The organism is Legionella sp. 39-23 (assembly GCF_001897665.1).
Classification (GTDB): domain Bacteria; phylum Pseudomonadota; class Gammaproteobacteria; order Legionellales; family Legionellaceae; genus Legionella; species Legionella steelei.
This window is the reverse complement of the sequence record NZ_MKTO01000015.1, coordinates 1-57671: the sequence shown is the minus strand read 5'-3', so window position 1 is coordinate 57671 and position 57671 is coordinate 1. Positions and strand designations below refer to the sequence as shown.

Below are 57671 nucleotides of genomic sequence, written 5' to 3'. Positions count from 1 at the left end.
GACTTAAACACACATATACTTTGGTTGCATCATTATAACATTGAGCTTTTTGCAAGGTCACAAGAGCTGCCGCAAGTCGGTGAGAAAACTTAGGTATTGCAATTGCAATTTTAAGAAATGCTACATCTACCCCCTCTTTTAAGTCCTCTTTCTGCAGTATTTTTACGGCATCTAATAATTCCGTACTTTCATGCGAGTGAGTCAAAATAGCTGGTAAAATTAAGGCTAAAAGCTCTGGTTTTAATTTCAAACGCATTAATTCCGCGGTCACTCTTCTCACGGCCCAACCATTAGTTCTCCCGCTAAGAAGATCCTCTAAATAGAGCTGTAGATCCCAGCCTGCTTTTTCAAAATTCTTAACGATGTCTTCAAGCCAATAATGTTGCCCCAAAGTATAAGTCTCATTTACTCGCAATAATATATCGAGAGACTTCTGATCAAGCGGCAGAATTTTTAACACCGTATGGAAATCAAAGTGGTGCTGTTTCATTTTTAAAATGTTTATCAGGTTAGGGAGGGTAAGTAACGATGGATTTTTTTCTGCCAATGTTTCTAGTATTTGGCTAATAATTATAATATGTTCCTCAGTCCCTTTTAATAAAGGCATTACCTCATCACTATGTACATCGTGCTTATTTAAAAGAGATAAAGTATGAATGAAAAAATAGGCATTTTCTGAGTGCGACATTAATTCCAATTCTTTAAAAACGGCAATTAATTCCTGTGGATTTTTCAGTTTCTCTGCTATAGAAAATACCCTCTGCCTCTCGGAGGCTATCGTTGTTTTTGAGATAGATACGATGAGCGGTGCTAAATCCGTCGCCTCCTGGGGGTGTTTTTCCAGAAATACTACATTATCTTTGGTTAGCTGTTTTGAAGCGTTTAAGGTATCAAGTGCTGTATATCCCCCTAGTTTGCTAACCAGTTTTTCGAATGCTTTACCACTTTCACTCGTGTCAGTGCGGGTGTTTTTGCCAATTAAAATCTGCGCTAATCTCAGTAACGAGGCGGGAGATAAATCATCACCCTTTAAATCCTCATAAAAACTGCGCAATTCTTTAATATGAGGCTCTGCTTTAAGAAGCGCTCGTCCATAACCTTTATTAGTATCATATTCTTCGAGGACGGCTTTTATAGTAATTCTTTTCATCTACTACTCCTATAGTATATCTAGCTCCTGCTACAAATAATTACTTCGGGTTTCCGATGCTTCCACCGTCAGTAAATATTACTTTTAGCAACATGAAAATTTTGTGAATTGTTTTATTTGCCGTTCAACATTACCAATAATTTGGATAAACGTCACATGGTTCGCTTGGATCTTTTTTCTCTGACCCACTTACCCCATATATTCTCTAAAAAACCCAGCGAGTCGATTGGGCCTATTGGCATAAAACGATTTAAAGAACTGCTGATCGACACAGTGAATGATACGATAATAAACAAGTGCCGAATAAATGGGCCATAACTTTTTGGCCAGCATAAATCCTTCCAGCAGCGATTTATTAGCCGTCAAGTCCAGCCAGTGTTCAAGACACGTGTCTTGCAATTGATGATAGGTTTGATCACCTTCTTTCACACCATGATGGATAATGGCTTGGCGAAGAAACGTATGTAAGGAAAAAAAGGGATGGGTGATCACCACCTCTCCCAAATCAATGAATGTCAATTTTTGGGTATGTGACTGGATCAAAATATTGTTCGTGTGAAAATCAGATTGAACAATGGTTTCTGGAAGCTGGTATTGAGATAACGATTCGATTTCTTCTGCAATTTGCGGACTTAAATCGCGTAATGTTTGCAGCTCTTTGTTGGTTATCCCTTCTGTTTTTAAAAACTCTCCCTGGCTAATCATTTGCTCATACAATTGGGGTAATTTATCTAAGCGCCAATCAAGGACTCCCAGTGCCAATAAAGATTCTATATCGCTCTCTACGGAGCGTTGCATCGCGGTGAACTGCCGAATGGCTTGGCATAATAAGTCCGGCTGCCATGCTGTTTTTAGATATTCGCGCAGCGACTGTCCAGCATCACTCATCAGAAAACAATGCAACTCATCGTTACTTGCGATCACCATCGGCACGCTGGCATGAAATTGCTCCGCCAATAGTTGCATAATATTTGCCTCTTGGGCTATAGATGGCGCCGGTTGCTTTAAATAAACACTACCTGTTGAGGTTGAAAATCGGATCACATTCGACCAAGGTGTTTCGAGCATGATTTCCGCTGCATGCACTAATAAATACCCTTTAGACCGTAGGCAATGAGTTGCCCACTCAAGAATATGTGTATGATTTTTCATTTTTTAACTTAAATATCAATTGAATCAATCAGTAGGTTGGCCTGGAATCGCTAATTTGTTCTTCTCCAGACTCAACGTGTTGTACTGGATTTTTTAGAGAATCTAAATGAGCTTGAAACGATTGATCCGCCTGGCTTAGAAACTCAGATTTTTCGATTTTAGGCCCACCTTGCAGCGCATGGGATTTATGTGTTTGCCACGACGTATCAAATTGTTGCTTTTCACCTGTTCTTGGCGACAAACAGTCTGAGTAACTTTGGGCAAGCTTATTTACATTAGAGTCTTCATTTTTGAGGTTTTCCCCGGGACGATTAACCCAAGTGACTTGAAAAACCATAGGTGGACCTGGTGAGTAATGTGTCTGTACATTATCATCATCAACATTTAATCCAAGGCCTTTCATAAGGCTGAGCATAGCATCCTTTCCAGCCTCTTCACCTTTCACAGGATGATCCACGTTCTTTAAGCTTGCAAAAATGTCTTTTATTCCAGCATGAAAACCATTATCTACTTCTATGGCTCTTTGTTTCAGCTGTTCTTCTATATATTTCTTTTTCTTTAAAAGATCTAATGGATTCGGGAATTGTGCATTTGCCTCATCCAATATTTTTTTTGCTGCCTCTTCTCCCTTTTTGCCATTAAAAAGATAAGCCATTTGATTCGCATAATCATCATCTTGAAATTTATATCCTTGAACTTCACCATTTTGTAGCGAGGTTTCTTGCAGTAATTTCTTTTTGGGTTTCGGCATTATAATTTACTCGTGGTTATAACATACCCTACATTATAGCTTATTTGGATTCGTGGATAATCCATTGTTTTTAACAAATTTATCATGTCCAAGGTGTTATAGTTCTTTGATCAAAAGCCTTTTAGGCAGTGTTTTATAAGAATACTCAATGTAAATGTTTTGATACATCGGAATATTTTGTTTATAATTAGAACAAATATTAACTTGGTTGCTAATTATGAAATCACCTTTAGAGCTGCTTAAAAACGCCCCCCCAACACGTGAAGAAAACAAATCGAATGCACCCGATGAAGCCCCGGTTAGTAGTAAGCCTCTATTTTCTACACCACCACCTTCTACTGACTTTTTTTCGCATCCAGACATGGGCGATTTAGCACGAGTTGGTAAAACCAAAGCATTGGGATATTTACCCTTACATTTAATTCGTAGTTCTGGGTTTAATGAGCTACTACCAGTGATTCGAGCATTGAAAGCAAATGGGCTAAAAGTTTTTATTATTCCTAATGCTGCTGATGAAGACATATATGCTTATAATCCCAGCAAAAAAAAATACGTGCATCTTGGTGATAATAAAGAATACAAAGTAGTTCCCAAGGGTAGCTTTGTAAGTATTCGTTCCGGAGCCCTGGTTGCGTATGATGAAGAAGCGGTAAATACTTTTTTAAAAGACAATGTAGATCTTATCAATGAAGAAAATCGTGGTGAATCCAATTCTGAAAACCAATGGCCACTTGTAGCAGCAGATTTTGTTAATATGTTGTTCAGAAAACAGGCCGAATCAAAAAAAATGGATGATTTTGTGCATCAGGTTTATGTAGAAATGCCAGCGCAGCCCAAAATGAGTCCTGCTGAAGATAGCCCCCCTTCACCATAAACCCTCTTCCCCAGGGAATGAGGGAGCAAATGCCGTAGGTCGGGCTAAGACCCGACCTACGCTGTTGTGGCTGCTGGCAGCCAAGATTGATGGCAAATCACACCAACAGCACCTACTCTTAGAAACGATATTGCATGCCAAGTGCGATGCTGTAGTTTTTATTGGATATACCCGCTGAGTCATCCTCATAACCGTGTTTACCGGTATCATTATCGATTATTTCCGTATCAGCACGCCCATTAGAATAATGGTTGTAGGACGCCTCAACAAAAACTTTCGCTTGAGGGGTTACAAAGTAGCCCGAATTAAGGGTTGCCGCATAATATGTGAAATTATTTCCACGCTCATAGAATGTTAAATTGCGGTCGTAATGCTCATCATGATCTCGCGCTGCAACCCAATTGCTATATTTTAAAAGCGCATTGAACTCAAAATTATTGATGAAATATTTTCCGGCCAACCCTACATAAGGCGTACTAAATTTTTGTTGGTAACCAATTCCTGGTTGGTCACTAGCAAAACACCCCGTATAAGCTCCATTGTTATATTGGTAACAACCACCCTTTGCACGCCAGCTAAAAGAACTCCATTGGTAACCAGCAGCCAAACCTAGTTTGTAATCTTGTTGTTGCATCAACCATGCTCTTAAGCCCAGATCCAATTCATTGGCATAATTAAGATGCGTGTTTTCATGATGTGACCAGTCAGTCCAACTTTCTTGATAGGGATTAAACCAGTCATAATCATCCATAACCGACTTACTTTTGGCTAAAGTTGTCCAGCCTCTACCATTGACACTGAACCAAGCGAGAAAATCATAATTGAATTCAGCGTTAATTATGGCGGCATTTTTTATGCGCCAATCCAGCTGACTTAACTTGCTCTCTGTTCCTGAATAATAAACGTATTCGTGGGCCTTACCAGAGAGGATCCCTAAAGAAGCACTTAGTGACAAACCATCCTCACGATACTCGGCAGCATAAGTATTAAGAGAATAAGTAATAGATAAGGAAGTTAGTGCCAACATAACTATTTTATTTTTCATTTTTTTTCCTAGTTAGGGCCGGCAATCCCTGCAGCAACTTTTTTCAACAAATCGGTCGAATTATTGTGATTCACAATGGCGATGTCAAGAACAACGTAGGTTAATATTGATCACTAGGGGTGAGAATAAAACAACCTCGTATTGCTAAATGGGGGGATAAAAGCAAGGTAGGCTGGGCCAGTGTATAGCCCAGCATGGAACAATACTACTTCCAAAACATTCCTTCGCAAGTACGAAATGATGCGGGGCTTAACAACAGCCCAGCCTATGCCAGTTGAGATAACTTTTTCGAGCACACATACGTTTACGTAATGAACTCGTTGTTCAAGTATGACGACCCAACCCAGTATCTACTAATTCAAGTGTTCTTTTGCATAGATTCTCATCGCTTCAACTAAAAATATCACTAAGTCTGGATGGAACTTATCGTAGAAGTTTTTAAAATCTGGATGTTCAAGATACATTTGACTGAGTCCAATATAACTTTCCCTGGTAGGTGTCCAGAAGTGTTTTACCCAACTATAATGTCTTTGGATTAGGTCCTGAACGTTCTTGGCCTCTGGCTTGTCGTGATGAAGAATACAGCGAACTAAACCACGATTAATATCCTCCCCTTCTTGAGAGTGCTCATCCCAGTTATCTTTTTTCCAATGCCGAATATTTTTCCAACTTTCATTAATTTCTTGTTGGGTTATGTTACCGGTTTCAATTAAGTACTTTTCGTATTCCTGCTGCTTTATAGAATCAAATCCTTCATACATTTCGATGTCGCTCATTGTTAAATTTCCTCTAATATGTGACATGGTTTTATCGATTGTCTGAATAAGAGCTTTCGTTCTTTCAAGACTTTCTAAGAGGATAGATTTATGGGTTGTTAATGTTTCGATTTTATCAAACCCATCACTACCAATAATCCTCTGTATGTCATTTAGAGGAAATCCAAGTTCACGAAAAAATAAAATTTGCTGCAACATCAAAAGTTGCTCTTCTTCATAATAACGATACTGATTATCCCCATAATAAGCAGGTTTTAATAAACCAATTTCATCGTAAAAACGGAGAGTTCGCGAGCTCACCCCGGAAATTTTAGCTAATTTCTTTACTGTGTACGGCATCTCATATTCCTCTAAATCAACAATTCACACGATAAGGGATTACGTAACGGAAAGGTCAAGAATAAAATTTTTTTAAACTCTTACCTGCTTACTTAATAATGAGTTAATTTTAATCAATTAAAATACATATAAAGCACTATGTTTTGCTTTGTATACTATGAAATTAATTGAAGTCAATAACGCATTACGTGATTTAAATCGCTGCATTGAAGAAAATGTAGCTAAGTTAAGTCTGCCTAAAAAAAGCGAGCACACATCTCTTGTCGGAAGCAATGATCTTCAAGAAGAGTCTAGTCAGCGACAAAAAAAAGATTCAATAACAGTTCTCCAAAGAATTTGGCGTAAAAGAAAAGTAAAGCAATCAGTTGTAAAAAGTCCTTATTTTACCTACCTCTCCCTAATAGATCAGGATAATGAACATCGCTTACTGTCAGAAATTATGTTTGGCAGGCATGTTGCAGAATTGAATCCAACCTCTAAACATCGAATACAGAATCCCTATATTCATAGAGGCGCTTTTTATCATCGAGATGATAATCTTTCAGGTCGTTTACTTGATCAACTGTTAGACGAATTTAAGATAAATCTAAACGAAAAGAACAAATATACCTTCGTGCCTATTACTTTGTTGAAAAATACACCCATTTTGGAGATATATAAGAATTTTTTTCCATATGAACATCCTTGGATTATCGAAGATAACAATCATTCAGTCGGTTTTCTCGTCCTCCCAAAATCTGGCTATCATCACATTATTCGTGTACTCAGGGCAGCAGGGCTAATTGCATCGCCTTGGGAGATAGCAGTTAACCTTCAAAAAAAGAAAGACAAACTTACTATCCCCCAAGAAATAACCCTGGATGATAAGTTACCTAAAACATCTGAAGAATTAATCGCAAGCAGCATTTACAAAAAATTATCATTCATCGCGCATGATCCTCACCATCCAACGCAAAAGTTGGCAGTATGTCTACAAAAAATTTTAAAAAATCTACCTAAAAATATAAAACCTGAAGCGATACAACGCATCGCCTGTATGGTAGACATGGCAAATACGTTTTACGAATACGATTATCCTAAGTTTGCCTTTTCCGTATACGCAACGATTCATGAGATTAGTCTTTCCCTGCTAGAGCAGAAGGGAACAGAAGATTTGGAACAAGGTTTCAATGATTTTCTTAGTGAATCGCAGCACACGTTAGATAATGCTTTATCAATAGATAGCGCTGCAATGGACAAAGTCACGTTTATGGCATGCCCCGCAATGTCTGGCACTAATGCGTATATGCAAGCAATGAAGCTAGCATTGACAATGAAAACGTCATCAGGAAATCCGCCATTAGTCAAAGTATTTAAACCGAGCTATTTTGAATTTGATTATGTCACTCGAACAACAAGTGATTCGGATGCGGATATTTTTGTGTTATCAGCTGGTCCTATAGTAAATCCAGAGGGTCTAACACCTGGAATTGATATTAATAAGTTTGTAAAACGAAATATTATCGCCGCCAAAAGAAAAGAACCTGCCACTTTGATTGTTGATGCCACTACAGCTCTGTATAAAAATATGCATTTAGAGCCGGAGGTGCAAAAATTAGTCAATGAAGGAAAGTTATCCATCATAATTCATGAAAGCCACCAAAAATTTGGGATGATGCATACGGATCAAGCTCAGTATGGGCGAATGATGGCTATTTGTTCAAAAGATCAATTTGGTAGCAATGCAATCAGTGAGATGCAGAAACGTTCTCAGGAAGACTATGCACAGCATTTAGATCTTCGCGTTGGAGCTTATATCAGTTCAATTTGTGGCGATACCTTAGAAGAGATTAAAGAACAACATTTTAGTAATGGTGCTTTATTAAGAAATATTTTAACCCAAACCTCGCTTGCTTCTAAAAAGGTTGTAAAGCATAAGGACATGTTATCCAATCTAAATGAACTTTATTTTGTTACCTCAACACAAGCAGAGCTAAGAGACGCTTCAAAAGGCGTTATCGATACCAGAGATAGTTTTGGACATTTTGGTACGGCATTAGCCCGAGTTGTTGATCAAATAAGACTTAGTCCTGATGCATCCGATGCTTTGGATTGTCTCATTCAAGCAGCACAAATATATCTGGCGCATCACTTTGAACCTCAAGATGCTCTCAACTTGCTGATTACCCACGCTCAAAATGCCAAAAATCTTTCAATCTCTGAACAGGTTATCGTAACCGCACTGGCCAATAATGTCTTAATTACTTTACCAAATATAAGCGAATCAGATACCTTAGCCTTATTGTTTACATTACATAATTTAATGAAACAATGTGATGCATTAAAAGGAAGGCAATATAGTAATAACATTGCAAAGTCTTATTTTGAGTCTCGTCAAAAAATCATTGATACCTATCAAGTTAAAGCACCAAACGAGTTTTTTAACGTCGTCCAACTCTTAATGGATAAAAGTATCCCATTAACCTCGAAACATTTGCATCTGCTATCAGATAACGAATTGATTAGAAAAACAATAATCCAACATCATACTCAATTATCAAACAAAGCTCTGACATCGATATTAGACTTGGGGGGAGAAACACTCACAACCGAACAAATACAGTTAATGGTTAATAATAAAAAATTTTGCACCAGCGTAGAAAAAATCAACACCACAGTAAATGATATCTTATCTAATTTAAAAAATGATGCAAAAAAACATCAGAGTGCGGTAGAACATGCAAAATTATATTTCCCTGCATGCTTCCAAGCCTTGGAGGCTTTTCATAAGAGCCCATCAAAAGATGCAAGTCAGGAAAAAACTCTAATTGACAGTCTAACTTTAGCAAAGGATACGTACTGTCGAGATGTTTTAGGTAAAGATAGAAGTCCCGCATCGAAAGTTACTCGCTATCTATTGAAAGGAGTTGTTAATTTTATTGCAGGGATTACATTTGGTGCTGCTCATTATATTCACTACAAGACAGTAGGACATGCAACATTTTACGCAAATCCAAACAGTCAGGATCAATTAGAAAAATTGCATTATAAAATGTCAAAAAAAATAAAGAATGATGACTCAGAAAACAAAAAAACAAATGCACCTACAAATATGGGTAACAAATAAAAATCAAATGCAATGAAACTAAAATAACTCTGGGGACTGGTTGAGGACGGATAAATCGGTAAGCTAAACATGCATTAAAGCGGGTGAATCATCGTACTTAGGCTTAATTAATTCTTCGAGCTTTCTCATTTCCGTATCAATCGCCGTAGAAATACCTTCGTGTGTTTGCACCGCATCACTTAAAACCGACTTAATTGCTGCTTCATAAGCAATAGCCCGCTGCACAATTTGCTCCGGTTGAGAGTCTTCTGGCTTGAACTCGCCAATATTTAATTCCAAATGATTTTTTGCAACTTCCAAGCAGGTCAGTCCAGCCTTAGAGGCTTCAAGAATAGTTTCAATGCATCGCAATGCTTCTGGGTTTTCAGTAAGGGGATGACTCGCCAATATGCTTTTTATTTTAAGCTGATGAGATTTGATGACACCGATTGTGACATTGAGTTTCTCCATGGCTTCTTCATAACAACTGTCGGAATGCTCTTTGGAGTTTAAGAGTATGGAGGATAATTCACGGACATTGGCGCTATCTGGAGTATATTTTAGCGCATTAATTAATGCACTTAAGCCACCAAAAGCAGCAGCAACGGGTCCTGTCACAACGGCAGAAGGAGGAGCAATGATTCCAACAGTACTTGCAGCCTTGGACATAAAACTAGTGAAGGTACTGGCTTTGCCTTTCGTTTTATCGTCGTGCTCAAGGCGCTGACCTCTACTCACGAAACTTGCAATTGTCATTTCATCTAATACACGTTGCGCGAATTCAAACGCCTCCGAAAATGCACGATTATTTGGCATTTCGCTAATTTTTCGCTGCAAACTCGCTCTCATCTCAATAAGTATGTTTTTATACGCTTCAACTTCTTTAATGTCTTTTTGTGGATCTAACATCCCCATGAGGATGGCTACCTTTGCCATACTCACTGCTTGGGTGGCCTGAGGCGCTGGATTATTAAAATTTGCTAATTCTTTATTAAATTCAACCATCACTTGCCCTATCTTATCAGGATGGTTTAAATGGTCGTTATAAAATTTGAGAGCGTCTGCTCTTTTTAGTGACCCATCTGGATTTTCAGGCAGTGAAGAAATACCTGCTACTTCAGGTAATTGACTTAAATCCTCTCCCTCAGCCTGAGATGGGGCCAACCCCTCGTAAACATGCTGCAGCGATTTTTGATAACATTGATTCAATGCTTGGTTCAGAGCACCAGATATTTCTGGGCTTTTTAGAATCGCATCGACTTCTTTTGCCAATGAACTATTTGGATCACAGGTATTAAGAAATTCAAGAATCCTATGAAATTTGAGATCAGTAGTTGCATGAGGATCCGGATTCTCCTCATTTCGCCTCATTTCCCCTATAAAATGTGCATATTTTACGGCACTATCTGCAAGAACAGAAAAAGGCTCCATCCTCGCAAAAATTTTACTTTTTGCTAAATCACCATATTTTTGTTTTTCAACATGACTATAGACGGCAGGCTCTTGGCCAATATAATCCCTCATTTCTTCGTTAACCTGCTCTATTTCTGCATCAGTAAACAAATTTCCATTCCCATTTTCTTGTATTATTTCACTTTTTATTCGTTGTGCTTCCAATTGCAGCTTCATGGGGTCACAAATGGCTAAAAACTCCGGCTTCCATAAATAGGCATGCCTTAGATTATTTGGAAAATTAGCGGCCTCCAATAACCTTTGTGTTTCGGGAGTAATTTTATGAGCAGACAGATATCTTTGTTTCAACTCACTCAATATCGAAGGTCGTACTACTTCGATTAGCGCACTGATTAAATAGAAAGAACTTGCTGATTGTTTCGTGCTTGAACTTTCAAGGGAGCGGATACATGCCTGGTTAAATAATTCAACTAATTCTGCTCTTTTGTCAGGAGGTAAATCGCGTAATGCCTCTCCTGTTTGTTTCAGACCAATCACCCCTGGAGGGCGTCTGGAAAAAGACATATCGCCTAATACCACTTTGTGCAGCGTTTCCGCCTGCGACGGTCCAAGTCCTTGTAACATAGAATGAAAGTTAAAAAGTAAATTTTGTGTTGTGGGCTGTTGTTTTTGATTGAGATTTTTGTAGAAAGTAGATTGATCTACTTTAGGAAGCCCTAACGATTGCCCTAAATCATCCCTCAAATGTTGATTCCAAAATTTCATCGCAGAAGGAACCATGCCTAGCGCTTTTCCAGCTATTCCTGTAGCCTCTAGAGCAACGTTGCCGCCAACTGCCAATAATTCAAGCATATGAGAGGCGCCCACAGTAGCCCCTGCCGCCACTTGAAATCCTCCTTGTGTGCGCTCAAGCATTGTAGGGCTTTTCAAGCTTCTACTGGCATTACAAATAAAACCGGCCTCTTTAAATAAGAGTGTCATAATCTCTGAAGGAGCTGACATTTTAAATCCATATAGAACGCCATACTCTAAGTTTAGTCAAAAATAGCCAATAAGATTGTAAAATGCACAAATATTTGTTATTAAAACACAGAGATATCTTGAGTGTGATAAGCCTCAAAATCATCTTGATTGACATAAGTGTTTACCTGGAAACTATTTGGCTTTAAAATACCCAAAATGTACCATATTTTTTTTAATAAGTTGTTCATATTTCCTTAATATTAGTGAGCTAAAATGTGTTTTTAATGGGCTTTATTTGTGTAACAGAAGGTGCGATTGACACAGATATCCCGAAGAGATTCAGAATACAAGGTCAAATGTGGGACGTCCTCCGTCTTTAGCCTAACGAAGTACACCTAGAGGAACAGTAGAATGGCATTAAGTTTAGAGTATAAACAAAAGAGTCTAAAACAGCTAACGGAACGTTGTGAAAAACTTCGTAAATTAAACAAAAAAAAACAACAACTTTTAACAGCTATTAATGATTTTTCTGCCGCTAATGATATGCCTTTAGGCCATCAAAGTGATGCTGTAATTAATTTCATCAGTGAACAACTCGAAACCCCTTTTGACGAGTCTACGCTCCAGCAAGTTGCTGTTTCTATTTATTCTAGGATCACCGACATATTTGACCGCGAACGAGTTGAAAATCAACGCAAACACCGTAACCAAGGCTCTTACGATCGAATATTTGTTCATCAACGCAGTTTACACGATCAATTGCAAGACCATGATATGACCTTGTTAATGCCTCAGTCTTACGGCAATATCGAAGTACTGGGCATAGTCAACCGTTTCGACTCAGGCTCCATTGACGCAGTGCAAGAAGGGTTAGTCACAGCCCTTAAAGATAAAAAAATTAAGCATATTTTTATTCCAATTGGTCCTGGACATTGGCGTGGCTTTTATTTAACGAAACCCAATGATGGCGAAAACTACCAGCTTGAACTATTTGACCCGTTTGGACCCAGTGGCGCAGATGCACTTAGAGATATATCTCTGGATTTGTTAAAAAGATGTGGCATAAAAGAGAATCAAATAACGATTACAACCTCAGGCCCAATTCATCCGCAACGAGATGGTTATGCTTGTGGTGATTTCACCTGCGCCTATAGCCATAGAAAAATGAAAGTGCTTGGTGCGCCAGGTGCTGTTTACAATCAAGATCTGATCACGGTGCTGGATAGCCAGGGTAATAAGGGAGACGTGTTACGTCATGAAAGTCGTAGAATATCCAAGTTATTAGAAGCCAGCCCATTAGCGCCGCTAGCCGCACGCGCAGAAGTTGAACGAGGCGATCTTCCGTTTGCAGAAGCAGATAAACGTGAGTTTTTGCTGCAATTAGGTAAACAACTCGCAAATCCAGTTAAGATAGACAAGGTTGTTCTTGACAAAGAAATTGCCAAAATAAAAAGTGCATTCGGAACACATCAGTTCGCATCGTTACGTGAGCTTGATACCTATGGCGTATTTAAGGCAGACGGTTCTTTAAATAAAGCCATTGCAGCACAATATGAGATCCAGTTTGAAGAGAGTAAAATAAAAACGCGCTTGGAATCTTATGGCCTTAGCCACCTCTCATTTCGAGAAATGATCATTTTTGAATCGGTTATTAGTTCTGTAATCCAAGACCTCACTTACGAAAACAATAACAAAGCGATGATGCTCGAAGCTGAACTTCAAACCTTAGAAAATGGAGGTCCAAGCGTACGCAGCAGAAAAGAAGCATTAAAAACAGAACTCGCGTACCTTCAGTCTCATCCACCTGCACGGGGATTAGCTAAAGCGTGTTTTGCTGAATTTGGGACAGCATCTAAAGAGTTTAAACTGACTAATCCCTTAGGCATGGAGCTTGCTACCCCCGCCAAGCAATTGCTAGGAATGGGCTATTTTAAATTTAAAGACATCAACGTTTCTATTTCACCAGGCCCCTCTGCAGCCAGGTCACTTACCCCTTCCGAGCATCCAGAACTTTACGAAGCACAGCGAGATATCGCCAGATATTTAAATAACTTACTCGCCAATAACGTGACTCATGTTTTTGCTATGGGGAGCGTGCGTCCCTATGCTTCGATGCAAGAAGGTTCAGATAATGATTTTATTAACTATTTCATACCTGATGCCTCTGGACGCGTAAAGCTTCCTAATATTCCTGAGCTTAAAGACATTCATATTACTTCGCATCCAATTGCAAAAGTAGGTCGATTTATCACTTATGAAATCAGTATCAATGGCAATAAGCCCATCCAAGTGCATCATTTTCCTATTCAAGATCAACAACCCTTGAAGTTAACTGCAGAAGAATTAGCCTATGTCCAAAAAATAGGTATGACCGCTGCTCTTGGACAAAATATTCACACGCATTGCCGAGATGGAAAAGGATGTAGCAAGCAAATCGCCTATCTATTGGCCTCATTGAATCCGCAATACAAACAAGCAAATCATGCAGAACTAATCGCACAGATGAGTACAGAGAGCGCTGAAGTTGCCTCTCTCGACGCAGAAAATCTCGAGCTTTATGTCATTTATAGTACTTTATTAAAACAAGAAATAGATAAGTGTCTTCAGCAGATTGGCACATCTAAAAAATTAGTTAAAGAAGAGCACCCCGCTCTTTTCGACTTGCTGAAAAAACATCAAGACTTAAGTTCAACTCCCTCTGGGCAATTAGACGCCTGGGTTAGAGCAGTTTGCCAAAACCCAATTATTGCTCGCTCATCGACTAGAACTTCATTCACTTCGATTAAAAACGCTACCGAGTTCTTACTACACATATTTAATGAACAGCGAGACCTTAATGAGTTAGAGTTATTTTTTGACTTACAGTCTCAAAGAGGAGGCTATCAGGGAATTTGTCGAGAATTAGCTTTAATTGCAACTGCTGCTGCTGAGCAAACCCGAGAAGAGCGAGAACAATTAACAAAATATGGATCTTTATTTGTTGCACGTCTACAAGATGCCTATTTAAGAAATTGTCCGAAGGAAGACCGGTTATTAGTTTGCATTGATGTAAAAAACAATGTTGCTAGAAAACTGACTGATATATTGACTGCAATTACCCAACACGATCCGAAAAGATTCACAAAATCATCGTTTGAAAATTTAAGAAAAGAATACGAACGCTGTAAACAACGTATCGAGCTATTAGAAAAAGTAGAAATTGATGATTATGAAGCGCTTGATGCTGAGTTAATACAACGCAGCAAAGTCATAGAACAATTACTTCTTTTAGGTTATGAGCAGTTTGAAGTAGAACCAGCAGCTATTATTACCAAAATGCACCTGATTTATCAGCAATTAGGTCAATTAAGTGTTACTAATGAACTGAGTCCACAACAGTGGAATGTGTTGAAAAAACAATTTATTGCACTGCAAACCATATTTAATTTTACGAAGACAGATGACATAGCGGTACCTGGAGTACTCTTAACTTTGGATAAGTTATTCCAAGGAAACAGAGAACACACCACCCATCCATTTAAATTAGCCATTTCGCAAGCCAGCGCCAAAAAACAACACCTCAATGATTTTGTAGCGAGCTTAGGTTTTGCGGTATTAGATGCTGTAATTAATGAGCTTCCAAGAGAGTATTATGGTGAGGATGCCAAGGGTTTTTATGCTCAAGAGATTAATCAGCTACTTGAGGCTATTACTAATTTAGCAGCAACTTATGAACGACCAATACCAGAAAAAATTGATTTAAGTCGAATCCCCGAATTCCCAACTGCAGAGGAATACGAGAAAGCACGACGAGAAGTGATGCAATTGGTTGCAAAACATGTTCCACTTCTCATTACTATGACAAATGCTCTTAGAGCACAGCTTGAAAATTTAGAGAAAGATTTCCTGCGTTTAGAGAAACACGCTCAATTAGGAACTCCTGAGTTTAAGGAATTAAAAAAACGCTTTGCCGCATTGAAATCAGAATATCTGAACAGTGATGAACAAAATGTGTTGATGACTCAATGGATGGAACAAATAGAAACGCGCATCAACAAAGTTGTTGATCCCGATGCGAAAGACAGACTTCTACTTGAATCAGCCGCACAAAAATACAGTAAATCGCTAGAAAATCTTTTAAGAATTAAAGCCATAAAAGCTGGGGCTTCTCAAACAACTCTAGATGAAATTGATTATTTTGAATCGCATATTGAAAAAAACATACCTAGAAAGGTTGCCCCTCCTAAACCTCCCAAGCTTATTATATTTGACATAGATGATGTACTCACTGATTTGAGCATCAACGAGCAAAAACGAGTAAGAGAACTAATCCATGTTCTACAATATGCTAATGCACATCATATAGAAGTAGTTCTCACCACCAATCATAGTCCATCCCTTTTGGCTGAGGAACAAGCGCTCATCACCAAATTAAAAACCATCATAGCGCAAGAAACAAAGATTGACATTTCGAATATGTTGACTTTTTTAAACGCTGTTCCTTTACGCCAAGAAAAAGAAACCGTAGTTAAATATTTTCAAAACAAAGTTGCTGCACTGCAACAAGAAATTGAACGCCTCAAAAGCCAAATACCTGTAGACCTGACACAAAAAGCAGATCAGGAAAAAAAGGAACGATTAGAAGCAACGATTAGGAAATTACAATCAGAAATTGTTTCTTTAAAAGAAAAATCCGTTGCACTGAGATTAACTTCAAATAAACTCTTAAATTTAGACGTCATTAGACATTCTCATGGGTTTAAAGACCTGGACAGTTATTATCATGCAGTTGAAGGGGGCATTTTAAAGGATTTTAAAAACCCTGAGTTAACAAAGAACATAAAGATTCCTGATTTTATAGAAAGAGCAGCAATTTGGGCTGAGCTGTTTAAATTAGCAAAAATCATCATGCAATCTAAGTCGCTTACAAACCCTAAACCTTCATTACAAACCATATTAAAAGATCTTATCTTTGATGCTCATAAACCCGAGGTTCTGCAGAAAAAATATACTGTTCTCCAGGAATCAGCTGAAGCGATACAAAGAATTAATGTCGGTCGAGAATATTTTAGAAGGTATGTCTCACAAATCGACGCATTTTATCAAGAAAGACTTGCTGTCCAAAAATCAGAGTATGAACTCAGTGCTGTTTTAAAAGAAGAAGATATCGTATTCTTTGAAGCGGACCGAGATCTTGTAGATCAAGCGCGTCAACACAGTAATTATCGACCAATTAAGTTAAATGAGCACGAGCAAGACTCATCGCGCTACATGGTTGATTTGAATTATGAGATGGGTGCCTATAATGGTGTCATCGCATACTTAAACGACGACAAAACCCATTCCCCTAAAGCGTATGGCCCCAAAGCTATCAATAAAACATTGAAGGCCTACTTAAACACCATTCCTGATTTTGCAAAACAAGAATTTCGGCATACTCCCATTGTATTGCATGTAAGCATGTCCACGATACTGGCCAAATTACACGAGCTAAGTTCAGAGGAAGCAGACCAGAAACGCTATATGGAGCAATTTTTTGAGGCGGCCATTGAGCGCTTCGCCCAATTACCCAAAGCATTACAAGACGATTTTGTGACAGGCTATTATCGCGGCACGGACCAAGCTTTAAAAGCAATGCATCAAAAGCTTAAAGAACTCATCACCTCTCCTCCTCCGCTTCTGCAATTTCAAGAGGAGTTAACCAAGCTACAGGGGCAAGCTGATAAAATTATTGCAAGAGATGCGAAATTTTCACGCGGCGTGTCACCAACGTTCTTAAGTTCTGAAGCAAAGCTACTCAACTTAATGATTCAAAAAATAGCCGACGGACATATCGATCAGTTGAAGATAGAGGGAGCACAAGTACAGTTCCAAGTAGATCATGATAAAACCCGCTCACAAGTTTATATAGAATCTATAACAGAAAAACCTCATGTTTATCTGCAAGCGATTCATCCGACTCTGCAAGCAATAGATCTTTTTAATAAAGGGTTTATAGCGGAGCAATACGAACTGTTTGTTATGCAACAGTTGGAAGAGGTGATTAAGCGTCGTATTAATGAGAATGCCTGGGATTCGATAGCTCCTTCTTTAGAATCTATTTTAGCGTTTGTTGAAGAACGTCTAGTCAAAATGGATCCTAACAAAAAAGACAAGTTAAACGTCATCAGAACCTATGACGCATTGCCTGTTGTGAAAGCTATATGTTCTGACTTAGCCCAAATTGCTCCATACCAAAATAGAGCACTCAATTTAAAAGAAAAGCCTGATGGTGATTATCTTCCCCAAATTTCTGCCCTACTGGAGCAAGTAACTCGTTACACAAATACAATTGAAGCATCCGAAGAATATAAAGCCAAACTCTTTTTGGATAAAGCGAAACAGTATCTGCTTGCTAACGATTGGCAGGTTGGTTTTCAATGGAATCCCCATACAGTAAAAGTGCGTGGTAAAGAAAGGGCAATTCCAGAAACTGTAGCCGAACAATTGGCAGTTATAGAAAAGGCACAAAAAAATGGGAAATATCTAGAAGCTAAAAGTGCTTTTTTACAGTTAGGCCAGGATAAAGAAGATGCTTGGACCTCTTCGACAAAAGCAAGAAAATATTATTCTCTGTTTAAGAGTGAAAAAAGCAAAAGTGATGCAGTTTTAGAAAAAGAGTTTACAAAAAAAAATACAATATAGTTTGGGTGCAGTAGAGCGATTCTTAAGGCCATAAGCTTTTTTATAGGCACCATGTCCGGATTACAGCCCCGCCTAATCCGGACTTTTAAAAAATTTTCTGTTAATAATTTCTTAATCTTATTCCATTACAATACTGATCAAATATTGTTCATCATGTAATTTGGAGTAATGAAATCTTGAAGAGAAGGCTTGATTTAGAAAAACGTGAACAGCACTACTACAGAGAAATTAGAAGGAAAATTACTCTCATAGAAGACGAGGGTGAACAAAAAAAAATCGATGACTTTATGAAGAGGCATTCAACCACCCCTGCCAGTACAAGCCGAGAATCAGGCTATTCAGCGTATCTCTTCGAGGGGAAAAAAGTCGAAATCAATGCCTCCATGGTAAAGAAAACAAAGGTAGATAAAGATCATTTTCTTATTTCAAGAGTTGCAAAAGCGCCAAAATTACCCGTTTCTTGTTTGGCTTCAGCAGAGCATGTAGTTGCGATGCAAGATGCAGTGACCGATTTTAAATCGGAATTAGAACCCAAAACAAAACAGAACGTGAAGTATCTCATTTCATTATCATGTACTGGGAAAAAAACTAATGCCATCAATGAAAAAAAAGCAATTTTAAAGCTAATACAAGAACATGATAAAACATTAAATAGCAAGAATGTCAGCATCTCCTACAATAAGGAAAAAGCGATCTTTGAAATTAGCGTAAGCACCCAAGTTGCTGATATTCAATTACTTGTTCGTGCACTGGGCAGCAGCACAAAATATAATATCGTTAATTGTGATTTTAAGGATGTAGGTTTAAATGAAGGCGTTTGCCTTGTTAAGAAGGATGCATCCAATCCAATTCATGCCCTGGTTAATATCGCAGATTCGGATACCGCCAAAGGATTTCTTGAACGAGATGCAGGGACAACGTCTGGACGCTGCACTGCGTCTTATCAAGATAATAATTGGACTTTTAATTTCTTTAAAAGTCTGCAAGACATGCGAGAAAAAACGGAATACCCTCCAAGTACCCTTGCTATAAAGATTACGAATGGTAGCTAATCAGTAAACCCACGATCTATTCCCCTAAACGTATGCGTGCCCGAAAATGCGTTGCTTATCAAAAGCATGAGCTTTTCTGGGCAGACAACATGCTGTGAGGCATAAATCCACTGTCGTTGAGCCTTCCCACCATTGATGATAAAGTGTACATCAATATTAAAAAATTGATTTCCCTGTTAAGACTACTGATTAATCTCTAACTTTTTTATTAACTTAAGGATTAGGAACACTCATGTCCAGAAAAGAATTAATGCAAGCGATTGTAGGTATTAAACATAAAAAAGATAAAGATATAGCGAGGCAATTAAAAGAGATCGCCAGCCGAGCTGGGAAAGTCCTAAAAAAATACAAGACACTGGATCTATTCTATGAGCATTCTTATTCTGTACACACCCCACTTGAAGCCACAATAGACGCAGCCTCTCTACCAGCGTTTCAATCTCTAATACGCCTTGGTGCAGATCCATTCTTTAAGCCAAAACCTGATATGCCATCTGCGGCAGATCTTCTCGCAAAGAATTATTTTGAACGATTTTCTAGCAAAGAAACGGCACCACTATTTGAATGGCTGACAACAGATAAAGAAAGCCCTCTATTCACCTGGAACAAACTCACTAGTCATGAACCGTTGTTTGAAAAATTTAAACAAGCCAATTTAATTCCCCAAAAACAGTATGTCAATGAATTACCCATACACGTAGCAATTGCAGCAGGCCGTATGGATTTGGTTCAAGAGGTATTATATGCGGCTGGTAATGTCCAAAAAGCAGGTGATATTAGGCACTTGAGTATTCTTCGTCCAGCGATCCACGCCGTACTTAAGGGCCAGAAAAACTCGCTCGAGATATTAGAATACTTACTGAGATTGGGAGCCAGCCCCAAAACATTGGATTCGAATAGCGCACCCGCAATCATACAAGCAATCACAGCTGGAATTTTTATCGAGAATGTCAAAGAAGAGGCAATATTGGCTGTTCTTGATTTACTCTTCCAACATGGTGCATCTCACTATGCGACCAACACTAATGGTTATACGCCCTTGATGCTCGCAATGATGAACGGGTATCCCAAACTGTTTGCTAACTTTTTAGATAAAGCAGATGCAAAAACTTTAAATCATCAGGCGCAAATTAAACCCAATTATTTGCTCTTTCAATTATTTGATCGCAGCGAAAATCGATTGTGGCAATTGGATATTCTAAAACTCTTACCCAAACTCAAAGAGAAGGGCTTAGAATTTAATAAAACGATTAACGGTCATCCTCTTGTAGCCCCCTTCAAAGAGTCTTCTTATAGTATAGGAGAAGTATACGCACAAAACATGTCTGTATTGCACTTCTATGTTGAAAATATGGCGCAAGCAATAGATGACCCCGTTCTATCGATGAATAAGCATCTTGCAATCATTCAAGCCTTAGTCGCAAATGGAGCAGACCCTAAAGTTAAAGCTACATTTACTCAAACTAAGGAGGAAAGGGAGGCATCATCTTATAGGACGAAACAAGTATGCTCTAGCATAGAACTTACCGCAGCAGAGTATGCCAGAAAAATCGTTGATAAAATCTTTAATCACCATAGTTTGGGTTATGATACTTATTTGCTTAAAATGTATAAAGAGGAAAATGACTTTTTAAAAAATATTACCTATCGAAACAAAGAAGAACAAATAAGATTACACAAAGCATTTCATCAATTCAGAAACCTAGAACTTGTTTTATCAGGAGAAAAGCCTATCCCCTATTCTGGTTTACCGGATATAGGAAAAATTGGGCGAGTGGCTTTGAAAAAAGAATCGCCACCAGTTGTAGTACCTGAATCTGGCGAAGCTAAATCAGCTATGGAAACAAATCACTTTGACCCCATACAATTCGAGGCTGATTTAACCAAAGCCAGAACTGAGCAACAGCAAGACAATTGGCAAGCGCTTAAAAAATCCCTCGTCACCTACACTAAAGAAGCTGGGTCATTAAAAGACTTTTTAGCACGAGTAGAGCAATTTAAAACGCCGTTGCAACTTCATTTCGATATAACAACCAATGACAAAGGTGAAATAATCCGCGGCTCAATGATATATCGTTTCTTCCACATATTTGATCCCCATAAATTTCCAACTTCCTGGGAGACTCTAAGAAAATTTGGACAAGATACCTATGGTGTAGACATTAATACTCCATATGATCAAGCGATTGAGCTACAGCTAACCATTTAGAGATGGATTCCCGTCTGTGTGGAAATGACAGAAATAAATTAACATAAATTCAATGAGTTATAAAAAAAATTCGTTTATTGACAGAAGTGTTCTTGATATATACAATGCTCAGCCTGGCGAATTATTTGTCACTCAATCGATCAATATGGAGGCTATAGCTCAAGTATGGTCAAACGTAATCCCCTTCAATTTTCAGTAGTTAGAGAAGATCCTGAAATTGAGAGAAAAGTCATTCTCTCCTCAAATGCAAAGGAGGTTTTACTCATTGCGTCAGGAGGTTGTACTGCACTTTCATTACAAGCTTACTTTCCTCATCTGAAGTTCACTTTAGTCGATCCTAATCCTGCGCAAATTCAATTAATACAAGAAAAAATGCACGCCTTAAAAAAAGCGTCTGCGACAGAAAGAAAAGCGTCTTTTAATGTAGAAAATAATGCTTTGTCTGGCCTCAATGAGGGTGGAAATTTTGAATCTCTGTTCCGTTCGTTCAGAAACTTTATTACTGAGTTTATTTTGAATGCCGAAGAATTAAAGGATCTTCTGACCCAACCTTTAAATCATGCCTCTCGAGTGAGAAGCATGCTGTTTGAACACAAATATTGGCAGGTTGCCTTTGATTTGTTTTTTCATCACAATTTTCTCGAAGCCATGTTTGGGCCCGAGGCAGTGCAACATGCGCCCAAAGGTTCCTATCCACAATATTTCAGAAAGGTTATCGAGCACGGGCTAGAAAAAGAAAACAGGTATCGCAACTATTTCATTCATCATATTTTTTTGGGACATTATGTCGACCAAGAGATTTGCCTTCCTTATTACCTCTTGGCTCCAGCACCAGAATATCGCTTCGAGTTTATTAATAATACGATTGATAAGGTCGAAAATTTTCACTCATTTGATCTGGTAAACCTTTCTAATATTTTTGATTGGATGGATGAGGACAAAATTGAGAGCCTTGCAAATCGCCTCAATCGTGAAATGAAACCCGGAGCACGATTGCTGACACGCCAGCTCAATAACCAAAAAGATTTTATGCAATACTTTTCTGGTCATTTTGAGCTTTTACGCGAGGAAAGCGCTGAATTACTAGCAAGCGATCGAAGTTTATTTTATTCACAAATCAATTGTGCCGTAAAAGTAGGATAAATATGAATCAGTTAATCGAACAAGTTCTCCGCGAAACCAATTATTTGAATAATCCTTATTTTATACATCTGCATAACGGGACTTTTGATAAAAGTGATTTTGTCGAAACACAAATCCAATTTTATTCTGCTGTTGAATTTTTTGCCCGCCCCATGGCTGCCTTGGTATCCAAGATTCCTTGCCCCGAACAAAGACTTGGAATTTTGAGAAATGTATGGGAAGAACATGGTGAAGGAGATAGTGAGCGATTTCATAAATTCACCTTTCTGACTTTTCTGCAGCGATTAGATGGATGTACTTTTACAGAGGTGCAGTCACGTGTCTTATGGCCAGAATTGCGAATTTTTAATTCAACGCTTGAAGGCGTATGCAACTCCGATAACTATTTGATTGGAGTTGGTACAATGGGAATCATCGAAAGAATGTTTTCTGATATTTCGTTTTTTATCGGACGTAGCGTGGTCGAACGGGGATGGATCACTTCCAGCCAGCTCATTCATTATGACCTTCATGAAAAATTAGATATTAAACACGCAGAAGACTTCTTTGCCATTCTGCGAACAGCCTGGAATACAGATCTTCAAGCACGCGATGCGATTGCGCAAGGACTACGTTTGGGAGCCACACTTTTTAATGGATTATATGAAGGACTCTTTCGTGCACGCAGCAGACGTTGGCTTCGGGAAGGTTTTGCAAATCATCACTTTGCGAAAGAGGAAAAGCAAGTACAAGAGGCTTAATTGACTATGAAATTAGTGCGTTTAACTCCCGAAAATAAAACGCTTTATCTTGAACAAATCCTCGATTTAGAGCGTGAAGTGACTTATCCCTACGGAGCGCATTTTTTTAAAATTGATCATGGTGAAGACTATTTTGCTTTTTTTGAGCGACTAGGAACACTCTATTATTACGTACTCGTCGACAAAGATCGGGTTGCTGGAGTAGTTGCAACGGTTTTGAGAACGCTTCCATCCCATATGGGTTTAAAAAAAATTTGGTACTATGGCGATCTGAAAATTCATCCGGATTATCGTGGTCGGCACTTACCCATTAAGATGGCGTACCAAATTTATTTGCGACACTTCCTGATCTGTTGGAATGGTTTTGGTATTTCGATGAACCCTGCTTCAGGTGGTAATCGAATCAAAAAACTTTCTCAGCGGTTTAAGTGGGTACCCGTAAGAGCAGATACTCAGATTAACCTATTTTCCTTAGATCACGCTGCCATGCAAAAAGCTCAGCCCCTTTTAGAGCAGCATCGAGGAGCAGTACGATTTCTATCACTGGAAGGAATCAAAGATCTGATTCTGACGCACGATCAAAGTAGAATTCCGGTTTTGCATGCTCAGTTTGGCGATCTTGGAGAAACAACTGGACATGAACGTGAGCCTCAAGAGGATCATATCCACATGTTTTGTGCTGTATCAACAGATCCTCTAGTCGCAGAACTGGAACAGATGCAGCTTGTACCTTCGTCTACGATCACCTTACTGAATCATGGGAAAAAACTACACAACTGGGATTGGATATTGACTAGCGATCTTTAAGCGAAGCGGAAATATAAATTATGGGACAAGCACATTTTAACGGGTTGGTATACACATTAACTAATGAGGATTCGCTCGTTGAAGCAGAGCTTCTTCCTGATAATACAGAGCGAGTCATCGCGATTGCAGGCAGTGGCAGCAGAATTGTGCCGCTACTGACCAAGTCGCCTAAAGAACTTGTTTGTGTCGATCTTTCTGTAGAACAGCTGTACCTGACTGAATTAAGAGTAGAAAGTGTACGACACTTGAGCCGCGACGAATTCATTCAATTTTTTGGTTACCCCAGTGCCAGCGATTCTGCGCAAAATAGGGAAGCTCTTTTTAAGAAATTAGTGACTTTGAGTCCCGCCGCTAAGGACTTTTTTTTAAATTTATTTAGCAACACGTCCTGGAAACCACTTCTTTATTCTGGAAAGTGGGAACAAAGCGTGCGCAAATTTAGCCTATTTATCCAGAAATTCGTAGGAAAAAAGGGCTTAAAAATTTTTGATTGTGTCACGTTGGAAGAACAAAAAGCTTATTATGCTCAGCAATTTCCCCAAAAAGCGTGGCACTGCTTTTTGCGAATTTATGCTGTGTTGATGCGAATCACCTGGAAAGTAAAACCCAATATATTCCCGCAAGTCGACCCAAACATCAGTTTTTATCAGCTTTATAAAAAGATTTTTGACGAGATGTTTTTCAATACCTTGGCTAGAGAAAATTACATCCTACAATTGATTTTTTATGGAAAAATTATATTTCCCGAAGCACTTCCAGCAGAATGTGATCCACTCCTGTTTCAGAAAGCAAAAGAGGCGCTGTTAACAACTCAGATCAGTTATGTTCAAGACGATATTATTTCCGTTATAGAAAAGAGTAAAACCAAAAATGGATTTATTTCTTTCTCAAATGCTCCCTCTTATTTTCCACAGGCAATGGCAAGGAACTACCTTGAACGAATTGCCTCCCAACTGTCTGAATCCGCGATACTTGTAGTACGGCATTTTCTCAATGATCCCGCCATTGCATGCCTCGATGGCTTCACCGATGTCTCAGAACGTTATGCAGATATTCTTGCCAAAGAGATTACCAAAACGTACGAGATACAGATTCTACACAATATAAATCGCTTATAAATTTTCTCAATTATTGGGAGCAACAGGCTCTTGCTGATCAAAGTCGATTCAAATTGATTGAAGTGCCAACCTTGCATCCAAGTTCAACTTTGACAAGAAATTGCCTATTGTAAACATCTGCTGTCTCGCAGCTCTCACTCCTTTTGGTGACACCCCGTATGGAAGCAATGCCACAGGAGTCGAATACAGCTATTTTAAGTTCTCTCTTTAAGCCTAAGTAAGTGGGCAGTGCCTTTCCCATCATGTTCTACACGTACGGCCATATCAAACGTCCCCCGTCTGGTGGTGCTTTCTTGACGATTCAACCAGCCGTATTAGAGAATGCATTTGTAATATCAGATATCCCTTAAAATGATTAATCCACTATAATAATGATGATTAATATTGATTCAGGAGGAAAAAATGTTTATTAAACCGTTAATTGCTGTGCTTAGCTTTACCCTGTACTTTAGTCCTATTTTAGCTGTAGCAGATCAAACAAAGATGTGTCATACCACCCAACAAGGAAAATGTGGTCGTTTTTGTCAAGCACATCAGGGCATGAAGTCTTGTATCATTGATATTACCACTAAAAGTGGTACTTGCACTTGTGTCGATGGGACCAGCCATACTAAATCATGATTCAGGTGACTCAAAAAATATACACTATAGATACTGTCTTTAAAAACGCGCTTATTTTTAAGGCAGTATCTAAATATTTTCAACGGCCGTTGGCTATTTTTGATGTTGTCATTAAAACGCTATATTAAAACCACACTGATTTTAATATAATTTTTTTATTAAATTGATACCTACTTTAAAATCAAATTCGTTTTTGCCTTAGAACGGTAATTTAACCCAATATTTGGATAAATTATAAATGATGAAAAATTCAGTTCCAAACTCCAGTTTAGCCTTACTGAGCTTTTCAGCTTTGGGTATCGTTTTTGGCGATATTGGCACAAGCCCACTTTATACCTTCAAAACAGTATTAACACTCATTGATGGTCATCTCAACACCAATGCAATACTAGGCTCGCTGTCATTGATTGTATGGACCCTTATCATTATCACCACAATTAAATATGTTTATTTTGCCATGGGTATTGATAACGATGGAGAAGGAGGCATTTTAGCTTTAATGTCTTTACTGGGTATCAAGCTTCATACTAGGCCTATTATCGTTGCTATGGGATTGTTTGGGGCCGCACTGATATACGGTGATGGTGCCATTACTCCGGCAATCTCAGTCCTCTCTGCACTAGAAGGTTTAAATATCATTACCCCCTCCCTTTCTCCCTATGTTTTACCCTTATCGGTTACCATTCTCATTGCGCTGTTTGCCATTCAGTTCAAAGGAACCGCTAAGATTGGGAAGATTTTTGGGCCAGTAATGGGGCTATGGTTTATCACGCTGAGTGTTTTAGGATTATGGGGTATTATTCAGCATCCCTCAGTGCTGAAAGCACTTAATCCATATTATGGGCTTCATTTTCTATTTTCCCATGGCATCAAAGGATTTCTGGTACTCGGAGGCGTATTTTTGTGTGTCACTGGAGCGGAAGCCCTCTATGCAGACATGGGGCACTTTGGTGCAAAGCCCATTCGCTTTGCATGGTTGGGGCTTGTATTTCCTAGCCTTGTCCTTAACTATGCCGGACAAGCAGCATTAGTGCTCGAAGGTGTGCCCTTATCAGATAATATATTTTATCGACTATGCCCTTCCACCTGCTTGATACCTCTGGTGATATTAGCAACCATTGCAACAATTATCGCCAGCCAGTCAATTATTAGCGGTACATTTTCCATGACGCGTCAAGCGATCCAGTTAGGATGGCTACCCAGATTGCGTATCACGCAAACCTCTTGTGAAGGATATGGACAAATCTATATTGGCGTTGCCAACTGGTTGCTTATGATAGCAACCGTTGGTCTTATTATAGGATTTAGAAAATCAGATAATCTGGCCGCAGCTTATGGTATTGCCGTATCGGCAACGATGCTGGCAACATCAGCACTACTATTTATCGCCTCGCGTGAAATATGGAATTGGGGTATCCTAAAAACTGGAATAATTGTCGGTACCTTCTTAATCATAGATACTGCTTTTTTCGGCGCCAATTTGTCAAAATTTATGGAAGGTGGCTATGTGCCGATTATTTTCGCTGTTTTTGTGTATGGGATTATGCTTATTTGGCATACCGGAACAAAAGCCGTTGCAAAACGGCTTAGTGAGGTGGTAGTTCCCATCAATACCTTTATGACCCATATCGCAGATGAACAAATTGCCCGAGTGCCAGGTGCCGCTGTTTTTCTCACCCGCACATCTGAGGGTGCACCTTCGGCGTTGATATGGCATGTCAGGCAGAATCGTGCTTTGCAGAAAAATGTTTTTATTTTAAAGGTGGAAACCAAGTCAATTCCTTGGGTAAAAAGCAGCGAGCGAATCACCTTAAAGGAAATTTATCCTAACGTCTGGCGAGCGGTTGCCTCCTATGGATTTATGGAGCGTCCGAATGTACCTAGAGTGATTAGACAAGTCATTAGTAAAAAAGCTCTTGCTCTCGATGACATGACCTACTATGTCGGCCACGCAAGAATTATCTCACGTGAGAAGGGAAAACATAGATTGCCTACCTGGATAGGTAAGCTCTACGCCTTCATGCAGCGTAATGCATTACATGAAAGTGAATACTTTCAAATGACCCCCGATTCAGTCGTAGAAATTGGCAGACAAGTGGATGTGTAACCTACGCAACCAGGCTACAGTTCGATTCAATCAAGATTTAACACAAGGGTTTATTACTGATGAAATGATTAAATAAGCCAAATAATCTCGCCGGTTGATCAATAGGCGCAAGATGCCCTGCATTACGCACCTTAACCTGGGTTAAGCCGCCTGCGGTTTTAGCATAACCAGCCACTTTGCCATCTGTATGCCATACACAGGTCGCTGCATGAGCAAATTCATTTTTGAATGGCCATTTGAGTGCAGAAAGCCATAATTCAGTACTTATAAAGTTTGAGTCCTTTCCATCTTCTAGACCATTATAAATCAATACCCGAATGCCCTTGGCAAGGATTTTAGGATATAAATCGGCAACAGAATCCTGTTCGCCAATTTCAAGCTGATCTGCTACTTGTTTACTAAAAGTATTAAATTGTTGAACACGCTTATCGATATGCAAAGCATGACGAACTTCAGGTTTATTTAAATAATGAATCATTAGCGTATCATCAGGTTCTGCACCTTTGGCAATATTAGCCAGATTAAGTCCACCACTTTCTTTCTCAATTAATTCCTGCATTTTCATACAAACCTGGTTTGCTTTGCGACTTGATGGCATGGTTTTTTCTATTTCTTTTGTACATAAATCATATAATTTTAATACTTGGTCTCGAACTTGACGGTCAATAAGACCATGTGAATAAGCAAAATCAGCATTAGCACGTTGTTGCAGACGAGGATTAACCCAGGCATCCCCAATTAACAGTCCTTTTAAATTAATTTTGGGGGTCGTCCCTGTTTCAGAAATAATTCGCATGGCTAATTGAGGCAAATATTTTCCAGCATAGGATTCACCGGCCAAATAAAATGGTTTCGATTCAAGCTCAGGATGCTGCTCAAAAAAAGTCTTAAGTGCAACATATAATTGATCGATTGCTTCTGACTCATTTGAAAACGTATGAGGCTCCCCATAAGAAAAACCAACGCCAGCAGGTTGATCAATGACTAAATAATTGGCTTTTTGGCTCCAAGAATAATGACGCTCTGATAACGTGCCATCTTTGTTAATGGCATAAGGACCATTTTCCATAAAAAAACCATACAGTGACGCTGCTCCAGGACCGCCATTTAGCCATAATACCAGCGGTGCATCAGCATTATGGGCTCTATTTTCAACATACCAATAGAATAAATTACCTGGTGCAGCATTACATTTTAGTTTTGAACAAGCAGAAGTCGCAAGAGGAAGATAGCCTGCATACTCTATATTCTTAAGCGTACCAAAGCCCGGTAAAGATACAATTCTATCATGTGAATTATCAGGAATATTAGGTAAAGAAGCAAAAGCAACTGTATATACGAAGAATAAAAACAAAAAAACAACATGCATAGCACTTCCATTATTGAATGATCAGGCATCTCTAATGGTAACACAAGAGTTGAAATGCCTTGAACACGCGTGACCCGGTTGGCTTGCAACCGGGTCTAATAGAAGCGCTGCTGCAAATTTCCTATCGCATCCCTTAAAGATCAAACATTCTATTAATGGAAACATTTACAGATTGCAACAATGTCGTTTTAAAAGTATCTTTTGTTGCCAGTATTCCTGTTGTTAAGAGGTTATCACCATTCATTGTCGATGTATTAGTAAATGACTGTTCATGTCGACTTACACGGCCTCCTAAAGCTGAAAAAGTATAAGACGCATCGATAAACCATGAAGGGGTAATAAAATAGGACGCTCCAATTTGAGCACCACCACCCCATGCCCACATGGTAGGCGAACCATAATTTACCAAACCGGTTACATTAAGAGTTTCACCATTGATAATGGCATAACCTATGGAATTATAGTTTTGCGATTGCAGACTGATTAATGAAGGTCCACCACCTAAATATATGCTTTTATTGCCAAATTGTTTGCCAATTAAAGCGAATAAATTCATATCATGGTTAATGGTTGTTTCAACAGAATCAGCAATTGCATATCCAAACATAGGGCTCGTAGTACCTGATGCACTAGTAAGCACACCGGTTTGAGGAAGGTAAACATCACGATTAGTTGCTATACCACCAAGATATTGATAAGTAAATTTAATCCCATAATAAACACTGTCATTATAGTTTCTTAAATACCCAGCCTGAACTTCCGGTGCTAAATTTTGGCTCTTATTTTTAAATGGAGCAGCGTTACCTTGGGCAATCCCAGTTGAGTTGTACACGCCATCAATATATAAACTCGAAATTCCTAGACCCCATGAATCTTGCTGAATTCTTAATGAGTTGTAATTTCCACCTACGCCAATAAAAAAACCTTGAGGGTTAGGTGCGGCGCCCATGGTACCTGCGAAAGCAGATGTTCCAAAAATAGAGAGAGATAAAATTGTATTTGTTAATTTGGAAAACACTTATAATCCTTTATAAAAAATGGGGAAATTAGTGTATTCACTAATTGACATGATTACAATCCTAATTAGGGAATTGTCAGCCAAGGCCCGAGCAAGGCTTGCTATCGTTCGAGTCGTTTCATTGATTGGTCAACACTTCCGCTGATCAGCAAAATGGGGACGGTTCAGGTCCTTCCCCATTTTCAAGCAGCTGGTGCAAGTGGCGCATTTTTTGAGGGAGCAGCAGTTAAATCGTTTGCAAGTATAAGATGATGCGACTGCAAATTTTTAAAGAAACGATCACGGCATGTAGTGGCAGATAATTTATTGGAAAGATCGACCATTTCGGGTATTGAATTAGACGTTAAATAAGTCGATACCGATAAAAACATGGCTGCAGCTAATTTTTTATTCTTAATCAGTTGTGGCCCTTGTAAAAGCCATACTTGCATCTCTGGCTGTAGCCAACCCATAGCTTGATTAAAATTAAGTTCCTGGGCCTTCATGAGCGTATTTAGTTTTGTTGCTTTGGGAACTAAGTGGACTACGTCTATTTTTGCTGCAGATTCTTTTAGTTCAGAGGCAATGGTGTATTGGAAATCCGAATGGAATGTTGCCAGTGTTTGCAATGCATCGCGTTCAGTAACAAACACAATTTGCGACAAATTAGCAGCAATTGTTTTTGACAATGTAAGTCGCTCAGCAGCATTCTGCGCTAACACTAAGACGTTATTTGCTGCCGTCACATGCCCGCCGCGAGCATAGCCAACTGCCATTTGCTGCAACAATAAGAATCGGTCAGCAGAATTCCGCACTAACGCTAAGACTTTATTTGCTTCCGCCACATGTCCACCGCAAGCATAACCTTATGCCATCCACAACAATGAAGCATTGAATTCTTTTCTTAAAAAATTAACGGCCTCTACATCACCTTCAGCTGCTAATTTACTCACAGCTGTATCATTCATTGTGACATGATGTACATCAATAGCAGCCAAAAGAAGTATTTCATTAATCGCTATTTTGGCTTCATTTCTATTAGGATTTTTTGCCAACTTGTAAATCTGGTCACAGAAACATGTATCCCCAGAAATGGGCTTATTTTGTAGTACTTTTTTAGAATCATCTTTAGACTCTAACTTACTGGCAGGCGTTGGCATAAAACAGGTACTCCACTACATAATGGCTTTAAACCCTCTAAAATTTTCGGCGTACTTAGCACACGTCATATTATGATTCTTTTTCATGCACACCATACAGTTTTACGGGCATTAGTTTGCCCTTCATTGTGACCTCGCCTATATCAATAAATTCATGTCGTTCAGGACGTTTCATCGCTTGGTAAACACTTTCACTGATCAGGATATTTTGCTCATATGTTTTTGTCATGGACTCTATGCGTGCAGCGGTATTCACTACATCACCAATCACCGTACTTTCCAGACGATTTGTCTCCCCAACAATGCCCAGCATTAATGCACCTGAGTTAATTCCTATGCCTACATGCACTTCTTGAGAGGCAAAAAGCCATGAGTTGGTTTTATTTAATACAGTAAGTTTTTTTAAAATGGCTACTGCTGAATTCACTGCATCATCGGCACACGTCTCTCCAGGAAAGAGTGCCATGATCGCGTCACCCACAAATTTATCAATAAATCCTTGATGTTCAACAATTATTGGGGACAACTGCTTAAGCACCGAGTTCACAAAATCAAAATTTCCTTGTGGGGTTAAGCTTTCAGATATTGTTGTAAAATTTCTAATATCTAAAAACAATACAGCAATGGTATGTTTTAAATTATCCCCAAGCGCCACTTCAAGAATATTTTTTTTGTTTAATAATTCAAGAAACTCATGAGGAACAAATCGCTCAAATGAATTAGTAATGCGTTCTTGTTTTCTAAATAATAGGTAAATTAAGATTGCAATTAATAATAATCCCACCATAGAGACAATAAACAACAAGGTTTGATTTCTAACTGCTGCTTTTTGTATGCTTTGATGCATATCTCTTGATAAATCAGTACGTAATAATCCTATTGGTTTAAATTCAAAATCCTTAAGTAGGCTATAAACAGCTAAACGTTGATTGTTAATTGGTTCAACATAAGAGCTACCGCTATCAATCATTTCTGCTAACTCTTTTTTCCCTTCCGGAGTTGTTGCAAGAATAGATGGTGCCTGCACAGAAATCGTATAATCTAATTTATGGCCTATTTTTTTAAGAAACTCTGGAGTTAGCGTTTTTCCAAAAATTATAAATCCATTGGGGTCCTTATTTTCATTAGAATCATCCGTGTAGTTAACAACATAATAACCAGGATAGGGCTGCGAAGGCAGTTGTAAAAAACCGGATATACCCACCGCATTGTTACCTGAATTATTGTATTTCTCTTTATATTTAATCAGCGATAATGCATTTTTTTTAAAGTAATCCAATACGCTTGGATCAATTGGATAAAATTTATTTGTCTGTAAATTATATCCTTGAGACCAAATGACATTGCCATCCATTGACAGAAAAATCACTTCATTAATATTTTTATCTTTAAAAAAGTCCTCAGCATAATTCGTGTTGATATATTCATTGTTAGGTTTTTGTATGTAGTTATAGGTATCATCCCAATAAGCCAAATCAGCAATCAACACATCGATATACTGTGAGTCTGAAATAACCGTACGCGCAACTCTTTGGCTTGCTTCTACAGCATCGCTGTATTCAAGGTGTTCAAAATCAGTAACAATGAGTTTTTTCGCAATGAAAAAACTTGCCCCAAACAGGACAAGCCAAATGGACAGGACAGCAATGACATACTTAGTCCTTAGATTCATCATCTTCATCCTTTTTATTGATGTACGTTTTTTGCATTGATTAGAGGAACGTTTAAGTTTGTTAAAAATAGTTAAAATTTAGAATCCATTTTTAACTAGTATAGATTGATCTTGCCTTGGATTGATAGACAACCTAGTCAAAAGAATATGAAATGAGACATGAGATTAGAACGCAGCAACAAAGGCTTGTTATTCCAATTAAAAAAAGTGCTAACCTATATACAAGTAAAGAATTATTTGTTGAGAAATGAGGTCATAATGAAAGAAGGAACGAAGGCTGGCAGTACCATCTCGAAAACAAAGTTATTTTTGGGCTTTATCATTTTAATGATTTCATTTTTAGTACCCTTTTCAGTACCTCTAATCATGGAATTAAACATATCCTCTTCTATGAAAACGGTTATTTCCGGCCTGTTAATTTTTGGCATCCCTGAATTTGGTATGTTGCTTGCTGTGATTATTTTAGGTACTGAAGGCTATAGCTATCTTAAATCACGCATCCTTTTTTGGTTAAAAAATTCAGTTCCAACCGTTAATAGTCGACTACGATTTCGAATTGGGATCACATTTTTTTCAATATCTTTAGTACTGGGTTTCCTGTTGCCCTATATCAGTTATTTTTTGCCAATCTCCATGCAAAAGAATTTATATTTTTATATTTTATTTTTAGATCTATTGTTTTTTATTAGCCTATTCATTCTCGGCCAAAACTTTTGGGGAAAAATAAAAGATTTATTTATCTATGATGAAGAGCAATGAGTTTTTTTCTCACCTAACGGTGTGGTTTAGAGTAAGTAAAACGCGTGTTTCTTATAAGCACGCGTTTGTCTTGTGAACGCTGTTGTACCTTATATTGCTACAACGTTACATGGCATTTGAATAAAGATCCTCATTATCTGCGTATAATTTTCTATACATCATCACCAACCTAAAATAGCACATACGATAGCATAATTAATCTTATTGGCGGATTCTTATTCACTTATAAGGCATCAGCAAGCATGGCCTTGCTGCTTGCCGCCTGGAACTAATAGAAGCTCTCTAAGTGATATATTTTCAATTTAAATTGGGAATAGCATACACTTAAATAAAAAGTACATAAAAAACGAAGAGAAGATCATGTGCGGATTGGTAGCTATATATAACGAAAAGACCCCCATATCTCAAGAAAAACTTTTATTAGCAACGCAGCTTTTAAAGCATAGAGGACCGGATGCACAAAACATCTGGATTGCCCCTAATGATCATGTTGGACTTGGTCATGCTCGCTTAAGCATTATGGATTTAGAGCATGGTACTCAACCCCTGCACAATAAAGATCTTCAATTGCATGCCATAGTGAATGGGGAATTCTATGATTTTGAAATCATTCGCTCTATGTTGATAAAAAAGGGTTATCAATTTTTTACCAACAGTGATAGTGAAATAATATTGTCCCTATATCACTGTTTTGGTTTGAACTTTTTTAATTATTTAAATGGCGAGTTCGCGTTTATTCTTTTTGATGAAAAAAATAAATTAATTATAGCTGCTCGTGATAGATTTGGTGTAAAACCTTTATTTTACACACAGCAAGCCGGAAGTTGGTGCTTTGCTTCAGAAATAAAAGCATTATTGGCTTTAGGTATTAGCAGTCAATGGAATACAAATGCCGTGTTCCAAATATTCAGTGGCTTTGCTTTACAAGAAGAAACCTGTTTTGAGGGTATCAAACAAGTAAAACCAGGGCATTGCCTTCTGATAGACATAAAAAATCAAAATCAAACCACACATCAATATTGGGAATGGTCCTTTCCCTCTAAAAACTCAGTAGTTAGTTCCTACAATCCATTTGATTTTATAGAAGAGTTTGAACGTTTATTCCAGCAAGCAATCACCCGTCGGCTCAGATCCGATGTCCCTATAGCCTGCTATTTGAGTGGTGGTCTTGATTCTTCTTCAATATTATCTGTAATGACGGAAAATTACCCCGGAAAGGTAGACGCTTTCCATGTTTCATTTAATGAGTCAACGTATTTAAATGAATATGATTATGCACACTTGGTGGCCAAAAATCTTCACATCACTTTTCATTCTATTCCAATAACCACGCAGGAGATGGCTAAAAATTACTCAAATACCATTTTGCATACAGAATCGCTTATAACTAACCCAAATTCTATAGCGAAATATCTTTTAAGCTCTAAGGTGCAACAGAGCAATTATAAAGTGGTATTAACTGGTGAGGGAGCAGATGAAATATTGGGAGGCTATCGTGGCAATTATAATGATTTCATTATTGCGAAATCTTGTGGTTTTTTTAAAAATCTAACTCAAAATAAGTTGCTGTATCGTAAGCAGCCTTTGAATCAAAAACTTAGAGCGCTCCAATTTTTAATAACAAATCATTATCAGGTAACGAAGAGATTACACTATCAACCAGCTTTATTTACAAATTCATTATCATGGATATTGTTACTGCACTCTGTTTTTAATTTGCAGCAAGATCCACAATTTGAGCTTTTAAATACCTTAAACTGCGATGATCAAATCAGTCCAGGAAATAGTTCTTTGTACCTCTGGGCAAAGTCTGGTTTTTCAGAGGTAATATTGTCTGCTTTAGGTGATAGAGTAGAAATGGCCCATTCAATAGAGGCCAGATTACCTTTTTTAGATAATGATTTAGTTAAATTCGCGACCAAGTTACCAGATAATATAAAAGCTCATATCACTGGCGAGAAATTCATTTTGAAGGAGGCTATGCGGCATAGATTACCCTCAAAAATTGTTTCTCGACGTAAGTTTCCTTTTGCGGCACCTTCTTTCATTCTCGATGGAAATAAAACAGCGCTCTACCATCTTTTAGATGATGTTTTTTCTAGTGGCTTGCTGGATAAGCTTCCCTTTTTAAATAAAAAAATAATCTTAAATCACTTCAAGAATTTACCCTATGCTGCAAATAGTTATTCCAACGGACATTTGATGCATCTGGTACTCAGTGCTTGTCTATTATCCTTAAATTTTAATCTCTAATCACTGGACCTTCACCATTTCCATATTTCTAATTTCCAGGCTCCTAAGCGTTATTTTTCTACTCAATCGTTCCCTTTATCGCAAGCAGCTGGCGCAATCATCCCTTAGCTTGGTTAAAACTAAGCAAGCGTCGGTCGGGCCTCGCTCCAGAAATCCTCACAAACAAAACAATTGACCGAGAAATTCAAAGCAGTATCCGCCTCTAACTTCGAATACCAAGTACTAGTCATTCTTTCTCAGCCTCCGAATTTTTTATTTTGCACTAAATTTACTCATTATGAATTGAAACAGACCTCTTTGTGGCCTAACATTTATAAAACATTCATTAAAAAAAATTATGATCCCATTCATAAATGACGCGATAACTCAACTTCAAGATCCAGCAAGAGGACATGGCCCCCAGACCATCGGTATACTTGCAAAAGCAGTTACTGCAAAAAGTACCGGTGTGCCTCCTAAGTTTACCGCCTGCTATGATCCTCATGGACAGCCAAGTCTAGAGCATTTTAAAGACTATATAAGACACGTGACGCCACCTGCCAGAATTCATATCCCACTGGCTTTACAACGAAATCATATTACAGCGCTTGTAATTGATATTGATTCTGAAGGAAAATCTGATGCCTTATTTTTTAACTCTCTTGGAACAAGTAATGACGGCTACACACGAGAGGCTCAATTATTCATTGATGCAGTGAGAGAAAAATTTCCTAAGAAACAGGATCATGTCGTCACGAAACAATTCCAAGATCTGAGTAAAGGCGATGGCTACTGTGGTGATTGGAGTATGTGGTTTTTACAGCGTGCTGCAGCAACACCGACTCGACCATTGCGTGAGTTAGCCAGTGATTTTAATAATATGCCTGAACGTGATATTCCTAATCCACAACGTTTACGTGAAGAACATATTACGGATTTAGAGCGATATAAAACAATATTAAGGGCATCAAATAATACCCCGGTAGATACCACACCGCCTGTTCCAGCAGAACCACCTAAAATTAAAATTAAAAATGAAGCGGCAGCCGATCTCTATATAGAAAACATTTTAAAATCTCATAACAAAAGCATCAACATTAATATATTTGCTGATGATGCCAGTAAAAAGCAAATCATTAAATCCGCACTTAAATTTTCTGAAAATCACCATGAATCCCCTTTAAGGTTAGCAGGAGATGGATTAAAACACTTAACTGCTGAAGCAAAAAGTGAGTATCAATTAGCACGAGCCAGAGAAATTATTCAGGAAGGATACCGAACGGGGAAAGTAGATTTAGATAACGTGCATGGCAGAGAAATGAAAAAACTGATTTTACAAACTTTTTTATCTGAGTTTGGCCCTGATGCAAGTAAAGGTACTCCGCCTAGATTTGTAGGTCATGGCATTATTAAAATAAATTTAGAAATTATAAAAGAAAAAAATGAGAAAGCTGTTGCTAAAGAAGAAAGCCCAGAATTAGACCTGGGACAAGCGCAAACATTGAAGTCATAAACCAATTCATGCTCAAGAAGATGCAATAGGAACAATTTATTAGCTGTGTCGGGCCAAGGCCCGACCTGCGTTTGCTCAGTTTAGGGAACAGGGATATTTATCGGTTCAGCACGGACTTTATTTTTAACAGCATCATAGCCTTCACGATGATTAGCCATATAAATCAACGACCAGCCACTAACCATAGATCCATCACCGAATACGCATATATCCGACTCACCTAAAGCATTAGCGAATCCACCACTGGTAATAAAGCCAATACCTGCACCGCCAATATTTTTACAAACATTATGAGCAGGATTAGCAAACGCTCCTTTCCATAAAGGAGAATCATTTTTAATAGGACGCATTTTTTTCATGAACGTAGCGGCAATACTTGGCTCATCGGCAGAAAATGTTTCTAACCCAATAGCAATAAAACCATTATCGACGAAGAAATTACAGAACATTTTAGATTGACCTTTAACATAGCCGGTAGGGGTCAAAAACTCTGCAGTCATAGATTCCACTGTGCCGCCAGCATCATTACAATATTGGGCTTGCTCTTCAGCTGAATTGGCATAAATATTAGCCGCTAATAAAGTTAAAGCTAAAAAAATTGACGATTTAATTTTCATAAATACGCATCCAAAAAAATTTGAAAAGACATTATATAGTTAAATGCTTACCGTTTTCTTAAGATCTTGTAGAAAATAATCCTAAAGTTTAATTTGACGATTTGGCAAATTAAACTTTAGGTGTCATATCCTTGTAGATGACTCCATCCTTCATAATAACGAGAAACTTGTTCGCAGGGTCTGCGACAATGCTTATATCTTGCAACGGATCGCCATCAACGAGGAGCAGATCTGCCAATGCCCCCTCTTCGACAACGCCCAGTTTTCCTGGATAGGGATTGCGTGCTCCAGAAAGCGCCAGCAATTCTCCATTGGCAGAAGTCGCCATAATCAGTGCTTCTGCAGGCGTAAACCATCGCGTGAGATCGACAATACCCTGGCCCTGGTGCTCTGCCAATGCTTTTGAGAAGAGAATATCTGTCCCAAAACCGGTTTTAATCTTGAACCGCTTCACATACTCGTACATGGAATTAGTCCCCTGGATGAGTCGCCGCATCTGCTCTTGTTGTGTAGGTGAAAGCATGGCTGCACCACCAAGATCTACAAACGGTTGTGTACTCAACCAGATGTTTTTTTGAGCCATGAGTTTTGCTGTTGCTTCATCCATAAGATGACCATGCTCAATCACTTTGGCGCCTGCCATAATAGAACGTTGAATAGCATTCGGCGTATAAGCGTGAGTGGCCACATAGGCTCCCCAACCTGCAGCTGCTTCAACAGCTGCTTGTAATTCAGCTTCAGTAAAGGTGGTGATGTCAAGAGGAGTAAGTGGTGAGGCCACGCCGCCACCCGCAGTCAGTTTGATCTGGGACGCACCTTGCATGAGTTGTTCGCGCGTGCGTTTTCGAACTTCATCTGGACTGTTCGCAATGACACTTCCACCAAGATGTTCTACACGACTCATGGCCTTAGGCGTTCGTGGCAACTCCCAGAGTTCACGGAAATCTCCATGACCACCCGTTACGGTGATAATCGCGCCCGATGGATAAATACGCGGGCCAGAGATAATATTTTCGTCAATAGCACGCTTGAGTGCGAACACCGGACCGCCCATATCCCTGACCGTTGTGAATCCACGCATCAGCGTGGCAGTGGCTTCTGCACCTGCTAGCAGTGTTGTGTATCCAATGTCGTTCGATATTATCTGATTGGGAGTAGGACGAACAAGCATCGCATGCCAATGCATGTCGCTGAGACCAGGCATCAACACTCTTCCGCCCCCAGCAATGACGCGAGTATCGGCTTGATTGCTTACAGGAATGGGAGTATTTGTAATCCGCTCAATGATGTTATGGCGAACGAGAACATACGATGCTCCAGAAAGTGTGGGGGTTTTCCCATCAAAGATGCGCACATTTTCAAAAATGGTAACAGCAGGGTCTTGTGCCCTCGCCCCAGTAAAAAAGACGGCACACATAGCAAAAGTAATCGCCACAGACTTCACTTTTTTAATCACTAAAGACCTCCTGTCAAAATTAGCCATTCGCATATTGTGAGAACCAATTGCAGTCCTTGTAAAAATTTCTGTTGCATCATTTTTAGAGTCTAAGCCGCTGGCAACTGTTGGCATAGAATACGAACGTGATGGCTCTAACTATGAGAAAAAAATTACTGGTGGTTACTGTTGCATTACTTACTTATGGGTAGTGTTGCCAAAGGTTAGTACTGTGGACATGCTTGCTGTTTCGCCTAAGCTGTCCTCCAAAGGCTAATTGCATCAATATAACTCATGATTTTCCATACCGACTTAAGGCGTATTCTCCCATATTTTTGGCGATTTCTCCCTCGGCAAAGAATACTTTGCCAGGAATCTCTTTCTCTAATAACGCAGCTTCCTCTTCATCATGCGTACGGACAACAATTTCTATTTCTGGATTCAGTTTATAAGCATATTGCATCATAGTCCTTAGGTGGACCGTATCGGCTATGACAATCATGAGCATACTGGCATGGGCAATATGGCTTTGAATCAGCACGGAAGGCTTGGATGCATCGCCGTAAACCGCAGGAAGGCCTGCAGCCCGCAGACTTGCGATTAACTCTCTATTTTCCTCAACGACAACATAAGGAATGTTTTTTTCGGAGAGTAGATGGGCAACGCGCTTCCCAACACGGCCATAGCCGACGATAACCACTTGCCCGGCAAGATATTCGTCTTTTGTGGACATCGGTAATTCAGCCAAAGTATCGTGATCACGTTCAAAAAAACGGAGTAATCGCGGGTAAGACTTTATCCAAGTATGCAGAGGATTTACTAATTTAAATATGAGCGGGTTAATCGCAATGGATATCAGTGCCCCAGCAAGAATAAAACTTTGTCCCTCTGCAGGCAGTATGTCTAAACGTACCCCCAGATCCGCAAGTATGAATGAAAACTCACCAATTTGAGACAAGCTTGCTGACACGACTAATGCGGATTGTAATGGATAGCGAAAAGCAAGAACTAAGATAAACGCCGCAATTGACTTTCCGATAACGATAATCCCCACCACAATTAAAATTTGTAAGGGTTGCTCAACCAACACGTAGGGATTAAACAACATGCCAACGGAAACAAAAAACAACACCGCAAACGCGTCTCTAAGCGGCAAAGATTCCTCAGCAGCACGATGACTGAATGAAGACTCTCGCATAATCATGCCGGCAAAAAAGGCGCCTAAGGCAAATGAAACGCCAAACAATTTAGAAGCCACATAGGCAATGCTAATTGCTGCAGCAATAACACATAAAGTAAACAATTCACGTGAGCCTGTTCGCGCAACAATCCAGAGTAGCTTCGGGAAATATCGTCGCCCTACCAAGAGCATGAACGCAATGAACGCGGATACCTTAAGAAGTGTTAGACTAAAAACAAGCCACAGAGGCTGGCTATGAACACCTATCGAGGCGCTATCATCCTGCCAGTGTGATAACGGTGGTAACAACACCAGTACAATAACCATCGCCAAGTCTTCGACCAAAAGCCAGCCTATAGCAATATGGCCATTAATCGACTCCAGAGCGCCTCGCTCTTCAAGTGCTTTCAATAAAACAACGGTACTGGCTACGGATAAAGAAAGCCCAAAAATTAGAGCACTGCTATAATTCCAGCCCCACAGAATTGCAATACAACTTCCAAGTAGGGTTGCGACAGCAATTTGCACTATTGCGCCAGGGATAGCAATATTGCGCACTCGCATCAAATCGGACAATGAAAAATGTAAGCCTACGCCAAACATCAGCAGCATCACTCCTATTTCTGCGAGCTCTTGGGCGATACTGATATCCCCCATCAAGCCAGGGGTATATGGTCCAACAACGACACCCGCTAATAAATACCCCACTAATGGGGGAATCTTAAGGCGTACAGCAATCAAGCCTAGGATTAATGCCAAAGCAAATCCCATGGCGATGGTAGTAATTAGGGGAAGCGAATGATGCAATTCAAATAGTCCTTTTTTATTTTTTACTCAATATTTAACCAAGCATCTCAATTCTTAAAAGTATAAATATAGTCCTTACTCAATCTAAAACGTTATCACGCATCATTTAAGAAAAATAGTCTAAAATTAGTTATTAAAGAAGGGCTTTACATTAGCGGTCAATTAATACTCACGGAGGAAAGAGAATGAAACAATTCCATAATATTCTATTTGTGAGTAATGGAATAGGTGAAGAAACGGAAGCCTTACAACATGCCATACAGTTAGCAGTTGATAATAAAGCCACTCTAGACATTCTGATAATATGTCCGCCTTTTCCTAATAATCTTGATGAATATAAAAACTCGTATGAGACATTTCTAATAGAAAAGATGCAGCAAACGATTAAATCAGCTAAAGCATCCTTGTCCCTTCCTAATAAAAAACCAGACATAAAGTTAGAAATAGAATGGGGTACTACACCAGATATTCGTATTATTCAGCACGTGCTTCATCATTCGTATGATCTCATCGTTAAAATGGCGGAAAATAGTGACAGTAGCAAAGGATTTAAAGCTTTAGATATGGCCTTATTACGCAAATGCCCATGCACCTTATTTCTTTATCGCCCCACAAATCGTAACGAAACGGTCAATATAGCCGTTGCTATCGATCCCAAAGATGAAGAATCTTCTGGCCATGATCTGGCACTTAGCCTTTTAAAGTTATCTCATGCGCTTTCAGTACATTACCAGGGCAATTTAAGTGTTATCTCCTGCTGGGATTTTGTTTTGGAAGATTATCTGCGCCGCAGTATGCTGGTTGATATTTCTCCAGCAGAACTCGATGAAATGGTCATGCGCGAGAGTCGCGCCCATTATGGTGCTCTATCTGCGCTGATTCATGAGGCAAGCATCAAAGATCAACCCTCCATCTATCATCTGAAAGGCCGCCCTGAAGAACTTATTCCTGCCTGCATTAATGAGAATAAAATCAATATATTGGTGATGGGGACAGTAGCACGAACTGGAATATCTGGTTTTATTATCGGTAATACCGCCGAAAACATTCTCCAAAAACTCAATTGCTCGCTTTGGGCACTAAAACCACAAGGCTTTGTATCACCTGTAAAAGCATATTAAAAATCAAAAAAATAGCTTGCTCTAAAGTTTTTATTAATGGCCCCCCATTTCCCTCTATAGATTGGGCTACGTTCTACTTTGGTTTTTATAGTTTTATATATCCACTTATTGTCATAAGCACTCTTGTTCTTTTTTTTAGACGCTATAAAACATGGACTCTCTCAAAACAGTTTTTAATTTTATGTATCCCTTTATTTATTCTTTTAGGATTTTATCCTGTCGTATGGTTTGTCATAACCATGATATTGGGAATAAGACATTAAAGGGGCACTCTGCCATTAGTGTAGGTCGGGCCTCGACCCGACAACCTGAGGTAACTTAATATTTATTAAACACATGATTAAACTCAATTCACATTGAAAATAAATACAGCTTTTTTTGTTCATCCATAACACATATTGATTTTCTGATATACTAAATTTAATAGCATATAAAAGTGTGATCAAAATGATTAGCGCAGCAAGAGCAAAAATATTATTAGCTAGATATCAACAAGATTTTTTGAGCATGCAGGATGATATCGACGGTGGTATGCGTAGTGATCGTCAAATTTTACCCGAACTGATCCGTGCCTTAGAAAGTATCGCTTATAGCAGACCTTATAAACTCGAAATGACTGGAATGACGAGTATAAAAATTAACAGTTCGAATCCACAACAAGCGATTCCAGCATTATTGAATTACCTGGACAAGAGATTTTTGGATACTCATTTAAATGAGAGGGGGGGCAGAAAATAATATCTGATTTTATTGAAAATGCCCAAGCTTTTCCATTAGAACCTAAATCGGATAATAATTATGTGAATCGAATTGTACTTCTTAAGGATGGTAGCCATAGAATTGAGGGAGAAAATGATAGAGGGGAATATTGCGCCATAACGATTGATATTAATGGAAATGCAACAGGTCATAGAGGTAGTACATTAACCCGTGTCCAAGCGCAAATGTCTGAGCAAAGGGATCAACTCTTTGCACGTATGCCTATACCAGAAGCAGCTATAGACAAAGCTGAATTCATTAGAAGCACCAGACAACTCATAGCTGCTGGGGCTTTTGATGGCGAATCCACTCAACTTAAGAATTCACTTATTGCACTTTGCAACGCCTATGAGAAGGGAGGAGGCATCCCCAAACAGTTAATTCTTCCTCAAACTCCCCAGTGGGACGTAACATTCATAGATAAAGATACGGCTTGGAATTTATTATTTCAACAAATGGGAAGTCTTGATAATCATCCAAATAAATCATCCTTAAGAGAAAAGTTTCAAAGTACTTTTAATCGAGATCCCTCCTATTCTCCGGCTGTCAAAGCCCTATGGTTCAATGCCTTTGCGAATCAAAATGGACCAAAACCTAACTCGAAATATGCAAATCTTGAGGGTTTTATTCCAGAGCATAATCCACCTTTACCTAAGTCTATGACGGATGACGATCCTACAGCTAAGACCTTTGTGACTTCCGTCGAGAACGATGTTCCAATAGGGCAACCCCCTACTTCTAAAAAACATTCTTCTCAACAGATGCATTTACATCCGAAGCCGCAGTCGCATCCGAAGCCGCAGTCGCATCCGAAGCCGCAGTCGCATCCGAAGCCGCAGTCGCATCCGAAGCCGCAGTCGCATTCGAAGCCGCAGTCGCATTCGACAGATGCTCAATTTATTCAACAATTTATTCTTCATCATGCTTCTGGAGTTACAAGACCTCCGCTAATACAAGGTGATAAGGTCAAAATTGAATTTCAAAACAGCAACCATTTGTTTGAATTTCAAAATGCAAATAAAAAATATATGGCTAACATAGAAGTACAGGTGGCTGGGCCTGGGCAGAAAGCTTATCTTACAATGCCTATTGCGCAAATTAGACAAATGGAAAATGATACAATAAAAAGTAAGTACGATCGCTTTGTAACATCCAATCAGGAAAATAGGAAAGTTGATACCTTAGCGAGTACTTCAAGTTTGAGCCGTAATTTTAAGGATAGATATAAAACTTGCCAAGGAGATTTTTTAAAAAGTACTATCCTTAAAGATTTTTATGAAGATTTACAAAAGGCAAACACTCCTGCCGAGGTTGCTAAAGTTGTTAAGAGGTACGAGGACGATGGACGCTATGGTATTCTGGCAACAGCCCAAAATTCAACGATGCAGGCCCTTAGCTTTATGAAAACATCTTATGCGAAAGCCTTTTCAGACCTTAAAGATGAAAGGCTGGCGGAGATTAAAAATGAGCATAAAAAAGGGCACGCATGCAGTTAATATGACCTATGTATTCATCATCGTTTTGTTTGATATGAGTTTTCGAATGAACTGCCAATTTGTACAACGGCATTAAATAATTTCTACAGATTGTCATACCCTTGCGGCGGCACCTTAACGAACTCGTGGACCTGCCGCAACAGTTTAAAATCCCGTACTCCAGGTTGATTGCGTATTTCTTCAGTACGTTGCCAATCGATAACAGTAGCATTCTCGGTCGCAAGTAAACTTCGCTCACACGCAAATTTATTTTTAATTGCTTTTAACTCAATAGGTTCACCAAGTGCGGTTTTTATACTGGCCTGTGCCAAATCAATTCCAGATGCTAAGGGAACGACAATGGGCATGGCGCGAACGTTGCGTTAGGAAATTACCATTTACCGGGTAGCCTGGTGGCTTGCAACCAGGAAAACAAATATCTATTTATCTATCGCACTGAAACACGGCGGACCCTTAGCCCGCCAATATTTAACTTAGAAGACAATTTTTTATTTTCTCTTCCAATCAAAACAGAAAGAAGAACTCGATATCCTTCTCTCTTGAGCGCGAACTATTGAATTGAGCACTTTTCTTGCTCTTCACCTGTATTTTTTTCCTGTTCTGCAAGTTGTGCCTGACTCGCAATTGCTTGCAGCGCTTTTTCCAAAGCGGATAAGGTCGTGACGAGATTTTTTTGTTTTGTAGCATCTGAATTAGCATTATCTGCTGTTATATTGTTGCATGCTGAAAAGCTATTGTCTTTTCTTATAATTCGAATACCTGGGGTGTTAGGTCCATAATTAATCGCTACAGTGTCTGCATTTATTTTATAAATATGACAAATGCTGCTAATTTGCTGTGACTTTCTTAAAGGAAGATCGTCAAACCATGCTTTAAAGGCGTCCTCAACAGTAAGACTCACGTGAGTCCCTTGAGCAAAGGCAACTTTTTCTTTTTCAAACGAAAAAAACTTTAGTTCTGCAGGTCTTGATTGCAAATATTTTTTCAACGCCTTCAATGAGGAAATAAGGTTTTTACTTTTTTCTAGATTGGCTTCTTGTGGAGTGAGATGAGGTGAATTTTTATCAGCGGTTACATTGTTACAAACAATAAATCCAGCATCACGTCGTTTAATTTGAATACCTGGGGTTTGTGGACCACGATTAATCGATATGGTGTTATCATCTATTTTATACATCTGATAATTTTGGCTCATAGCTTGATTTGTTCTTAGTGGCAATTTAGTAAACCATTCATTAAATGGTTCATAACCCGTTAACGCCACATGCGTTCCATCTATGCTGGAAAAGTGTATTTCGTTATCTTTAAATGAAAACATTCTAATTTTATCGTAATGCGCGTGTGCTTTTTGTACCTCATCATCCAATTTTTTAGCTGCATCATGAAAAGACAATTGGGGTTCAAGATACCCGGCAAGTTCATGGAGAAAATCTTGAGGTAACCCCCCAAAAAAACTCTGATCACCGGCGGTTCTATTGTTTTGGGCAAGAAGGGGTGCAAATTTTTTAATTTCCGGTTTAGATAGAAATTGGTTTTGTTCTAATTTAGCTATAAAACCTATAAAAACTGCATGATTGGCTGCCTCTGCTTTTGCCTTATCCCACTCATAACCATAAGCGGCTCTTAAATTGAAGGAGTACTGCCTTATGATCTTTTCAAATTGCTCATTAACTTTAAGAGTATGCAAATATTCAGCATACAATTTTTCAAAAGTTTCTATTAATAGCTTACCGTAAAAACAGTTTTGATAACCATGTCGACCAGCGCCATCTTCTTCTAAAGCTTTAACATAACCATTTCTCCAAGTTAAATAGCTTTCATTAATTTCTTTTTTATCTTGCATTTTAATCACCAATTTGAATATTTAATAGACAATTCATGGTATATCTCTAATATTAAAGTATTCTTAAAGAAACTACGTAAATTTACGCTTTTGAATGAATTAAATAGGTCGGGCTTTGGTGTTTAGAGAAGGGAGCCAGGTAACAGAAAGCATTATTCATCAGCAAGCGTAGGTCGGCCCTTGGCCCGACACTCTCTTAAAAAGACACGCAGATTTATTTTTAAAATTTTAATAAGTACTTCATTCCATACAATACACACTATCTTAAGGATAGTTATTATTGAAACAATACACTTACCTTTCATAGTAAATTAATGAGGGGGTTTGTGGAACATTGCTATTTATGAGATTTAATAAATCGGTTTTTCAAGAGTTGAACTATTTCGAGGTCAGTTTTCTAGCTTAAAGTCCACTTTTCACAGTAATCAGGCCTATTTGATAATAGGGATTCTATAGACATTAATTGAGATGATAAAAAATCTGTCGTGCCCGCAAACAGCTTAGAAGCAGGCACGCATTATAAAATTGGTAAAGCCTAAACCCAAATGTGTTGTATGGGGTAAACAGATAAAAGTAGTTGTTCTACTATGTTCAATCTTTACTTAGAACCCCAATTTTGCGACTGTTTCTGCATGACTAAGACTATGACATTTACCCTCACCGCCAGCTGCATGCTTTACCTTGTGTATTGTTTTTGAGCCAGTATAAGTTGTCCCTACGGCGCTGAGATACATAATTCCTAAGGTAACTGGAAGCCCTACCACTCCAATACCAGTCATAGCAAGTGCCACACTAGCTATGGCCATTGCACCAGTTACAGTGCCTCCTACAACTGTTGTTGCCCCATACCCTACAGCTTCAGTAGCATCAAGCGTGCGATGAAAAAAACCGTGTCCAGGCACATCCCCTCCTTTTTTTAAAATCAATGACTTGTGCGATATTATTAAAAATATTCAATATAATCAATATATTAAGCAAAGATAAAAGCGCAGTTTTAGACTTACTTACAATTTTAGCATTGGTGATTAAGGGGTTAAAAAACACCAAACTCCTATGACAACTCCTTAAGAATTTACCGATAAACACAATGAACACGATTCAAAGCCGCATCAGCTAAGTCTATTGCCATTTGCAAAGTATCCCCCTCGGTTATAACAGCACACAACAGATTGTCATATCCTTGCGGCGGCACCTTAACCAACTCATTGACCTGTCGCAACAGTTTAAAATCCCGTACTCCAGGTTGATTGCGTATTTCTTCAATATGTTGCCAATCAATAACGGTACCATTCTCGGTCGCAAATAAATTTCGCTCACACGCAAATTTATTTTTAGTTGCTTTTAACTCAATAGGTTCACCAAGTGCGGTTTTTATACTTGCCTGTGCCAAATCAATTCCAGATGCCAAGGGAACAAGATGGCTGGAAACAAAGCCTCCTGCCATTCGTGAGTTCACTTCAACAATTTTAGGCCCTTCAGAAGTCAACATGACTTCTACATGAAAAGCACAATTGTTGATGCCAACTGCGTGAATGGTCTCTTCAACCACCTTATAAATTGCAGAACAAACATCTGATTCCAGATCACAAGGGAAACAATGCATCCATTCTGTGAAGCCTGGCTTTTCTACGAATTTTTTTGTAATACCTGCAAAATGTATTTGTGCTTGATTAATGATTCCCTCAACACTAATTTCTTGGCCTTCCATAAATTCCTCAGCAATATACTCATCGGAATATAGCCAATAGGATACACGCTCACAAGTGCTCATCAGTTCAAATGCATCTTCAAGCTCCGCTTGCGTGTTTAATTTAAAAACCGCAACACTTGTTGATGCAGCAACGGGCTTGAATATGAGCGGAAACCCGATAGTATTTGCAGCATTTTTCAGATCGTTGAATGTTTTTACAAATTGAAATTTCGGGTGAGGAACTCCATACAACCGCAACGCCTCTCTCATTTTGTATTTATGCTTCACTGTGGTTGCTGCTGTAAGTGAACTACCTGGTAATTTAAACTCTTCAGCGATTGCTGCAACCAATTCAACACTTTTATCCAGTATGGTAATGACGCCATCGAAAGGTGTTTCTTTATACTCGTTCTTTAAAGCAGAAATAGTCTCAGAAAAATTGGTGGTATCCGCTTGAATAAATTTATCAACTATATTTTTTGCCCAGTCAGGTAAATTAGGTGCCACCAAAAAAACCTTAATCCCTAGTTTCTTCGCTGCCTCAATTTTTACTAAATTATGTTCATCAGAAACATTTACAAACAAAATCGATTTACTCATGATCTTACTCCATATTATTAGACTTATTTTGAAACTCCACTGCCGTAGCGTTTCGAAAGGCCGATTAAATGCTCTCCCTAAAAGGCTGCTTATAAATTCTTGGTTTTCTATATTCACCTAAGTACACAAAGAAATATGAAATCAATGACAACATTCCGATCATGAGAAACAGAATCTGACCTCCAAAAAACTCAAGAGCCACTCCACCTAAAATAGGACCTAAAGCCAAACCTAACTCTCTAAAAGCTAATGCACCAAAATAAGCCCCCTTCAAATGCAACGGAGCTATATCATCAACAAACAAGAAGGCAAAAGGAAATATGAACAACTCACCCAGGGTAATAATTAAAATAGAATAGTAAATGTAGTTTGCTTTGTTGCCACAGCAAGAGAAACCCAAACAACCAAGGAAAAATAGAAAACATCCATAAAAAATAGCTTGATGTTTTGGCATTCCTTTACATAAGAGGAAAATCGGGGCTTGCCCAATAAGTACAAAAAAAGCATTCAATGAAATCGTTAAGGAATAAACACGAGCCCCATTATCAATTTGTTGGGATATATATTGGGCTAATGTTGTATCAATTTGCGAATAGCATAATGCGAATACTATATTAAAAAGAATGAAATTTAATAGCCGACGATCTAGAGAAATAACGCGCAAAGTAGAAGATAAAGATACCTTAGACTCATTGCTCTGTTTACTCGTAGAAAATGGTCTTCGTTCTATCAACAAAACGATATATAAAGAAAAACCAAAACTAAAATAAATTAGGCCTGCAATGTAAAACGTAATAGAAGATAAAGTAACACCTAAATATACTGCTAACAAAGGTCCTAATACAGCACCAATATTCATTGCTGCATAACGTAAGTGAAAAAATAATTCTCGATGTACTTTATCAACTAATTCGCTGAGTAATGCGAGAGCTACAGGTTGAAAAAAAGAAGAAAATAAACCAAACAGCCCATTTAGAATACCGATCAATATTAATTGCATATGTTGAGAATTAATTTGCAAGCTTAAACCGATTAATATAAAGAGGCTCGCTGATGTAAAAATCGAAATATATAATAAGGGGACGCGTCCATATTTATCCGATAATTGTCCCCCGATAAAACCACCGAGTATGGAGCAAAATGGAGCCATTCCACAAACTAAACCAGTTACCCATAACGGAGCTTGCGTTTTATAATTAAGAAATAAGATTAAAAAGGGAAGACACATAAATTTCGCAAAATTTACACAAACAATGCCTGATAGCAAGCAGCAAATCAGCTTTAAATTAGGGATAGATCTCATTATTGAATCTCCCTAATTTAGCCATTTAATTTTCGTTAAAATTGCATTTACATGTATTTCAATCGTATCAAACAATGGAATATCAACATCCGCTTTTGATATCAATAGAGGTAGTTCTGTGCAACCGAGAATGACTCCATCTAAATGAAAACTTGCAGCTAATTTATTAATAATATTTAGAACGATCTTTTTTGATCGAGCCGTGAGAATACCATGACATAATTCATGGTAAATGATCTGATGAAGTAACTCCCGATCATAAGCATCGGGAATTACTACTTGCAGTCCTTTTTTAAGTAATTTATTTCTATAAAAGTCCTGTTCCATTGTATAACGGGTTCCAATTAACCCTACTTTCTTTGCTCCCAAATAATGTAAATAATCACCGGTTGCATCAATAATGTTAATTAACTTTTTATGGATCATTACATCCAGTTGGTTGGCTAACTTATTCGTAGTATTGGAGCAAATTGCGATTACATCTGAACCTGCTTTATCCAGCAAAACCACTTTTTCTTGAAGCAATCTTAATTCCATTGTCTCATTTTGTTGTTTTTGATGTTCAAGAATTTCTTCAAAATCAAAACTATACAATACTATTTTGGCTGAATGATTTTTGCCCTTTTCTTTATTGATAATCAAATTGAGTCGCTTGTAATATTCCATAGTAGAAGCCCAGCTCACACCACCTAGTAAACCAATGCACTTCATGCTGCACCTCGAAAATCCATTTCTTCATTAAACCGATTTGTTTTATTTTTCCTGTTTAAACTGTTTTTAAACGTCATCTGAATAAAATCAGACATTGAGATATTCATTTCTCGAAGCATTTTTGGGAAAAAGCTAGCCTGACTTAATCCAGGCAATGAATTGACTTCAAGGAAATAAATCTTTCCTTCTGAAACAATAAAATCCAGCCGAAACATGTTCTCAAACATCAAATCAGAAAAAATTCGTTTTGAAATATCAGCTATTTGAGCTGTAAATTTATTATAGGATTGAGGAATAATTCGCTCACTCACTCCAAATTTACAAAGCTTTTCTCGGCGACCAAAAAATCTATTTCGAGTGCGTACTAGAATTAGCGGTAATACTTCAATACTACTAAGATTTTCTATACAGCCACATGAATACTCCTCACCAGGAATATACTTTTGCACGAGTGCAATATTATCAATCTTTAAGATATCTATGATTAGACTTGAAGCAGCATTGAGCGACTTTTCATTAAGTATCATACGTTCAGTAAACATACTCGTGCCCAGTGAATTAGGTTTAATCACTATTTCTTGATTATAAAAAGGCAATAATTTTTCCTTTAGACTAGATATATCTGTATCTCTAATAGACACCATCGGTATTGGTTCTAATTCGGGATACATTGATTCAATATATTTTGAACAGTGAAATTTACTTTTACTGAGGCTAGATGAAAGCACCGAACCAAAAGAATTTTTTATATCTAAAATTTTTCCTAGACCTTGAATATGCCCATCCTCACCAAATTGGCCATATAACAAAGAAAACACATATTCGTTATTTTTTTTAATTTGTTGAAACGCTTTGATAATTGATAGCGGAGCGCTTTTACTCGTCATGTAATAATCAGGATCTTTATCAAAATTAAATGGTTTTCTAATCACCAATCCTTCTTCAGTTACATAATAAACGTATTGATATAGGTCTGTATCTTTTGCTTGATGTTGCAACTCTGAATAGATGCTGTGAAAAGTTCTTAAAGAAAGATCTCGTTCAACAGAAACACCGCCAAAGACGATGCTAATTTTGGGGTTTACAGTATTGTCCATAATAATTCTCCAATTTATGCAATAGGTTATCTTGAAGATAACGATTTAGTTTTAATATTTTGTTATTTGAAAATTTTGCTCACATTAATTTACAAACAATGTATTAGATAATTCCTGATCTGAACGGCTATGGATGCTGTTATCTTCATTCATAAAAATAACTTTGGGGATATGATTTGCCACCTGATGTTCATTAAGATTGCAGTAACAAATAATTATAATTTTATCACCTTCGTGAACAAGCCGCGCCGCAGCCCCATTCACACAAATCTCGCCACTCCCCTTGCACCCCTTTATTACATAAGTTTCAAATCGAGCACCATTATTGATATTCACAATTTGAACTTTTTCATTTTCTTGGATGCCGGTTTCTAAGAGTAACTCCTCATCTATAGTGATGCTCCCGATATAATTCAGGTTGGCCTGAGTGATCGTAGCTCTATGGATTTTTGCTTTTAACATTGTCATTAACATAATTGCTCCTTTTTTGTTGTTAATTCCTTATAACTAGAAAAATGTAGACATAATCGAATAATGAAAAAATTCTTTTTTTTGCATGTAAATTTTTAATGGAAAATAAAAGTCTGACTGATTTTTTTGTAGTCAGCTTCATTAAACTTATCTTGACAGTTGTATTTTTAGAAAATTAGAATGCAACTTTTTTTAGTTCAGATACGAAAGGAATTGTATTAATGTTCACAGCTATTGATGAACGAAATGGATTAGTAAAAGTATGTTGGGCTGATGTTCGTATGCGAGTTACAGAAATAGAGCCTGTCTTCGCAGCTATTATAGATGAACTAAATCCTGATCAATCATATCCTCTTTATTTAGCATATTATCCATATGGTGCAACCGATGCAGATACACAAAGCTCGCTTTTTCCTGATATAAATGGAGGATATTATCGAATAACTGATCCCGATGTACCCGAAGATATAATTCATCACCTTGGATATAGCGCAAATAACACACCATTGGGAATAGTTCTTGATAAAGAGATTGAGTGTTATATTGATCTAAAAAATGATAATGTCACCATCCCCTGGCTTATCTATAAACCAGGCGATATTTTTCCTCTCTCAACTGTTTTAAGTAAAGTTAATGATAGGGTTTATGCACCGAATGGACTATTGTCATCTACTGCAGGTGCTAGATCTGCATTTATGTTACCCAATATTGGTGCAACAACAAATCACTCCAATTTACAACGCGATTTTAATATTAAAAGTCGGGTACCAAAATCATTATATGAACATTGGCAAGTTTTTCGAGAGATAGTTAATAGCAAAGTTATTAACTCCGATTGGCGTTGCTGCGTAATGTATTTTTCAGAAAAGTGGTTAATGAGTTTGCATAATGATGGAAAATGGAAAATTTTGAAACAGTACCTACATGAATTAGCATGGTATCGGTATGAATACGAAAGAAACCGAGTATTTTATGATATTACATTTTCAATCATCCAAAAAAATCGCAATTTGAAGCCAAACCCATATTTAGCTGATACCGCTAAGCATTTATTTGCAACAGCCCTAGGTGCAGCGCCTGGGTATGTCCCATCGATAGATAATAGTGCTTTGCCCGTAGATGTCTTGCAACATGTTTTTATAGAATCATATGGCCTGAAAAAATATATCCCAACAATCATGCAACCCAAACATTTTAATTTTGAGAAAGATTTTTTCCCCATATATTACTCATTACAGCATCCAGCGACACATGTGTTTTCACCAAGATCAAGGCAGGTCACAAGCACGATTTATGAAATGCGTGAACTAGAGCACATAATGAGTATTTTTATCCAAGAACTATCAAAAGACAATGCATTATCTTCTGATACAATTATTGGGAAAATAGCGAAATTTGTTAAGTTTAGCTACTTTCATAATACTCAAGATATACATCATGTCATGCAAAGTTCTCTTGAAATATTAAATATTGATAATCGATTTAATAATTCACAATTCACAAAAGAACAACAAGGAGCAATCTTTGCTGCCGATGCTTCATTTTTACGAGGATGTGTCAGCATTAAAACGGCTAAAATGCCAACAAAGCAGAAAACAAAATACTCCAATGATTGTGCTGCAATACCATAATATGTTTCCACCCCAGTATTGATATATAAAGCCCCCTAACCAAGGGCCGACAACATTGCTAACAGCAAAAGTAGATTGAAAAAGACCTAAACTTTGTCCTTTTTTCTTATTATTACTGTTTTCATAACAAATCAGTTGAGCAGTAGATATAAAAAGCATTTCACCTATTGTCCAAACAATACAAGATAGAATAGCTAATGAAAATATGAAAGAAAAGCGTAAGATCAACATTCCTAAGCCCATGAATAGAGCACCGACCCCAGTAATCAGCAGTTTATTTTGTTTACTTACTAATACGATTAGTGGCGCTTGGAATATCACAATTAAAGCGGTATCTAAAAGAAATAATATACTAACAGCTTGCACATTTAATTTGGGGAAGGATTCTTGAACATATAATGGGTAAGTAGAACTCAATTGTGCAATGATAAGCCCTATTAGAAAAACACAGGAAAGAATTAATACATTGATTTTTAATGCTATATTTGTTTCATTTGGATGATACTCTTCAACACTTTGTTCAGATATGGGGTTAGTTACATTTTTTTGTAATATAAGATAAATTGCTGAAAAAAATAATATTAAACTTGATAAACCAAAAACAATAGGAAAACCATATGTTCCAACTCCAGCAATAAAAATACCCGATACCCCCAATCCTAAATTTGCAGCAACATGAGAAATACTGATAGTTTTATAGCGTAAATCCACGTCATTAGCACATAAATTTAAGAGATTCATGTTATTTGATGTTTTAAAACCATATGCAGATATGCCAAGTAATAACAGATTAAGCATTAAGATAGGGATAGAATGCAAATACATTAAAAAGAAAAAACTTACGGATTGAACGAAGAGACTGAAGATTGAAACAACATATGGTGTAATTTTGTCAGAAAGTTTCCCTCCCACAAAACCACCGATCACTGTACCTAAACCATAACAAGAAAGAAGTAGTCCAGCAGTTGAAACATTTAATTGTTGTTCATTCACAAAATACAGAGACAGAAAAAAACAAATACCAATAGTAGATGCGTTGATACAAATTAAACTTATGCCCTGCCAACAAAACTTAGGCAGTCCCAAATAGTTTTCAGAATATCCTTTGATGAAAGTTATAAAATAGTTGTACATTTTTATGCAAGTTCAAAAGCTTTTAAAATAGTTTGATTACAGATAGCAATTTTTGCAGGCGGTATATATAAAGTTGAAAGATTTGATAGTTGAATATCAGGCAAATATTTCAATTGTGTTTGTGTGATCACAGGCTCAAATCCAGGATATTGCGCCGCTTCATAAATAATGATCTCATCTGTAACTTCATAATATTTAGTCAAATGATCTAGTAGCAACAGAATTCCCATTTTCTTATTATTTGTTGTTTCATGATTGAGAATTCCTACCGCATTAATTTGCCAAAGAATTAAATGAGAACTTATATCAAATTGGCGTTGGTGAATCAGAAAATCGCTGGCTTCAAATGATTGGCATCCTGATGAGCCAGGGTCAATTAACAAATCCGCAAAGAGACACGCTTCAGCTGAAATTGCAGGTAGGATTTTTGCATAATACCCTTCTTTTCTTGCTTTTTTTACAGCATCTAAACCGGGTTTAGCATAAACACTGGGATGCCCATAAAGAACAAAACATATATGTTTATTTTGATATAAATGCTCTAAAACATAATCCGTAATTAAGTAATAAGAATCGGTACGATTTGGGCATGAAAAATATAATTGATCTAAAGATTCTGAGGATTGATTTTGCTGTTGAATCCATAATTTTAGTACGGGATCATTTACCAAATACAGCACAAGATCAGATTGCCTAATATAAGCGATTACTTCATTCGTTAGATGAGCAAAAAATTTAATACCACAACCGACAACAACCAATGAGGCTTTATGGGACATATCATGCATTCAATCTAAATCTCAAAAATTGTAGTTCGATCAGCCAAAGCTATATTCTCATTTAAGTTACTTTTTAAATATGTAGCGTTGTTATCTATGAATGCTTTTTGAATTATTGAAGGTTCATCTTTTAATAATGTATCAAGATTGATTTTATGATGGACTGTAGTAGCTAACTGTTCTAGAAGCGTTACGATACTCATGACTTGACTCCTTCAAGTTTAATCTGGCTCAAGCATATCATACTGGCTACTCAAGTTGAAAGAAGATAAAGCTTATTCGCTACTCAGCTTGGAAAGTAATCTTGCTTTGTCGGGCCAAGATGTTCAGGGAATAGACCTAGGTAACTGTTATGAACGAAAAAACACGATTTATAGAACAGTATTTAAAGAAAGATTGTTCTATGAATAGTTATGTAAAAATTTTCTATATCAAGAAAGACAGGGTATCGCCTAATAAAACCGTGATAGGGAGACTATTAATTCTATATTAAAGCATTTTAGTCGATCGCTACTTAGCTAGGATATACATAATACCTATGACCATATATTTACTTTCAAGTTATCGAACACTTAATCGCTAAAAGCGAGGCACCTACAATCCTAAACAACCTGGAGTTAATTAACTCAATTATTTCACATTAATACGAACTTTGTTTATTGGCTAGAGTTTTCGAACTGGTTTTTAAGTGCAAATTCAAATTTTTGAACATCAATTTAATGAGTCCACAAACCCATCGTTTGGTGGACTTCATAATTTATTATCGGGCTTCACATAATATGTTTCATAAATTAAATGAGAACAGATTTTATTTTATTATTGAAAATAAAATATCAAATCAATACAATGAGGCCAGTTTTCATTTGCCTATTAATATTACAATGCGCTTATTTCTAGCCATATTTTTCCCCTTTATAGTTTTTTTCACTATTAAACGACCGCTAGCTGGAATTACCTGTCTGGTTTTACAGATAATAGTTATAGGATGGCTACCGGCTGCTTTATGGGCCGTATACTCTCTTTCCCAATTTAATACGGATAGAAAAATACGCGATTTTAATAATTTGAGAGTTGGGTAGTCCTCGTTTTCTATTTCCCGCGAGTTACTTAGTACTCCAAAATCTTATCCACCCTAAACTCTAATGTTCTAGTTCATTTTTAAATCGTAAAAACTGTAGACTTTTGGACTAGATAAGGTACGTTATCTATCTCAAATAACATCAATTAAGAACTAATTCTCATCTAAATTATTTCTAACTGGTATTTTAAAATTTTGATTTCGAGATG

General features: G+C 37.9%; 43 protein-coding genes (1 of these 43 running past the window's edge). 18 read left to right on the top strand and 25 right to left on the bottom strand.

Going from position 1 to position 57671, the window contains the following annotated elements:
* The 3 genes from BGO44_RS06695 to BGO44_RS06685 form a co-directional block, all read right to left on the bottom strand.
* Nucleotides 1-1150, bottom strand: partial view of a hypothetical protein gene (locus BGO44_RS06695; RefSeq protein WP_273197797.1) — the 5' portion only. It extends 704 nt beyond the left edge of the window; 1150 of the gene's 1854 nt are visible here — the first part of the coding sequence; it begins with the start codon at nucleotides 1148-1150; its stop codon lies off the left edge, out of view.
* A gap of 189 nt (nucleotides 1151-1339) precedes the next feature.
* Complete coding sequence (locus BGO44_RS06690; RefSeq protein ID WP_058509708.1) at nucleotides 1340-2302, bottom strand: aminoglycoside phosphotransferase family protein; 963 nt, start codon at nucleotides 2300-2302, stop codon at nucleotides 1340-1342.
* Between the two features lie 28 nt (nucleotides 2303-2330).
* Nucleotides 2331-3053 carry a hypothetical protein gene (locus tag BGO44_RS06685; RefSeq protein WP_058509709.1) on the bottom strand — a complete coding sequence of 241 codons (723 nt, stop codon included), beginning with the start codon at nucleotides 3051-3053 and terminating at the stop codon, nucleotides 2331-2333.
* Nucleotides 3054-3270: 217 nt separating this feature from the next.
* On the opposite strand from BGO44_RS06685, the gene BGO44_RS06680 reads away from it, so the two are divergent.
* Nucleotides 3271-3927, top strand: coding sequence for a hypothetical protein (locus BGO44_RS06680; RefSeq protein WP_058509710.1), 657 nt, complete (start codon nucleotides 3271-3273; stop codon nucleotides 3925-3927).
* Between the two features lie 118 nt (nucleotides 3928-4045).
* Here BGO44_RS06680 and BGO44_RS06675 read toward each other — a convergent pair whose 3' ends face one another.
* On the bottom strand, nucleotides 4046-4972 hold the full coding sequence (locus BGO44_RS06675; RefSeq protein ID WP_058509711.1) for an omptin family outer membrane protease: 927 nt from the start codon (nucleotides 4970-4972) through the stop codon (nucleotides 4046-4048).
* 353 nt (nucleotides 4973-5325) lie between these two features.
* Nucleotides 5326-6087 (bottom strand): MerR family transcriptional regulator, encoded by a 762-nt coding sequence (locus BGO44_RS06670; RefSeq protein WP_058509712.1) that lies wholly within the window; start codon nucleotides 6085-6087, stop codon nucleotides 5326-5328.
* Between the two features lie 157 nt (nucleotides 6088-6244).
* Here BGO44_RS06670 and BGO44_RS06665 point away from each other — a divergent pair, with 157 nt between their 5' ends.
* Nucleotides 6245-9193 carry a hypothetical protein gene (locus BGO44_RS06665; RefSeq protein WP_273197798.1) on the top strand — a complete coding sequence of 983 codons (2949 nt, stop codon included), beginning with the start codon at nucleotides 6245-6247 and terminating at the stop codon, nucleotides 9191-9193.
* Nucleotides 9194-9256: 63 nt separating this feature from the next.
* Here BGO44_RS06665 and BGO44_RS06660 read toward each other — a convergent pair whose 3' ends face one another.
* Nucleotides 9257-11587, bottom strand: coding sequence for a hypothetical protein (locus BGO44_RS06660; RefSeq protein ID WP_273197799.1), 2331 nt, complete (start codon nucleotides 11585-11587; stop codon nucleotides 9257-9259).
* Nucleotides 11588-11959: 372 nt separating this feature from the next.
* On the opposite strand from BGO44_RS06660, the gene BGO44_RS06655 reads away from it, so the two are divergent.
* From BGO44_RS06655 to BGO44_RS06615, 9 genes are all read left to right on the top strand, one after another.
* A complete protein-coding gene (locus tag BGO44_RS06655; RefSeq protein ID WP_273197800.1) occupies nucleotides 11960-18211 on the top strand; it encodes a hypothetical protein in 6252 nt (2083 codons plus the stop codon).
* 176 nt (nucleotides 18212-18387) lie between these two features.
* Nucleotides 18388-19263, top strand: coding sequence for a hypothetical protein (locus BGO44_RS06650; protein ID WP_273197801.1), 876 nt, complete (start codon nucleotides 18388-18390; stop codon nucleotides 19261-19263).
* A 232-nt stretch (nucleotides 19264-19495) separates the two neighbouring features.
* Nucleotides 19496-21472, top strand: a complete 1977-nt coding sequence (locus tag BGO44_RS06645; RefSeq protein WP_273197802.1) for an ankyrin repeat domain-containing protein — start codon at nucleotides 19496-19498, stop codon at nucleotides 21470-21472.
* 165 nt (nucleotides 21473-21637) lie between these two features.
* Entirely contained in the window at nucleotides 21638-22615 is a 978-nt protein-coding gene (locus BGO44_RS06640; protein WP_273197803.1) for a DUF3419 family protein, read from the top strand.
* A gap of 2 nt (nucleotides 22616-22617) precedes the next feature.
* Nucleotides 22618-23355, top strand: a complete 738-nt coding sequence (locus BGO44_RS06635; RefSeq protein ID WP_273197804.1) for an iron-containing redox enzyme family protein — start codon at nucleotides 22618-22620, stop codon at nucleotides 23353-23355.
* The gene (locus tag BGO44_RS06630) at nucleotides 23356-24162 is read left to right on the top strand and encodes a hypothetical protein (RefSeq protein ID WP_273197805.1); all 807 of its coding nucleotides are present in this window, start codon (nucleotides 23356-23358) and stop codon (nucleotides 24160-24162) included.
* 20 nt (nucleotides 24163-24182) lie between these two features.
* Nucleotides 24183-25280: a DUF3419 family protein gene (locus BGO44_RS06625; protein WP_273197806.1), complete on the top strand. Its 1098-nt coding sequence runs from the start codon at nucleotides 24183-24185 to the stop codon at nucleotides 25278-25280.
* A 402-nt stretch (nucleotides 25281-25682) separates the two neighbouring features.
* Nucleotides 25683-25901, top strand: coding sequence for a hypothetical protein (locus tag BGO44_RS06620; RefSeq protein ID WP_058509723.1), 219 nt, complete (start codon nucleotides 25683-25685; stop codon nucleotides 25899-25901).
* A 238-nt stretch (nucleotides 25902-26139) separates the two neighbouring features.
* Entirely contained in the window at nucleotides 26140-28008 is a 1869-nt protein-coding gene (locus tag BGO44_RS06615; RefSeq protein WP_273197808.1) for a potassium transporter Kup, read from the top strand.
* 37 nt (nucleotides 28009-28045) lie between these two features.
* Here the strand turns inward: BGO44_RS06615 and BGO44_RS06610 are convergent, their stop codons facing one another.
* From BGO44_RS06610 to BGO44_RS06590, 5 genes are all read right to left on the bottom strand, one after another.
* Nucleotides 28046-29377, bottom strand: coding sequence for a S10 family peptidase (locus BGO44_RS06610; protein ID WP_273197810.1), 1332 nt, complete (start codon nucleotides 29375-29377; stop codon nucleotides 28046-28048).
* 133 nt (nucleotides 29378-29510) lie between these two features.
* Nucleotides 29511-30395: an outer membrane protein gene (locus BGO44_RS06605; protein WP_058509725.1), complete on the bottom strand. Its 885-nt coding sequence runs from the start codon at nucleotides 30393-30395 to the stop codon at nucleotides 29511-29513.
* A gap of 182 nt (nucleotides 30396-30577) precedes the next feature.
* Nucleotides 30578-31219: a hypothetical protein gene (locus tag BGO44_RS06600; protein ID WP_058509726.1), complete on the bottom strand. Its 642-nt coding sequence runs from the start codon at nucleotides 31217-31219 to the stop codon at nucleotides 30578-30580.
* A gap of 21 nt (nucleotides 31220-31240) precedes the next feature.
* Nucleotides 31241-31534 (bottom strand): hypothetical protein, encoded by a 294-nt coding sequence (locus BGO44_RS06595; protein ID WP_273197811.1) that lies wholly within the window; start codon nucleotides 31532-31534, stop codon nucleotides 31241-31243.
* Nucleotides 31535-31604: 70 nt separating this feature from the next.
* Nucleotides 31605-33209 carry an adenylate/guanylate cyclase domain-containing protein gene (locus tag BGO44_RS06590; protein ID WP_162264121.1) on the bottom strand — a complete coding sequence of 535 codons (1605 nt, stop codon included), beginning with the start codon at nucleotides 33207-33209 and terminating at the stop codon, nucleotides 31605-31607.
* Between the two features lie 255 nt (nucleotides 33210-33464).
* Between BGO44_RS06590 and BGO44_RS06585 the strand changes: the two genes are divergently transcribed.
* The 3 genes from BGO44_RS06585 to BGO44_RS06575 all read left to right on the top strand — a co-directional run bounded on the left by BGO44_RS06585 (nucleotide 33465) and on the right by BGO44_RS06575 (nucleotide 37710).
* The gene (locus BGO44_RS06585) at nucleotides 33465-33965 is read left to right on the top strand and encodes a hypothetical protein (protein ID WP_273197813.1); all 501 of its coding nucleotides are present in this window, start codon (nucleotides 33465-33467) and stop codon (nucleotides 33963-33965) included.
* Nucleotides 33966-34325: 360 nt separating this feature from the next.
* Entirely contained in the window at nucleotides 34326-36218 is a 1893-nt protein-coding gene (gene asnB, locus BGO44_RS06580) for an asparagine synthase (glutamine-hydrolyzing) (protein WP_273197814.1), read from the top strand.
* 337 nt (nucleotides 36219-36555) lie between these two features.
* Nucleotides 36556-37710 (top strand): hypothetical protein, encoded by a 1155-nt coding sequence (locus BGO44_RS06575; RefSeq protein WP_273197815.1) that lies wholly within the window; start codon nucleotides 36556-36558, stop codon nucleotides 37708-37710.
* An 80-nt stretch (nucleotides 37711-37790) separates the two neighbouring features.
* Here BGO44_RS06575 and BGO44_RS06570 read toward each other — a convergent pair whose 3' ends face one another.
* The 3 genes from BGO44_RS06570 to BGO44_RS06560 all read right to left on the bottom strand — a co-directional run bounded on the left by BGO44_RS06570 (nucleotide 37791) and on the right by BGO44_RS06560 (nucleotide 41749).
* Nucleotides 37791-38327, bottom strand: coding sequence for a hypothetical protein (locus BGO44_RS06570; RefSeq protein ID WP_273197816.1), 537 nt, complete (start codon nucleotides 38325-38327; stop codon nucleotides 37791-37793).
* 109 nt (nucleotides 38328-38436) lie between these two features.
* Nucleotides 38437-39897: a metal-dependent hydrolase family protein gene (locus BGO44_RS06565; protein WP_273197818.1), complete on the bottom strand. Its 1461-nt coding sequence runs from the start codon at nucleotides 39895-39897 to the stop codon at nucleotides 38437-38439.
* Between the two features lie 157 nt (nucleotides 39898-40054).
* The gene (locus BGO44_RS06560) at nucleotides 40055-41749 is read right to left on the bottom strand and encodes a cation:proton antiporter domain-containing protein (RefSeq protein WP_273197819.1); all 1695 of its coding nucleotides are present in this window, start codon (nucleotides 41747-41749) and stop codon (nucleotides 40055-40057) included.
* 185 nt (nucleotides 41750-41934) lie between these two features.
* Here BGO44_RS06560 and BGO44_RS06555 point away from each other — a divergent pair, with 185 nt between their 5' ends.
* The 3 genes from BGO44_RS06555 (at nucleotide 41935) to BGO44_RS06545 (ending at nucleotide 45125) form a co-directional block, all read left to right on the top strand.
* Nucleotides 41935-42870, top strand: a complete 936-nt coding sequence (locus BGO44_RS06555; protein ID WP_273197820.1) for a universal stress protein — start codon at nucleotides 41935-41937, stop codon at nucleotides 42868-42870.
* 447 nt (nucleotides 42871-43317) lie between these two features.
* On the top strand, nucleotides 43318-43608 hold the full coding sequence (locus tag BGO44_RS06550) for a hypothetical protein (protein ID WP_273197822.1): 291 nt from the start codon (nucleotides 43318-43320) through the stop codon (nucleotides 43606-43608).
* Between the two features lie 62 nt (nucleotides 43609-43670).
* On the top strand, nucleotides 43671-45125 hold the full coding sequence (locus tag BGO44_RS06545) for a hypothetical protein (protein ID WP_273197824.1): 1455 nt from the start codon (nucleotides 43671-43673) through the stop codon (nucleotides 45123-45125).
* Between the two features lie 83 nt (nucleotides 45126-45208).
* On the opposite strand, the gene BGO44_RS06540 is transcribed toward BGO44_RS06545, so the two are convergent.
* The 8 genes from BGO44_RS06540 to panD form a co-directional block, all read right to left on the bottom strand.
* Nucleotides 45209-45472, bottom strand: coding sequence for a hypothetical protein (locus BGO44_RS06540; protein ID WP_273197825.1), 264 nt, complete (start codon nucleotides 45470-45472; stop codon nucleotides 45209-45211).
* Nucleotides 45473-45675: 203 nt separating this feature from the next.
* Nucleotides 45676-46968 (bottom strand): hypothetical protein, encoded by a 1293-nt coding sequence (locus BGO44_RS06535; RefSeq protein WP_273197827.1) that lies wholly within the window; start codon nucleotides 46966-46968, stop codon nucleotides 45676-45678.
* Nucleotides 46969-47570: 602 nt separating this feature from the next.
* Nucleotides 47571-47870, bottom strand: coding sequence for a hypothetical protein (locus tag BGO44_RS06530; RefSeq protein WP_058509739.1), 300 nt, complete (start codon nucleotides 47868-47870; stop codon nucleotides 47571-47573).
* A 170-nt stretch (nucleotides 47871-48040) separates the two neighbouring features.
* A complete protein-coding gene (locus BGO44_RS06525) occupies nucleotides 48041-49258 on the bottom strand; it encodes an ATP-grasp domain-containing protein (protein ID WP_273197829.1) in 1218 nt (405 codons plus the stop codon).
* A 64-nt stretch (nucleotides 49259-49322) separates the two neighbouring features.
* On the bottom strand, nucleotides 49323-50561 hold the full coding sequence (locus BGO44_RS06520) for an MFS transporter (RefSeq protein WP_058509741.1): 1239 nt from the start codon (nucleotides 50559-50561) through the stop codon (nucleotides 49323-49325).
* Nucleotides 50562-50573: 12 nt separating this feature from the next.
* On the bottom strand, nucleotides 50574-51272 hold the full coding sequence (locus BGO44_RS06515; protein ID WP_273197830.1) for an aspartate/glutamate racemase family protein: 699 nt from the start codon (nucleotides 51270-51272) through the stop codon (nucleotides 50574-50576).
* Complete coding sequence (locus BGO44_RS06510) at nucleotides 51269-52369, bottom strand: ATP-grasp domain-containing protein (protein ID WP_273197831.1); 1101 nt, start codon at nucleotides 52367-52369, stop codon at nucleotides 51269-51271. The genes BGO44_RS06515 and BGO44_RS06510 overlap by 4 nt, the downstream gene beginning before the upstream one ends.
* Nucleotides 52370-52453: 84 nt before the next feature.
* Nucleotides 52454-52846, bottom strand: coding sequence for an aspartate 1-decarboxylase (gene panD / locus BGO44_RS06505; protein ID WP_463673238.1), 393 nt, complete (start codon nucleotides 52844-52846; stop codon nucleotides 52454-52456).
* A gap of 215 nt (nucleotides 52847-53061) precedes the next feature.
* Between panD and BGO44_RS06500 the strand changes: the two genes are divergently transcribed.
* Nucleotides 53062-54471: a hypothetical protein gene (locus BGO44_RS06500; RefSeq protein WP_273197835.1), complete on the top strand. Its 1410-nt coding sequence runs from the start codon at nucleotides 53062-53064 to the stop codon at nucleotides 54469-54471.
* Here BGO44_RS06500 and BGO44_RS06495 read toward each other — a convergent pair.
* The 3 genes from BGO44_RS06495 to BGO44_RS06485 form a co-directional block, all read right to left on the bottom strand.
* The gene (locus BGO44_RS06495) at nucleotides 54385-55464 is read right to left on the bottom strand and encodes an MFS transporter (RefSeq protein WP_416338561.1); all 1080 of its coding nucleotides are present in this window, start codon (nucleotides 55462-55464) and stop codon (nucleotides 54385-54387) included. The two genes, BGO44_RS06500 and BGO44_RS06495, sit on opposite strands and share 87 nt — an antisense overlap.
* A 143-nt stretch (nucleotides 55465-55607) precedes the next feature.
* On the bottom strand, nucleotides 55608-56384 hold the full coding sequence (locus tag BGO44_RS06490; protein ID WP_273197838.1) for an SAM-dependent methyltransferase: 777 nt from the start codon (nucleotides 56382-56384) through the stop codon (nucleotides 55608-55610).
* A gap of 14 nt (nucleotides 56385-56398) precedes the next feature.
* Entirely contained in the window at nucleotides 56399-56587 is a 189-nt protein-coding gene (locus BGO44_RS06485) for a hypothetical protein (protein WP_273197839.1), read from the bottom strand.
* Between the last annotated feature and the right edge of the window lie 1084 nt (nucleotides 56588-57671).

What these genes read in the sequence shown, in the direction of transcription:
- BGO44_RS06690 (WP_058509708.1), bottom strand. Translation starts at nt 2,302, where the DNA reads ATGAAAAATCATACACATATTCTTGAGTGGGCAACTCATTGCCTACGG.
- BGO44_RS06685 (WP_058509709.1), bottom strand. Translation starts at nt 3,053, where the DNA reads ATGCCGAAACCCAAAAAGAAATTACTGCAAGAAACCTCGCTACAAAAT.
- BGO44_RS06680 (WP_058509710.1), top strand. Translation starts at nt 3,271, where the DNA reads ATGAAATCACCTTTAGAGCTGCTTAAAAACGCCCCCCCAACACGTGAA.
- BGO44_RS06675 (WP_058509711.1), bottom strand. Translation starts at nt 4,972, where the DNA reads ATGAAAAATAAAATAGTTATGTTGGCACTAACTTCCTTATCTATTACT.
- BGO44_RS06670 (WP_058509712.1), bottom strand. Translation starts at nt 6,087, where the DNA reads ATGCCGTACACAGTAAAGAAATTAGCTAAAATTTCCGGGGTGAGCTCG.
- BGO44_RS06665 (WP_273197798.1), top strand. Translation starts at nt 6,245, where the DNA reads ATGAAATTAATTGAAGTCAATAACGCATTACGTGATTTAAATCGCTGC.
- BGO44_RS06660 (WP_273197799.1), bottom strand. Translation starts at nt 11,587, where the DNA reads ATGTCAGCTCCTTCAGAGATTATGACACTCTTATTTAAAGAGGCCGGT.
- BGO44_RS06655 (WP_273197800.1), top strand. Translation starts at nt 11,960, where the DNA reads ATGGCATTAAGTTTAGAGTATAAACAAAAGAGTCTAAAACAGCTAACG.
- BGO44_RS06645 (WP_273197802.1), top strand. Translation starts at nt 19,496, where the DNA reads ATGTCCAGAAAAGAATTAATGCAAGCGATTGTAGGTATTAAACATAAA.
- BGO44_RS06640 (WP_273197803.1), top strand. Translation starts at nt 21,638, where the DNA reads ATGGTCAAACGTAATCCCCTTCAATTTTCAGTAGTTAGAGAAGATCCT.
- BGO44_RS06635 (WP_273197804.1), top strand. Translation starts at nt 22,618, where the DNA reads ATGAATCAGTTAATCGAACAAGTTCTCCGCGAAACCAATTATTTGAAT.
- BGO44_RS06625 (WP_273197806.1), top strand. Translation starts at nt 24,183, where the DNA reads ATGGGACAAGCACATTTTAACGGGTTGGTATACACATTAACTAATGAG.
- BGO44_RS06620 (WP_058509723.1), top strand. Translation starts at nt 25,683, where the DNA reads ATGTTTATTAAACCGTTAATTGCTGTGCTTAGCTTTACCCTGTACTTT.
- BGO44_RS06615 (WP_273197808.1), top strand. Translation starts at nt 26,140, where the DNA reads ATGATGAAAAATTCAGTTCCAAACTCCAGTTTAGCCTTACTGAGCTTT.
- BGO44_RS06610 (WP_273197810.1), bottom strand. Translation starts at nt 29,377, where the DNA reads ATGCATGTTGTTTTTTTGTTTTTATTCTTCGTATATACAGTTGCTTTT.
- BGO44_RS06595 (WP_273197811.1), bottom strand. Translation starts at nt 31,534, where the DNA reads ATGCCAACGCCTGCCAGTAAGTTAGAGTCTAAAGATGATTCTAAAAAA.
- BGO44_RS06590 (WP_162264121.1), bottom strand. Translation starts at nt 33,209, where the DNA reads ATGATGAATCTAAGGACTAAGTATGTCATTGCTGTCCTGTCCATTTGG.
- BGO44_RS06585 (WP_273197813.1), top strand. Translation starts at nt 33,465, where the DNA reads ATGAAAGAAGGAACGAAGGCTGGCAGTACCATCTCGAAAACAAAGTTA.
- asnB (WP_273197814.1), top strand. Translation starts at nt 34,326, where the DNA reads ATGTGCGGATTGGTAGCTATATATAACGAAAAGACCCCCATATCTCAA.
- BGO44_RS06575 (WP_273197815.1), top strand. Translation starts at nt 36,556, where the DNA reads ATGATCCCATTCATAAATGACGCGATAACTCAACTTCAAGATCCAGCA.
- BGO44_RS06570 (WP_273197816.1), bottom strand. Translation starts at nt 38,327, where the DNA reads ATGAAAATTAAATCGTCAATTTTTTTAGCTTTAACTTTATTAGCGGCT.
- BGO44_RS06565 (WP_273197818.1), bottom strand. Translation starts at nt 39,897, where the DNA reads ATGCCAACAGTTGCCAGCGGCTTAGACTCTAAAAATGATGCAACAGAA.
- BGO44_RS06555 (WP_273197820.1), top strand. Translation starts at nt 41,935, where the DNA reads ATGAAACAATTCCATAATATTCTATTTGTGAGTAATGGAATAGGTGAA.
- BGO44_RS06550 (WP_273197822.1), top strand. Translation starts at nt 43,318, where the DNA reads ATGATTAGCGCAGCAAGAGCAAAAATATTATTAGCTAGATATCAACAA.
- BGO44_RS06540 (WP_273197825.1), bottom strand. Translation starts at nt 45,472, where the DNA reads ATGCCCATTGTCGTTCCCTTAGCATCTGGAATTGATTTGGCACAGGCC.
- BGO44_RS06535 (WP_273197827.1), bottom strand. Translation starts at nt 46,968, where the DNA reads ATGCAAGATAAAAAAGAAATTAATGAAAGCTATTTAACTTGGAGAAAT.
- BGO44_RS06525 (WP_273197829.1), bottom strand. Translation starts at nt 49,258, where the DNA reads ATGAGTAAATCGATTTTGTTTGTAAATGTTTCTGATGAACATAATTTA.
- BGO44_RS06520 (WP_058509741.1), bottom strand. Translation starts at nt 50,561, where the DNA reads ATGAGATCTATCCCTAATTTAAAGCTGATTTGCTGCTTGCTATCAGGC.
- BGO44_RS06515 (WP_273197830.1), bottom strand. Translation starts at nt 51,272, where the DNA reads ATGAAGTGCATTGGTTTACTAGGTGGTGTGAGCTGGGCTTCTACTATG.
- BGO44_RS06510 (WP_273197831.1), bottom strand. Translation starts at nt 52,369, where the DNA reads ATGGACAATACTGTAAACCCCAAAATTAGCATCGTCTTTGGCGGTGTT.
- BGO44_RS06500 (WP_273197835.1), top strand. Translation starts at nt 53,062, where the DNA reads ATGTTCACAGCTATTGATGAACGAAATGGATTAGTAAAAGTATGTTGG.
- BGO44_RS06490 (WP_273197838.1), bottom strand. Translation starts at nt 56,384, where the DNA reads ATGTCCCATAAAGCCTCATTGGTTGTTGTCGGTTGTGGTATTAAATTT.
- BGO44_RS06485 (WP_273197839.1), bottom strand. Translation starts at nt 56,587, where the DNA reads ATGAGTATCGTAACGCTTCTAGAACAGTTAGCTACTACAGTCCATCAT.